This is a genomic window from Paenarthrobacter sp. TE4293, from assembly GCF_050435325.1.
GTDB lineage: Bacteria > Actinomycetota > Actinomycetes > Actinomycetales > Micrococcaceae > Arthrobacter > Arthrobacter nitroguajacolicus_C.
On the sequence record NZ_JBNJRY010000003.1, the window covers coordinates 1 to 57,671 of the forward strand.

Here is a 57,671-nt window from a genome sequence, read left to right on the forward strand (position 1 = left end):
GTCCTGGCCAACGGCCCGGTCATCGCAGCGAACAAGGTCCTGAACAACCTGACCTCCCTGACCTCGGCCAAAACCGACAACCTCAAAGTCACCACCGCCTTCCCCACCACCGCCAACGACACCTTCCAAGGCGCCACCTCCACCATCGGCTTCTCCTTCACCGGCACCCAACGCACCGAAACCACGAAGTAACCACCGCGGACCTCGTGAGGGGTTTGCGCCACAAGCCCCGGGGGCCGGCCGGCATGCCCTTCCGGCCCGTCCCCGGTCCATGATGAAAGGAACGCCAGGATGAGCGCAATGAAACCGCCGCGTAGCCCTGGCGGCGAACTGGACCTGAGCAGGCTCCAATCCCTCGCAGAGGAGCTCGGAAACCCGGAGCCGGCACTGCGGTTCCTCACCAAGTACCTGACGATGCTCCCGCAACGGGTTGAACGCATCATCCACGCGGTGGACGATCACGACCCAGATGAGACCACAACGGCCCTTCTGAGCCTGAAGATCAGTTCTGCCATGGTCGGTGCATTGGAAACAGAGCATCAGTGCCGGGCCATCGAATCAATGATCCGCGAAGACCACTTCGACGACGCCGCCCTGGCCCTCCCGGCACTGCAGCAAACAGCAAACCGGTGCACGGCTTCACGGGCCGAGCTCATCACAGCAGCTCACAGCTCCCTGACGCGTCGTCGCGGGTTCTTCCGTTCTTGAGCGGAGCTTGAGTGTTCACCGGGGCGTTTCCTGAGGACGGTTGGGCACACTGGGAAGCGGAACAGGCACACTACAAGGACGGAACGACGCAATGCAGGGCAAGGGCATCACCTGGCAGCTACCGGCCATCATTCTGGCCGCCGTACTCCTGCTGATGGGTGTCCAGGTTTCGCCGGCCCACGCAAAGTTCAACGACACTGCGACAGGCGCCATGGCCGTCACGGCGGCCCGGATCCCGGCGCCGGTTGCCTCCACGCTCACCGTGACAAAGTCCTGTGATTCTTTTCTTTGGTTCGGCCAGGCAAAGATCAGCGTCGGCGCGTTCACCGCTGTCGCCTACGCCAACTATCACGAGCTGAAGATCATTGACCCGGACGGCGTCGTGCAGTTCACCGGGGACATGAGCAAAGCTTCAGGGAAGTCCTACAGCTCAGGTGTCCAAAGCGTGGGCAACCTGTCAGGGACCTGGACCTACCAGATCCGCGGCTACTACAAAGTCCCCAACTCCACTAACTCCTGGGTAGGCCAACCCCTTACTGGCACACTGAACTGCCCCTGATGCGGGCAGCAGCCACAAACACGTAAGGTCGAAAAACCCGGCCACATGTGGAGCTAAGGAGATTCGAACTCCTGACCTCTTCGATGCGAACGAAGCGCTCTACCAACTGAGCTATAGCCCCTGGACCAGTCCTTCACGGCCTGGCCAGTGTCCCTAGGCTACAAACTTTCCCTGCGCTTTTCCAACCACGACACGAACGTCACGGTGCCATCCTTTTGTTCGGGGACCAGGTTGTTGCCGGCACGCAGGAAGGCGCCCATCGCTCCGGGTAACCGCACCTGCACGATCCTGCCCTTGGAGCCTGTAGCCGCCATCCACGACTCCGCCATCTGCCTCATGGTGAGCACCTCCGGGCCGCCCACTGTGCCCAAGCGGTGCCGCTCCGGGCCAGGTCCCTCCAGCGCCGCGTCGAGCAAGGCCCCCGCAACGTCCTCCGGAGAGATGGACTGAAACCTCGCACCCTTGAATACAGGAATGAGCCGCACTTTCGCGCCGGCGGCGAAGACCATGGCCACCAAGCCATGGAACTGGGTGGCCCGAACCACCACAGTCTCCAGCGCCGAAGCAGCATACTTCCGTTCCTTGTCCGCCTTGGAAACGTAATAGGAGTAGGTGCTCTTGTCACAGTTGATGATGGATAACGCCACAGCCTTGGTGACGCCGGCGCGGTGGGCCGCCGCAAGAAGCCGGGCACCGCCGTCGGCGAATTTCCGTTGGGCTTTACCGAACTGCCCTTCGAGGCAATCAATAACGACGTCGGCGCCCTCCAAAGCGGCTGCCAGCCCCTCCCCTGTGGTGACGTCGCCCCGAACGTAAGTTACGCCGTCGTGGCGCCTCTGCGAGCCGTGAGGCGGCACGTGCCGGGACAGCGCGGTGACCTTTAGCCCCGCTGCAGCGGCGAGCCGAACAACTTCCCGACCAACCTGCCCTGTACCACCCGCGACGCAGACGCTGGTCACGGCACCTTAGGCGCGGCGGCGCTGGAGAACGTCATCCAGGTTGCTCAATGCGCTCTGGCCCTTGGCGGAGGCCACAACCGCTGCCTCGGCCTGCTCAGCGCTTTGCTTCAGGACAGGCTTGCCCACCGGCTTGGGAGCCTCAGGGAGGTCCAAGGGTTCAGGCGCGGGCCGCGGAGCCTTGGCGGCTTCAACATAGGTGGGCTTGGGAACTGCAACAGGCTCCCAACTGGAACCCTTGGAGTCCTGGGCTGCCTGGGCGGAGGTGTCTCCCGCGGCTACCGCGACCGCCAATGCGGCCTGGCGAAGTTCAACGGCAGAAAGGCGCGTAGCTTCACGACTGCTGGCTTCGGCGTCGAAAACCGTGGTTTCCTTCGGTTCAACCGACGGTTCCTTCGGCAAGTAGCGCGCCGGTGTCGGAATAGGCGCCGCCTGCGCTGCGCGGCGTGCCCGACGCTCGCGAAGGTCCCTCAGGGCCAGCTTCCGCAGCGTCACGACGGCGAGCACAGCCCCGATGAGCGAAACCAGTGGCAACCAGACCGATCCGGTCCCAAAAAGGAGCAAGACACCGGAAACGGCCGCCGTCACCAACAGGGCAAGGCCGGCCAAAGCCAGTGTGAGCCGGGCGTAGCGGATGGTGAACGGAGTGGTAGGTGCTTTCCCAAGGGACGACTCTGCCACGCGGGATTCCTGGGGCGACGCCGGTGCTTTGCTGTGCATGGTCTCCATCGGTTTCTCCTGCTGAGGTGCCAAAGTCAGTACCACCCCGGCCTGCGGTTCGTCTGGTTCGTCGTCGATGGCCTCTGCTGGAACAGCGGCCGTTTGGACTTGTTGGCGCCTGTTCCGCAGAACATAGGGCGCCACCCAGACCATCCACAGCGCGACAGTGACCACGAGTATCACTGAGCTGCTGAGAGGGAAGTCCACATTCAAAACCGTAGAAGCAAATCACCGGGCGCGGCGGCATTGCGGCCGGTGTGTCGCCGGCGAGTCCGCAAATGACTGGAGATACGGTCAAAATGGCCGATGACCTGCCCGTTTATCCCCTGAGCCACCGACGCAGCAGACCCTCTGGAACTTCGTCGGACGTCAAGGCGAAGGAACGGTGGTCCGCCCACTCGCCGTTAATATGCAGGTACCGCTCCCGGTAGCCTTCATCCCGGAACCCGAGCTTCTCCACAACCCGCAGGCTGGGCGCGTTTTCGGGCCTGATGTTGATTTCCATGCGATGAAGGCCGAGTACCTTGAAGCAATGATCGGTTGCCATGGCGACCGCCGTCGGAGCTATCCCATGGCCCGCCCGCTCCTTGTCCACCCAGTACCCCAGGGTGGCCATCATGGCCGATCCCCAAATGATGGAAGAAACGGTCAGTTGGCCCACGATGAGCGGTTCCCGGAATCCCGGGGTCCGCTCGACAATGAGAAACGGCAACGCTGTGGACTGGCGGGCTTGCTGGTTCAGCGAGCCCACCATCTGCCGGTAACTGGGCAGGCGCCCACCCGGGGCCGGGTTGGACGCCTCCCAGGGAGCAAGCCATTCGCTGTTCCGCGCACGGACTTCAGACCACTCCCGCTTGTCGCGGTATCGGATAGGGCGAAGAAGCAGGTCTCCGCTTTCCAGCGTCACCGGCCAGATAGCAGAGCCGTACACCGGAGTTACTTGGGGAGCGCGGCAGTGAAGGTCGGCAGCCACTCACGCAATTCAGGACCGAGGTCCTCGCGTTCGCATGCCAGTTCGATGCAGGCCTTGAGGTAGCTGAGTTTGTCGCCGGTGTCGTAGCGGCGGCCACGGAAGACAACGCCGTACACGCCATAGCCTTCACCTTCACCGGCTGCCAGAACCTCAAGGGCGTCCGTCAGCTGGATTTCGCCACCACGGCCTGGTTCGGTCTTTTCCAGCACATCGAACACTGCCGGGTGCAGTACGTAGCGGCCGATCACAGCAAGGTTGGATGGCGCTTCTTCCGGAGACGGCTTTTCCACGAGCTGCTTGATGCGGACATAGCCTTCTTCGCCGATTTCTTCGACGTCGGCGCAACCATAGGCGCTGATCTTGGAAGGCTCCACTTCGATCAATGCAACGACGGAACCGCCAGTCTTCTGCTGGACGGCGATCATGTCGCTCAAGAGGTTATCGCGGGCATCAATCAGGTCATCGCCGAGGAGTACGGCAAAGGGCTCGTGACCGACGTGCTGCTTTGCACGAAGGACAGCGTGGCCCAGACCGTTGGGGTCGCCCTGGCGGACGTAGTGGATGTCACCGAGGTTGGTGGCGGACTGGATGGCCTCAAGCTTGGCGGTGTCGCCCTTTTCCGCCAGCGTCGCTTCCAGCGCGGGCACACGGTCGAAGTGATCTTCAAGGGCGCGCTTGCTGCGCCCTGTGATCATGAGGACGTCGTGCAGGCCAACCTTGACCGCTTCTTCGACGACGTACTGGATGGCTGGCTTGTCAACCACGGGCAGCATTTCCTTGGGCATTGCCTTTGTGGCAGGCAGGAACCGGGTACCAAGACCCGCTGCGGGGATGACGGCCTTACGGACAGCATTGTTATCGAGAGTCACCGGACTAATGTAACGGAAGGAATACATCATCGGCTAAACCCTCGCCGTGCCGGAAGAACATTTCTGCGTACCGCCGGGCAGCAGCTGCTGTTGTACGGGCACCACGCAAACCTCAGGATCGGACATCAATGGCATCCAAGGAAGACATCCGCAGCAATCGCCGCCTCCAGAGGCGGACCCTCACCCCCGAACAAATCGCCGCCGCCGGCAGGTCGATCGCACAGCACGGAACGGCATGGGCCTCCGAGGCCTCGTCGGACACCGCAGCCACTTTTGCCGTGTACGTCGGCGTCGCCTTTGAACCGCCCACCATGGCGCTGATCAATGCCCTGCACGATGCCGGCCACCGCGTCCTGCTTCCCGTCTGCGAACCCGGCAGGCAACTGAGCTGGGTCTATTGGACACCTGCGACCGTGTTTGTCCGCTCCTCCTTCGCCCCCATCGACGAACCCGAGGGCGAGCGTTTGGAAAGCGACGTCGTGGCCGGCGCGGCGGGCATCTTCATGCCCGCCACGGCCGTGGATAGAGATGGCAACCGGATCGGGCAGGGCGGCGGCTACTACGACCGGCTCCTCCAGGGCCTCGACGCTTCCGGCCAGCGGCCTCCCACCATCGCGGTGGTGTACGACGACGACCTGTTGCCGTCAGGTTCGATTCCCGCCGAACCGTTCGACCGCCCCGTGCGGGAAGTGCTGACGCCCTCCGGCGTGGTCCGGCTGGACAATGCGGCGGCTGCGACCCGGGAAGGCCGGCCGGCCCGGTGAGGTCCGGCACATGCACTGGCGCGTGCCGCGTAGACGGGTGATAGAATTGGCACTCAGGCCCTGCGACTGCTAATGCGAGGAAAACTCCTCGCCATCGCCGCACAGGACCTGACCTTTGTCCTGAAGGAGGAACTCAGTGCCCACATACGCATACGCCTGCAAAGACTGTGACCATGCCTTTGACATCGTCCAGTCCTTCTCTGACAGCTCCCTGACGGAGTGCCCCGAGTGCAAGGGCGCCCTTCGCAAGAAGTTCAACAGCGTCGGCGTCGTCTTCAAGGGCTCAGGTTTCTACCGTACGGATTCCCGTGATGCCAAGGGCAGCACTGTTTCTGCCGCGCCGGCAGCCCCTGCCGCTGCGTCACCGGCCCCCGCTGCAGCACCGGCAGCTGCAGCCAGCTAACCTCAGCACCTTTTCCACATAGAGCACCGGACCGCTGTTTTGCGGCCCGGTGCTCTGGCTAACGTGGCGGCATGCCACATCAGTCACGAAGGGCCCTCCTTGCCAGCGCTCAGGGCTCAGCATCCCCCGTCGCCCGGCGTCCGGTTCCGCGCGCCCGTTCAGGACGCCCAGCTGTTCGCCGCCAGCATGCTGGAAGATTCGACCGGTCCCACGATCATGGCGCCCAAGCCCGCAGGAAACGAAGCTTCCTTTCATGGCTTGCAAGGAACCGCCGGCTTACGGTCGCCCTCCTGCTGTGCCTGGCCGCCGGCCTCGCCGTCCAACAACTGACACCGGTTCCGGAGCAGCGGGTCAGCGTTCTGGTCGCAGCGCGTGATCTTCCAACGGGCACCAGCCTTGCCGAAAGCGATTTCACCCTCCAAGACGTGCCGCCGGACCTGGCCATCCCGGGAGCTCTTCCAGACGGCGCCCCCTTTGCCGGCCGTCAGTTGGCTTCACCCCTGAGCAAGGGACAGATTCCCACGGAGTCTAATCTCCTCGGGCCAGGCCTGCTCACCGGGGCGCCCGTGGGCACAGCGGCCGTTCCCTTACGGATGGCAGACCCGTCGTCCATACAGCTCCTCTCGCCCGGGCAGTTGGTCACCGTGGTCCTCACAGCGGCAGGCTCCTACGACGAATCCAGGGAAAGCCAAGTTCTAGCCGGTCCCGTCCCTGTGCTCTGGACCTCTGCCCACGGTGGCAAGGCAGGCGAATGGCTCGGGACAAGCGACACCGAAGGGTTGGTGGTAGTGGCTGCAGATCCCCAACAAGCAGAAAAGCTTGCCGGCGCATCAACGCAAGGCAAGCTTTTCTTTGTTTTGGTCAGCCGGTGACGAGCGGGTCACCAGCTGTGGGCGGCTTAGCCCCAGTGTGGAGGCTTTTGCTCCTTCAGCCACTGCTCATGGTCGTAGCCGGAGTCATCGCCCCACCGCCGGGGATCGTCTTCCGCAGCTTTGGTAGGAAGGATGCCGCTTACGCCTGGCTTGGCAGCGGTCGGCGTGGAATCCGACGATGCCGGGGCAACGTCGCTCTCCGATGTTCCCGATTCTGCCTCGGCCCCGCTGTCCGGACCGGTTGCCTGTTCCATCAGTGGTGCTTCTTTCTCATTCTCAACATCATCTTCACCATCATCAGACTGGTCGACCGCCTGAAGTGCCGCGCTTGGTGTAAACGTCGGCTGGGCCTTGTCCACACTCAATTGTTCAACATCCATGTCCAGGAAACCATGCTGCGGCGACGTCGACCGGGGAATGTGGTTCTCCAGCCCCAAATAGGATCCGATGCGATCCGCACAGGACGAAGGGTCGGTAAAGACCTCGATGGTCCACAGGGACATGTAGCGCCATCCCATGCGCTCCAGGAGTTGCGGACGCAGCCTGCTCCGTTCGCGAACGCTCATCCGCCGATAACGTTCGGTTCCATCGGATTCGATCGCCACGGGGGTGGGGATCTCTGCGCCTTCCCGGCCTATCGTGTGGACGGGATCAGCTGCAGCCGCAATATCCAGCACGCCATCGTACAGATGCCAGACACGGGCTCCCCGGGCACGCAAACGCTCCCCAAGATCGGCCACGAGGGGATCCTCGCCGAGGGCTTGCTCACTGGCAACTGCCCGGGAAGCAGGCGTCCCGAGATTGCTGTTACCGGAGAGCTCCCGGTCCAGAAGCTCATAGAAGTCCACCGCACCATGGGCCAGACGATCGAGGTCGAGGTCCTCGGGGCGGAAGCAACTCAGGACATGCATGGATCGCCGGGCACGGGTCATCGCCAAGGCGAACCGGTTCCGGCCACCTTCGGTGGACAGTGGACCGAACGAGTGAAGTGCCCGGCCGTGGGGCGTACGACCATAGCCAAGAGAGAAGATGACGTGGTCCCTCACCAGGCCCTGGGCCCGCTCAAGGTCCACCACGCGGAACGACTCGGGGCCGGCTCCGAAGAACGTGGACAGCAACGGATGGTTCGGCAGTTGGAGCCTGATGGCCTCACCGATACGGGCCGCATGGCGCAAACTTGCCGTGACAACCGCAAGGGACGTGCGGGGGCGGAGCCTGGCATGTTCGAAGACGAGGTCCACCACACGGTTGACCTCGGCCGTAACAGACTCCACGCCCTCATGGTCCGCCCCCGGAAGACCGGTGCCATCAGGAATGTACTCCACCACGATCGAACGGTCCAGGCCCGTTACCGAGTTGCCGTCAGGCAGGCGCTTCAGGCCACCCTCGTAGTAATTCTTGCTCAGTTGGAGAATCAGGTCCTCGTCCACCGCGCGGTAAACCCAGTTCAGCTGCCACGTGGGAAGGACCCGTGCCAGTGCTTTGAAAGCGCTGTCCACATTCTCGTGGCTGGCCACGCCGGCCACCGGAGGTTCCACGGCAACGCTGAACGTCCGCGCATGGGCGATCTTCGCATCCCCGAACGCCACCACCTGCTTCGCCCGGGCGATGGCAGGAAGCACCGCCTGGAGGGACGTGGATTCAGCATCAATCACCACGACGGCGTCGAACTTTTGCTCTGCCGGAAGAACACCAGTGAGGAGGTACGGGCTCACGGACCACACCGGAACCAGCAGGGGTACAAGGTCCGGCGCCTGGGCGCTCAGGGCCGGCAGCGTTACGCGCCCGTCCTTCAGCAAGGCACGCAGCAATTCCGCCTGCCTCGGGTGTTCGAGCAAGCCCTGACGCCATTTCTGTGCCAACTGCCACCGAAGACGCGCGGCACCACTGGCGATGTGGGCCTGGTCCGCCAGCCGGAATTCGGCCTCCAGGCGGCGCAACGAATCGCCATCGGACATGGCAAGGTAGTCGTCGCCGCTGATCATGGCTTCCAAAGCGGACTGCCACCAGGCAAGGTCAAGTTCAGCGGCCACGGAGGCGGCCGGGACTTCGCGGGCAGCCAGGTCCGCAAGAAGCTCGCCAAGACCATGCTCGCGCATTTCCTCGATCAGCAGGGTGCGCTCAGGGAGGGTCTCCAGCGTGTCGGTGTCTGCGACAAGCCGTTCCAACCGCTCCATCAGCTCCAGGTACGGTGTCCCGTGGAGGGAGCCACCGGCACTGGTGTGCTCCAGGGCGGCACCGAGCCGATGCAGCTCTCCATCAAGTTCCCTGTAGAGCGCACCAAGGTCGGCAAGCCCGGACGGCACAGCAGGGTGGCGCTGGGTAGTGGCGTAGCCGGCCCACAATGCACGCTGCTCCTGGACCAGGACCAGGGAGCTGTGGAGGTCGGCGATGTGGACACCGGGCCGCACATATTCCTTGGCTACGCGGCGCAAGCGGGAGCGCTGCATGGAGGGCATCTCCAGATTCCGCTCCCGACGCCAGGCGGAGCTGGCGGTAGCAGAGATGAGGTCGTGCACCGGCCTGTCAAAGATGTCGGGAGTGAACTTATCCAGGCTCTCCCGGACGGCAATCAACAGTTCAAGCTGCGCACCCCACTCCGTGAAGGTGTCCCCCAGCCTGATTTCTGCGTGATCGGACACCTGCTTCATGCGATCCCGCAGGACGGGAAGCTTCTCTTCCGCCAAGCGCACAAGCTGCTGGGCTTCCTCGGTCTCCTTACGGGTGACCAAGCGCGCTCCGTACCAGGGGCTGGACGTGGATGCCCGGCTGAAGCTGCCCAGTTCAGCCGCCCGACGCAGGCGGCCTGCGAGTTCTTCCCGGTCCTTAATGTTGTCCAGGACGCTGCGCTTCAGACGAACCGTCGTGGAAGGCGCGGGGTGGATGGACGTCAACTCCGCCAGCGACTGCATGGCCTGGTACGGCGAGCAACCCCACCGTTCACGGACGTTGTGCAGTGATGCGACGTGGTCCATCAGCGCGTGCCGGTGCCCGGTCAGCGTCTGGTGCAGATTGCCCAGTTGAGGTTCGAGCGCTTTCTCATTGCGCATGATGGCGCGGACCAACTGGCCCTTGAGCTGCTGCGGAGTAGTCCCGTTGCCCGGGCGGAAGAGCATGGAGTCCAGGCCCAGCGATTCCAGATGGGCGGAAAGTCCCGCGAGGCTGGACTGCCTGTCCCCTACCACCAGAACGGATTTGCCTTCGAAGACCAGTGCGCCGATGGCATTGATGGCCGTTTGGGTCTGACCGCTTCCAGGTGGGGTGCTGACAACCAGCGAATCCCCGGCGCGAACGGCATCGACCACGTACTGCTGGTCCGTGTCGGCGTCGAGCAGGAGGAGCTCATCTGCCGGGTCACGGAGGTCCAGGCTCGGGAACCGGCCCGCCTTGACGGTTTCCGGCTCGATGTCGGCACCGTTTGCAGCCATGGACAGCGCGGCGACCGTGGGGTTGTTCATATTGATCCACGGATCATCGAGGTTGCCTGAGAGGTCAGCCAGGGTGGTGACCAGCAGGTTGAACTCCACCTCGGCGCCGTGAATCGGCTGGACGAGCGTGGAGAGGCGGTCCAGGACCGGCTGGGGGTCGAACCTTGCCGTATTGTAAGCCATGCGGGCCACTGCATTGACGTCGAAAACGATGCCGTGGACTGATTTGAGGTGGCGTACCAGGGCAGGGTTCATCCGTGCCTGTTCGGTGAGCTGGAGTTCGAAGTCGTCTTCGCCAGGGCGGACCGTCAAGATGATGGACGTGAGCATCACCGGCGCCGACACCCGCTGGGGTTTACCGCCGACGGCGGAGGTCCACACAACAGTACCGGCGGACAAATATCCGGCCTCGATACCACGGTCGTTGCTCAGCTCGAAGATCTTGGACCTGATGTTGCGTGCTGCCCGCGCCGCCACCAAGTATTGTTGCCGGTCCCTGATCAGGGTGGACAGGCGTGTTCTGCGGCCTGCGAGCAACTGCGCCAGTCCCGAGGGGTGCGCATTGCTGAGGTCAATGGCGCCTTCGGGCGTTTTGACGAAGCGCAGCATCGTGTCCGCCCCGGTGACGGGCTTAAGACCAGACAGCCATTTACGGAGCTCTTCGGAGCCCTCTTCCTGGCCTTGACCTACTGACACAACTTCTGCCTTCTTTTCTGTACTAGCTTTAGACGCCTTGGACCATACCGGCATACCTTCGAGGGTAGCGGGAATACCCTTCCAGCCCGCTCCGCAACGCTGTCCCGATGCGAAATTCGCCGTCATTTCACAGGTGCCTGCCGATTTCGACGGTCAGGACCGCCCTGATGGCGCAAGCAAAGTGGCCGGCCTCCCAGAGGAGGCCGGCCACTCAGAATGCTATTCCCACTCGATGGTTCCCGGTGGCTTGCTGGTCACGTCCAGCACCACGCGGTTCACTCCATCAACCTCATTGGTGATGCGGTTGGAGATCCGGGCCAGGAGGTCGTAGGGCAACCGCGACCAGTCCGCCGTCATGGCGTCTTCGGAAGACACCGGACGGAGCACAATCGGGTGGCCGTAAGTGCGGCCATCGCCCTGAACACCGACGCTGCGGACATCAGCGAGCAGGACCACCGGCATCTGCCAAACGTCGTTATCCAGCCCTGCAGCCGTGAGCTCGGCACGGGCAATGGCGTCTGCCTTACGCAGGAGGTCCAGGCGTTCCTTGGTCACTTCCCCCACGATGCGGATACCCAGGCCGGGGCCCGGGAACGGCTGGCGGCCAACAATTTCCTGCGGCAGGCCAAGCTGGGCACCGACTGCCCGGACTTCGTCCTTGAACAGGGCCCGCAGCGGCTCGACAAGCTCGAACTGCAGGTCCTCCGGAAGCCCACCCACGTTGTGGTGGCTCTTGATGTTTGCAGCGCCCTCGCCACCACCGGATTCGACGACATCCGGATACAGGGTGCCTTGAACCAGGAATTTGATTTTCTCGCCGTCGGCCGCGGCCTGGGCGATGATGGCCCGCTCCGCTTCCTCGAAGGCGCGAATAAACTCCCGGCCAATGATCTTGCGCTTGGTTTCGGGATCGCTGACGCCGGCAAGCGCCGACAGGAAGCGTTCCTGTTCGTTCGCAACGTACAGGTTGACACCTGTTGCGGCCACGAAGTCACGTTCAACCTGCTCGGCTTCGCCTTCCCGAAGGAGGCCGTGGTCCACGAAGACACAGGTCAGCTGATCGCCGACCGCGCGCTGCACCAGAGCAGCCGCGACTGCGGAGTCCACGCCACCGGAGAGACCGCAAATGACCTTGGAGTCACCGATCTGCTGGCGGATGCGTTCCACCTGCTCTTCGAGGATGTTGCCCGTGGTCCAGTTGGGGCTCAGGCCCGCTCCCTTGAACAGGAAGTTCTCCAGGACATGCTGGCCAAGAACGGAGTGCTTCACTTCCGGGTGCCACTGCACACCGAAGAGGCGCTTCTCATCGTTGGCGAAGGCAGCCACTGGGGCTCCGGCCGTGGTCGCGAGCACCTCGAAGCCCTCGGGCGCCTCGTGAACGGAGTCACCGTGGCTCATCCAGGTGTTCTGCGACGCCGGGACGCCGTCGAGGATGGAGCGTGCGTCGCCCACCAGGAGGGCTTCGGTGGCGCCGTACTCCCGCAAACCGGTCTGGGCCACTTTCCCACCCAAGGCATTCGCCATGGCCTGGAATCCGTAGCAGATGCCGAAAACGGGAACGCCGGCCTCAAAGAGGTCAGCGCCCACGAACGGCGCGCCCTCAGCGTAGACGCTGGAGGGTCCGCCGGAAAGAATGATGGCTGCCGGGTTCTTGGCCAGAAGCTGCTCGGTGGTGAAGGTATGCGGAACGATTTCCGAATACACATTCGCTTCACGGACGCGGCGGGCAATCAGCTGCGCGTACTGGGCACCGTAGTCAACAACCAGCACCGGCTTCTGGGAAGTTTGGGGTGCGGTGGGAGTAGTCACCAGACAAGACTACTTTGCCGGGCCGCCCCGGTGCACGTTGACGAGGGCGGCCAAGGGCCTAAACGGGCCTTGCAGTTAGGCATCTCACACTGGGATGCCATCAGTTCCTAGTAGCGCTTGGACGCTTGCGGGTTGGCGGCAAGTTCCGCTTCGACCTGCGCGTGGAATTTCTTCTCCACGATGAAGGACAGAAGCGGGACCACACCGCCCAGGGCCAAGAGGACCATTTTGGAGAAAGGCCAGCGCATCAGCGACCACAGGCGGAAGTTCGACACCAGGTACACCACGTACATCCAACCGTGGACGATCAGCACCGACGTGGAGATGTTGAACCCGCCGATGACGCCTTTGGGCTCGGATTCCGCGAAGCCGAAACCGAACGGCTGGCCTGTAACCGCGCTCGTGCCCCCGGCAAAGAGCGAAACACCGAACCCGTAGCGGGCGATCAGTTCCGCACACAGCAGAAGCAGCATGGCACCGGTGAGGTAGGCCATGACTTTGTAGAACTTCAACGCCGAACGGATCTGTGCTTCCGTTCCGCCGAAGCGCCGCTTCTTCGGTTTGGGTCCTGACTGCTCGGGCTGGATGGCCGGTTTTGGCTCAATCATTGCTGCACCTTTTGTTCTGGCTCTGGGCTTGTAGTTTTTGCGGGAACCACGGGAGTAACCGGCGGGTCCCCGTCTTCATCCCCGTACTCGTCGTCGAATTCGTCGTCTTCAAGGTCGCGCCGGTAATCGTCCTTGACCAGCCGCCACCAGATGAAGATGGAGAATCCCGCAAAGACAACCCATTCCACGGCGTAGAAGAGATTCAGCCAGTTGACCTGCTCTGCAGGCGGCTGGGGCGGGATGTTGAGGGCCTGGACGTTATCGCCAAGGGGAATGGTCACGCCGCCGGAGACTTCCGACGTCGCAGCAACAAACCCCGGGTAGCTGGAAACTTCCCACGTGTTGACGAGCTCGGCACTGGACACGGCGGACGCGCGTCCTGGACCGGCGTCGACGTTTGGAACGGGCGCTTCAGAAGGGATGAGGCGACCGGTCAAGGTAATGGTTCCCGACGGCGGCGGCCCGGCTTGGGCGGCATCGGCAACCCAGCCCCGCGCCACGGGGATCCACGTTTGGGGCGAGGCGGCAACACCGCTCAGCGCCGGAGCGTTGTCGACGGCGAAGGCAGAGACGATCCAGAAGCCTTTTTGGTTGTTGTGCAGGCGGCCCTCCACGAGGACCTGCTTGCCGGGATCGTACGTTCCTGTGGCGGTGACCATCTGGTCCGAGACCGAACCGGGGAAGAACTGGCCCGGTTGGAGGACGTCCACCAGCGGTTTCACTTCTTCGATGCTCGACGGCGCGGGAGGCTCGTGCTGGGCGGACCGGCTGAGCTGCCACTGACTGAGCAGCACGAACACCGCGGACAGCAGAAGCGCAAAGACCAGTCCTGCGATCCAGCGGGGTTTCAACGCGGTTTTCAACACCCCTTAACCGTACTTCGTCCGGCTGTAGAACAACGAAACGAGGCAAAGGGCCTGCCCTGTACACGAAAGAGCCTGCCCCGGAGTGGGGCAGCAGGGACACTGCTTGGCGACGAAGTCGACACGCAGGGGCCTGCCCCAATCTCAGTGGTCGAAGAACACCAGGCTGGAGTTGATGAGCTCGGAAATGACCTCGGGGTCGTGGGCCCGGCGGAGGGACTCCCGGAAGGACTCTTTGGACAGCGAACGGGCCAGGGTGGCCAGGACCTCGAGGTGGTCGGAGAAGGAACTGGCGGGAGTGGCAATGAGGAGGATCAACGTTGCAGGACCGTCGGTTGCCCCGAAGTCCAGGGCATGGCCGAATTTGGTCACGCCCACCGCAATGGAAATCCTGTCCACGAATTCACTGCGCGCATGCGGAAGGCCAATGCCACCGGGAAGCCCTGTGGCCAGCTGGTGTTCCCGGGAGTGTACTTGCTCCAGGAATCCTTCAAGGTTGGTGATCCTGCCGGCATCGTGAAGCTTATGGGCCAGCTGGGCAGCGGCGTCGGTCTTGTCCTCGGCGACAAGTTCAAGAATGACGGTGTCCGGGGTGGTCAGTTCCGCGTCATACCGGTCAAGTGGTTCAGCCAAGTCGTGTTCCCTCCAGTGTGGCCTTCCGGCCGCATGTTCCTGAGCTGGTCAGCGAAGGGGAACGATGTCATCCACTCCCATGCGCGCGGCATCCGCCGATTCGTCGTCGGGCTGCTGCTGACTGAGCCGTTCAGCTTCCACGCGTGCCAGGTAGTGCTTGATTTCGCTTTCGCGCTGAGTCTCGCTCCAGCCAAGGATTTCTCCCATCAGCTTAGCTACTACGGGCAGGGCAGACACACCCCGGTCCCACGATTCGATGGAAATCCGCGTTCGGCGCGTCAAAACGTCGTGCACGTGCCGGGCGCCCTCGTGGGTGGTCGCATAGACGACTTCCGCAGCAAGATAATCGTCGGCACCAGGCAGGGGCTCACCCAATTCCGGACGCTGGGAGATCAACTCCAGCACTTCCGGGGTCATGGACCCGTAACGGTTCAGGAGGTGCTCCACCCGCGCCACGTGGACGCCGGCCTGCTCCGCTGAACGGCCCCGTCGGTTCCAGGCCGCTTTGAAGCCTTCTGCGCCAAGCAAGGGAATGGTCTCGGTGCAGCTGGGCGGAACTCGTTCGTCCATGGCCCTGGTTGCCTCGTCCACGGCGTCCTTGGCCATGACCCGGTAGGTAGTGTATTTGCCGCCGGCAACCACCACGAGACCAGGAACAGGATGGGCCACCACGTGCTCCCGCGAGAGCTTGGCAGTGGAATCGTTCTCGCCTGCCAGCAGCGGCCGAAGACCGGCGTAGACCCCTTCCACGTCTTCCCTGGTCAGTGGGCGCTTAAGCACCTTGTTGACGTGCTCCAGGACGTAGTCGATGTCCTTGCTCGAGGCTGCGGGATGGGCCTTGTCCAACGTCCAGTCGGTATCGGTGGTGCCGATGATCCAGTGACGGCCCCAGGGAATCACGAAAAGCACTGATTTTTCGGTACGCAGGATCAGACCCACAGTGGACTGGAAACGGTCGCGCGGCACCACCAAGTGGATGCCCTTGGAGGCCCGGACCTTGAGCTGGCCACGGTCCGTGACCATGGCCTGTGTTTCGTCCGTCCAGACTCCGGTGGCATTGACCACTTGCTTTGCCCGTACTTCGAAGACATCGCCGTCTTCCTGGTTTTCGAGCTTCGCACCCACCACGCGTTCCCCCTCGCGGAGGAAGTCCACGACGCGCAGGCGGTTGGCAGCGTGGGCGCCATAGTGGGCTGCGGTTCGGACCACGTTGACCACCAGGCGGGCGTCGTCCACTTGTGCGTCGTAGTACCGGATCGACCCCACGAACGCGTCATCCTTCAGGCTGGGCGCCGCCCGCAGCGTTCCACGCTTGAACAGGTGTTTGTGCATGGGAACCCCGCGGCTGTGCCCGGAGGTCAGGCCCAGGGTGTCGTACAGCATGATGCCCGCGCCGACGTAGGGACGTTCCCAGAACCGGTGCGTCAGCGGGTAGAGGAACGGCACGGGGCGCACCAGGTGGGGTGCGATCTGCTGGATCAGCAGGCCGCGCTCCTGGAGTGCCTCCTGGACCAGGCCGAAGTCGAGCATCTCCAAATACCTGAGTCCGCCGTGGATGAGCTTGGAGGACCGTGACGAGGTGCCCGACGCCCAGTCCCGGGCTTCAACGATGCCTACCGAGAGGCCGCGGGTGACGGCATCGAGGGCTGCACCGGCCCCCACCACGCCGCCGCCGACGATCAGGATGTCGAGCTCCTTACCGGCTTCCGCGGTGGCTTTCAGGACTTCGATCGATGCGGCACGGGATTCCGGGCTCAGTGCTCCCGGGGAACTCGCCTGTGGACCGCCTGCGACATTGCTCATCGGACCCCTCCTCAAACGCAACAGCTGGTAGTCCCCTACCCTACTTGCTGCCCGCCGCCTTGGGCAGGGCAACAGTCACAGACGCTCAAGCGGCAGGACCTGCCGGCTCATCACAGGGCGGCGTCCAATCAGTTTCCGGCGTAGGGCGAGACCACGACGTCGACCCGCTGGAACTCCTTGAGGTCCGAGTAGCCGGTGGTTGCCATGGAACGGCGCAGGGCACCGATGAGGTTGGAGGTGCCGTCGGTGTGGTGGCCGGGTCCGAAGAGGACCTCTTCCAGCGGACCGACAGTACCGACGTTGACGCGGTCGCCGCGGGGTGTTTCCAGGTGGTGCGCTTCCGGACCCCAGTGCCAGCCGCGGCCAGGAGCTTCTTCAGCGCGTGCCAGGGCACTGCCGAGCATGACGGCGTCGGCGCCCATGGCGATGGCCTTGACGATGTCGCCCGAGCTGCCCATGCCGCCGTCGGCAATAACGTGGACGTAGCGGCCACCGGACTCATCCATGTAGTCGCGGCGTGCCGCAGCGACGTCGGAGATCGCCGACGCCATGGGCGAATGGATGCCCAGGGCACGGCGGGTGGTAGTGGTTGCACCGCCACCGAAGCCCACCAGGACACCAGCTGCGCCGGTGCGCATGAGGTGCAGGGCAGGCGTGTAACCTGCTGCACCGCCCACGATCACGGGGACGTCGAGTTCATAAATGAACTGCTTGAGGTTCAGGGGTTCGTGGTTCTTGGAGACGTGCTCGGCCGATACCGTGGTTCCACGGATCACAAAGATGTCGACGCCGGCAGCCACCACGGTCTTGTAGTGTTCCTGGGTGCGCTGCGGGGTCAGGGAGCCGGCCACCGTAACGCCTGCGGCGCGGATCTCGGCGAGGCGGGAACTGATGAGTTCCGGCTGGACGGGCGCCTGGTAGAGGTCCTGCATGCGTCGGGTGACGGCCGGGCTGCTGGTCTCATCAGCCAGGTCGGCGATCTCATCGAGTACCTTCTGCGGGTCCTCGTAGCGGGTCCACAGGCCTTCGAGATCCAGGACGCCAAGGCCACCGAGGCGGCCGAACGCGATTGCTGTGTCCGGGGACATCACGGAGTCCATGGGAGCGGCGATCACGGGAGTGTCGAACTTGTAGGCGTCGATCTGCCAGGAGACAGAGACGTCCTTCGGGTCACGCGTCCGGCGGTTCGGGACGATCGCGATGTCATCCAGGGAGTAGGCACGACGCCCACGCTTGCCACGGCCAATCTCAATCTCATAAGTCACGGCTCTTACTTTACTGGACCCCTCCCAGAACCCCGATTCGACAGATAAACACTTCACAAAGTGTGCGAATGACCCCGGTGGATGTCCCACCTGATCAAGCCGCTTCCTAAACTGGACACAAACCGCTTAGGGGAAGGCAGCAATGACCACTCAGGACGATGAACTTCAGGTGTCGGCCAACACCGGCCAAGAGCTCCTTGCTGTCATTGCGTTGGAGCCGTACCCCGGATGAGCTATCGGACTGGCCCCGCTCCGCTCCCCTATTCTTCGCACCCTCTGGACTATTGGCTTTCCCCGGAGCTCTCGGCCATCACTCCGTCCAGTGCGCGCTCCCGCCTGCGTGAACTCGCCGGCGCGCGCGGCTCCCTGATGGGCGCCTGGGCTGCCGGAATCGGGGTCGGCGTATTCCTCGTTCTCCTGGGCGCCTTCCTCGCCATTCGGCTCGGCACGTTGGCGCCTGTCCCCTCCCTCAGCCTTCCCGGTGCGGCGATCACCGTGCTCAGCTGCGTCTTCTACGCGCGGGTGCGGGACCGTTTGCCTCGAACAATCCGGGCCTACGTTAATCGTGGGCCAGGGAGCCTGCGGGGAGCTCTTTCCTTCGTGGGCTTCGTCCTGATTGCCTTCACAGGGCTGTTCGCCCTCGTGGCTAAACCATCGAACTGGCAGGATCCCGCTGCCCTGCTGACGTTGGCCACGGTCCTTGCGTTCATGATCTGCCTCCTCGTGGCCGCGATCATCGTCCCGGCCACCATCATGGGCCGGTCCCGGGAATCACTCCGCAGCAAGGCCGCACATGATCCCCGCTTCCGGGCGCTTCTGGAACAGGACCTTGCCACCTGGCGTGACCCCTATGGCGATGCCGGGTACGGCCCCCTCTAAATCTCAGGGCGTATTCTGGCTCGTCTCGTCAACGGAGAGCTGGGACTCGAACATCCGGAAGTAGCGTCCCCTCAACGCCACCAACTCCTTGTGTGTCCCCTGCTCCGCGATGCGGCCGTCCTCCAGCATGTAGACAATGTCGGCTTTCTCGATGGTGGCAAGGCGGTGGCTGATGGCGATGATGGTGCTGCTTCTGTCGGCGAAAAGCCGGGTGAAGATGCGGTGCTCAGCGAGGGCGTCAATGGCGGAGGTGGGTTCGTCCATGACCATGAACGAGGCATCGCGGTAGAAGTTGCGTGCCATCGCCAGCCGCTGCCATTGCCCGCCGGACAGGCCACTGCCCTTGCGCCCGCGGGGATCCTCCATCCAGTTGCTGACGTGGTTTTCCAGGCCGTTGGGCAGCTTGTTGATGAATTCCATGGCCTCGGCATCGGAGGCTGCCCTCCGGATACGGTCATCGTCCCGTGGCTGGTCCACGTCGCCGAGGTAGATATTCTCCGCCGCGGTAGCAAACTCGTACTTCAGGAACTCCTGGCTCAGCACAGCGAGGTGCCGGTGCCAGCTGGTGACATCAATGCCGGCAAGGTCGACGCCGTCCAGCAATACCTGGCCCGAATCGGGACGGTACAGGCCCGCCAGGATACGAATGAGCGTGGACTTGCCTGCGCCATTCTCGCCCACGATCGCAATATGCTGGCCGGCCTTGATGGTCATCGATATCCCCTTGATGACCTCGATATCGCTGCCGGTGTAACTGAAACGGATATCCCTGAGTTCCACCGTCCGGGGCGATGCAGCCAGGGGTTGTTCGTTGCCGCTGGGCACAGGTAGTGCCATGAAGAGCTCATAATCCTTGAGGTTGGCGAGGTCCTCGTCAATGGAACTCAAGGAAGAAACAAGGTTGTTGGCCGTTGACAGCGCCCGGCTCACGATCTGCTGTACATAGAGGAACTGGCCCACAGGCTGGGCCCTCGCGATGATCTGGCCGACAACCCAGATCAGGGACACCACCTCGGCGCCGTACTGGAGGGCGTCCGCGGCCAGCTGTTTGGGAATGTACCGCTTCTGGAAATCGAGTCGCCGCCGTTCGTCGGCATCCCGGAGCCGTGACCGGAGGTCCATAAGGTAGCCCACGATTCCGTACAGGCGCATCTCGGCAATGTGCTGTGGCCTCAACAGGTTCTGCTCGATCATCCGGCGTTGCCGCCGCGAATCCACCTGGGTGTTCCAGTGCGCGATTTGCTCACGGGAGAGTTTGAACTGCAGATACACGCTGGGCACGATCGCCACCAGGACAATGACGGCGATCCACCAACTGACCAGGACGAGCGCACCGATGGCGAGGATGACGGACACCAACTGGGTGAAGATCGCTGCTATCCGGTCCAGCACACGGGCGTAGGAGTCGGAAAACCGTTTGGCACGGTCGTAGAGGTCCACCGTCTCCTTGTCGTCATAGCGCCAGAATTCCAGGGCCAGGAATCGCTGGTACATCATGTCCCCCACGATCGCGCCGACTTTGAAGCTCATGAGCTGCTGGATGTAGCGGTCGACGCTGCTGAAAGCACCCCAGAACAACCCCAGCGCCGCGGTGATGATGACGTACAGGATCGCCTGCGGACCGGCGTCGGGGTCCCCGGCATAACCGGCCGCGAGGGCGGTGGTGGTCAGGGCCGCAAAATAGGTGGTGACCAAGGGAAGCGTTGCGGAGATCAGCGAGCCAAGCACCTTCATGACCACCGCGACGGGCGACGCTTTGAAGCTGACCTTCAGGACTTGCCCGACGGCGCGTGCGTAAGGACGCAGCGCCAACTTGCGGGGCGGCGTCGACTTCAGCCGGACGGACTCCGGGTGCCGCGGTTGCGCGGACTTTTCAGACATGACCCCAGCCTATTCTCATGGGCCGGCATTTCTGCTGGACCGCTTAAACAAAGGTTCCCCGCGGAGATGACTCCGCGGGGAACTGTTCAGACCGATCAGCGGGAACCGTAGTTCGGCGCCTCGACGGTCATCTGGATGTCGTGCGGGTGCGATTCCTTCAGGCCGGCAGGGGTGATGCGGACAAACTTGCCGCGCGCCTTGAGCTCGGGAATGGTGGGAGCACCGGTGTAGAACATGGTCTGGCGGAGGCCGCCGACCAACTGGTATGCCACCGAGGCCAGCGGGCCACGGAAGGCAACCCGGCCCTCGATGCCTTCGGGGATGAGCTTGTCGTCGCCGGAAACGTCAGCCTGGAAGTAGCGGTCCTTGGAGTAGGAGGTGTTCTTGCCGCGGGACTGCATGGCACCCAGGGAGCCCATGCCGCGGTAGCTCTTGAACTGCTTTCCGTTGACGAAGATGAGGTCGCCCGGGGACTCCTCACAACCGGCCAGGAGGGAGCCGAGCATTACCGTGTCGGCACCGGCAACCAGCGCCTTACCGATGTCGCCCGAGTACTGCAGTCCGCCGTCGGCAATCAACGGAACGCCGGCCGGAATGGCAGCCTTGGCGGACTCGTAGATAGCGGTGATCTGCGGGACACCAACGCCTGCCACCACGCGGGTGGTGCAGATGGATCCCGGGCCGACACCAACCTTGATGCCGTCGGCACCGGCGTCGATCAGGGCCTGGGCACCTTCACGGGTTGCGGCCTGGCCACCGATGATGTCCACGTGGGCAGCAATCGGATCCGACTTGAGGCGGCGGATCATGTCCAGCACACCTTGGGAGTGGCCGTTGGCGGTGTCCACGAACAGGGCGTCCACGCCGGCGTCGATGAGCTTCATGGCGCGCTCCCAGCCGTCGCCGAAGAAGCCGATGGCAGCACCGACGCGCAGGCGGCCTTCGTCGTCCTTGGTGGCCAGCGGGTACTGCTCTGCCTTGGTGAAGTCCTTGGTGGTGATGAGGCCCTTAAGGCGGCCCTGCTCGTCAACCAGCGGGAGCTTCTCGATCTTGTTGGTAGCCAGCTTGTGCGAGGCTTCTTCGCGGCTGATGCCAACATGCCCGGTGATGAGCGGCATCTTGGTCATGGCGTCGCTGACGCTGCGCAGCGGGAATTCCGACTCAGGAATGAAGCGGGTGTCGCGGTTGGTGACAATGCCCAGCAGGCGTCCGTCGGTGTCCACCACGGGAAGGCCGGAGACGCGGTAGCGCGAGCACAGTTCATCCAGCTCTTCCAAGGTGGCCTGCGGGCCAATGGTCAGCGGGTTGGTGATCATGCCCGATTCGCTGCGCTTGACGCGGTCGACGTGCTCGGCCTGGTCGTCGATGGAAAGGTTGCGGTGAACGACACCCAAGCCGCCCTGGCGGGCCATGGCGATGGCCATGCGGGACTCGGTCACGGTGTCCATGGCTGCTGACAGCAGCGGGGTCTGGACGGAGATGCGCTTGGAGATGCGGGACGACGTGTCGGCGTCCGACGGGATGACGTCGGTGTGGCCCGGGAGCAACAGGACATCGTCGTACGTGAGGCCGATCAGGCCAAAGGGATTGTGTTCGGGCTCGGTCATGAGTGTGCGCCTCTTACCTGGGTTCTTGGGGGCTTAACTGGTAGGGGTTGCAACTGATGACCAGCCCGTCATTACGGGACTGGCCTGTGCATCGGTACTACGGCTTCGGAACTGCAGCACACGTACTGCAAAACTGAAGGTGCGGCCGGGTATTGAATAAATAGTAGAACCTCCGCGCCAATCGCCATATTCCGCGACGCCCGAGTGTGAGCAACAGCATAGGCGGCAGGCCGGCGTCGTGCGTGTCGGAACCCGGCTGAACGCCGAATCTAGCCGGCGGACCAGCCAGTAGCTGCCAGGAGCCGCTCCTCGAACATGGGGATCATGCTCTGGACGTAGGTCTTGGTGAGGTGGTTGTCGTCCTTGTAGACGTAGACGTTGCCCACCACGGCCGGACACGTCCCCTGCTCGCAGATGAAATCGCTCATATCCATCAGGTAGAGCCGTTCCACCTTGCCCACGTAGTCGTCCAGCGGCGACGATGCGGCCAGCGATTCCTCCAACGGAGCATTGCAGTCCGGGGAATCGGGACCCTTTTTCTGCACGCACTCAGGCATGTTGATGCTGAACCGGGGGTTGTCCCGCACGCCCACAACGTCGATACCCGCATCGGTGAACGGCTGGATGCCCTCGAGATAGCCGGGGACTTCGGTCTCAAAGGGCTCGGTGGCGTGGGTCAACGACGCCACCGTGAACACAGCATCCGGCTTGTGCTCCATGACGTAGGCGGCGCTGGCCTTGTTGAATTCGTTGCAGTCGTCCGTCCGTTCAGGGGACTCGGCGCCGAACCGGCAACTGCCTTTCAGGAGCGTCACCACTTCCCAGCCGTGCTGCTTGGCGATCGGGCCCAGGGCAGCCATGTACTGCTGGGCGTGCGAATCGCCGAGCACCACAATCTCCTTGGTGACGTTCTCGGGCTCGTCGTTCTGCAGGCAGCCCTCCAGCAATGGGTCCGTGGGCACGTTGTCACCGGTGCACAGTCCGTCAATGTCCGCCCACTCGTCCTTCATCGCGGCCGGCGCCGGGATGATCATCGCTTCCTGGGTAGGTTCTCCAACGAACTGCGGGGACAGGGCTGCCGCTCCGGGTGTCAGTTCCTTGGGCTGGCCGGCGATCGCCGCACTTTCCGAGGCAATGGCACCCTGCCAGACGGTGACAGGCAGCGCCAGCAGCGCACCGCAGGAGGCAATCACGACGGCGGCACGCCAGGACCGTACGTCCGGCCACTTCCAGCTGCGCAGGGGAACTTCGACGTACTTGGTGGTGGCAACGGCCAGCAGCATGGAGACGGCCATGATCCCCAGCCCCTGGAGGAGGCTGGGTGTGGTGGTCCCGGACACGAGCAAGAAGAAGACCAGGACCGGCCAATGCCAGAGGTAGAGGGCGTAGGAGTTGTCCCCCACCACCACCAGCGGCCGCGAACTCAAGAGACGGTCCGCACCGAAACGGCTGTGGCTCTGTCCGGCGACGATGACCGCCGCTGCGGCGAGGGTGGGCCAGAGCGCGATGAATCCGGGGAAAGAGCGGTCCACGGTGAGGACCAACCCGCAGGCGAGCATGGCCGTGATGCCTGCCCACCCCAGGAACACACGAAGCCGGCGTCCGGGTTTCAGGTACGGAAGAGCCAGGGCGAGCAAGGAACCCAGGGCGAACTCCCAGAGCCGGGCACGGGTGTCGAAATACGCCACGGCCTGGTTGGTGGTGGTCTGCTCGATGGAGTACGCGAGTGATGCCACGAAGACAAGCCCGAACGCCACGATCAGGAGCGTCCGGTGGGTCACAGCCTTCCGGCCAGGGAACAGCTTGGCCAATTGAGGCTGCAGCAAGGCAACGGCGGCAAAGACCAGCGGCCACAGAATGAACACCTGGCCTTGGACGGACAGGGACCAGAAGTGTTGGAGCGGGCTCGCCCCCGAATGGTCCTGGGCGTAGTAGTCCACTGCCGTGTCCGCCAACTGCCAGTTCTGCCGGTAGAGCAGCGACGCCCAGGCCTCGGCCAGTACATCCGGCCAACGGCTCTGCGGGATGAAAGCCCACGTGGCGGTCAAGACGCCCAACAGGACAACGACGACGGCGGGCAGCAGCCGCTTGAACACGTGCAACCAGTGCCGCAGGAGCCTCAACGGCTTCCCGTTTTCGAGTTTTCGCGTGAACGACAACGTCAGCAGGAAGGCTGAGATCAACAGGAAGACATCCACTCCGCCGGAAACCCGGCCGAGCCAAATATGGTACGCCGCCACCATCAGCACAGCCAGTGCCCGCAGGCCCTGGACCTCCGGCCGGAAACCGGGCTTCGCCGTCGTGCGTTTCTCCTGGGAAGGTGCCGTCGCGGCAGTAGGTGCGGCCATCATCGCTGCCACCCCGTCGCGGCAAACCACCTTTCCTCAAACATCCCGGCCATGCTGGTCACATACGTTTTGGAGAGATGGTTGTCGTCCAGATACACGAACACGTTTCCCACCACGCTTGGGCATGTAATGCCGTCGCAGAGGAGGTCTGTCATGTCCAGGAAAGCTGCGTTGCCGAAACTCCCCTGTACGGCGGCAAAAGGACTTTCTGCAGCCAGGACCTCCGGCTGGTCCGATTTGCACTCGGCGCTGTCCACGCCCTTGGACAGGGCACATTCGGTGACGTTGTAGTCGTAGCGCGGGTTATCGCGAATGGCCACGACGCCGATGCCAAGATCATTGAAGTTGGTCACCGTCTGCTCAAAGCCGTACACCAACTGCTCATCCGGCGAGGACGGCGACGCCATGGTTCCCACCATGAAGACGGCGTCCGGTGCTTTGTCCGCTGCGTAGCGGAAGGCTGCGGCGTTGAAGTCATTGCAGCCTTTGTCGGCATCCGGGTTGTCCGGCATGAAATGGCATCCCCCCAACAGGAGCGCCGTCACTTTCCAGTGTTCAGCCTCAGCCAAGGGGCCAAGGGCAGCCAGCCACTGCTGGGAGTGGGAGTCGCCCAACACCAGGATTTCCTTCGCGGCGGCGTCTCCCACGCCGTTCTGCTGGCATTTCTCCTGCAGTTGCTTGTCGTCCGGCTTCGTTTCGCCCTCGCAGGGGCCGCCCAGGGTTGCCCAGTCTTCCGGGAGTTGCTCAGCGGTAGGAAGCGTCTTCGCACCATCGCTGACCAGGTCCACGTATCCGGGGACCAGCGCGTGGGCGCCGGGGTTGTCGTTAAACGCCTGGGCCTGGGCTGCTTTGAGGTCAAGGTCCTGCTTGTACTGGAACCCGAGCAGCGGCGTGCATGCCACGGCGAGGCAAGCGGCGATGGCGATGGCGGATCGGCGCCGATTGACCTCGGGCCACTTCCATTCCCGGAAGGGCTTTTCCACGTACTTGGTGGTCAGGAAGGCCAGCGCGAGTGACAAGGCGATGATCACTGTTCCCGACAGCCAGCCGGCGTGGTCCTTGCCGCTCCAGGCCAAGGCGATCACCAGGATGGGCCAGTGCCACAAATACAGTGCGTAGGAGTTGTCACCCAGCCGGACCAGGAACTTGGAACTCAGGATCCGGTCCACACCGAAACGGCTTCCGGTCTGGCCGGCAGCAATCACGGCTACGGCGGCGAGCGTGGGCCACAGGGCAACGAACCCGGGAAAGGCGGTCTGTACCTGCAGCAGGACACCGCAGCTGAGCATGGCCACCACGCCGATCCAGCCCATGACGACACGCACCGGCTTGGCGAAGTTCAACCCCGGAAGGATCAGCGCCAGCATCGTGCCCAAGGCGAATTCCCACAACCGCGCGAAGGTGTCGAAATACGCCACGGCCTGGTTGGTGGCCGTGAAGATCACGGAGTACGTGAGGGAAAGGACAAAAATGATCGCAAACACGTACGCGAGTGTGGCCCGGTACCTCAGGCTGAACCGGCGGCAAAGAACTGCCACCGTGGCGAAAATGACGGGCCACAGGATGAAAACCTGTCCCTGGATGGAGAGCGACCAGAAGTGCTGCAGCGGGCTGGCGAGGCTGTGGTCGGTGGCGTAATAGTTTACTGCCAGGCCTTGCAGGAGCCAGTTTTCGTAGTAGAACAATGCGGCCCAGGCCTGGTGGACCGCCTCTACCCAGCGTGTGGGAGGAAGGAAGGCGAACGTCGCCGCGAGCGTGGCCAGAAGAACCACGACGACGGCGGGCAGCAGCCTCCGGAACAGGTGCAGCCAGTGCCGCAGGAGATCCATCGGGCGGCCTTGCTTGTAGCGGCCGGTGAACTGCAGCGTCATCAAGAAGGCGGAAATGAGCAGGAACACGTCCACGCCTCCGGAAACGCGTCCGATCCAGATGTGGTAACTCACCACCATCAGGACGGCGAGGGATCTCAGGCCTTGGATCTCCGGGCGGAACTTCGACTTTGCAACGGGTCCGGAAGACCGCCTGCCGGCACGGGCAGGGGCTGGGATCGTTGGCATAGTCACGTTAGGCAGTTCCTCAAAGCTGTGGCACAAAGCATCAATCATACGCGGGTTGGCGGCCCCAACCCAGTCGGGGAGGTCTTTTGGACCGGCTGCCGAGGCTCAATTAGCTCAGGTCCAGCTATGAATTTTCCCAACCTTGCCTGTGCGTGGCCTGTGCCCGGATCACGGCAAACCGCACCTGACGGAACTACGCTGGAGCCGGACAGGAGGAAAGAAATCCATGATCGTTCAACTGCGTCTGTGTGTGCCGGCGGAGTTGTCGGACGCCGTCCTGGAGTGTTGCTCCGATCAAACCGGCATCGCCGAGGTGGCCGTCTACAGGGGTGCCTCCGTGGCGCCCCCCGGCGACGTGATCACCGCCCACATCGCCCGCGAATCCGCGGAAGAACTGATTGAACGGCTCCATGGGCTCAACATTCCGGAGGTTGGGTCGATCTCCATATCATCACCGGACCTGGTCCTGTCCGACCGCGCCGACGACGCCGAGGCGGATGCTCCTGGTGAGTCGGCAGACGCCGTCATCTGGGATGAGGTTTCCCGGCAGACGGGCGAGGACTCGAAACTGACGTGGAGCTTCCTGGCGTTCCTGGTGATTGCAACGCAATTGGCGGCGATAGGTATTGTGACCGATTCCACGATCGCGATTGTGGGGGCGATGGTGGTTGGTCCCGAGTTCGGGCCTTTGGCCGCGGTGGCTGTGGGACTGGTGGAACGGAAGTGGCGTTTGGTGCGTGCCTCCTTGCTTGCCTTGGGCGTCGGTTTCCCCTTGGCCATGGTGGTCACCGCACTTGCCGCATGGCTCTCAGTACCCCTCGGATTGTTCCCCGACGACACGCTGGACCGGGGATCCGCCGTCGAGTTCATCTATCATCCCGGCCCCTATTCACTGATCGTTGCCGCTTTGGCGGGAGCGGCCGGAATGCTGTCCATGATCAGCCATAGATCCTCGGCGTTGGTGGGTGTCTTCATCTCTGTGACCACCGTTCCTGCGGCCGGCTACGTTGCGGTGGCGTTGGTCCTCGGTGAATACAGCAAGGCGGCCGGATCCGCGATGCAGCTGGCACTGAACCTGGTGGGCATCGTGTCAGCTGCCGCTGCGGTGTTGCTGTTCTACCGGCTCATCGGCAAACGGGTGTCCTTGGCCCGGCGGCTGCCCGGTACCGGGCGGCGATCCGCTGCCAGGCGCCGGGCCAGGTAGCGGGCATCCCGGCAGACGCCGGGGAGCGTTGCCGAAGCTGCCGCGAAAAGGAATTCCTGGCCGATGAAGTACACCCCGGGAACGTCGCCGGCCACTCCCCTCCTCTGCACCGGCTCACCCTCGAGGTCGAAGACCGGCAGCTTCACCCATGAGTAATCCTCGTGGTAACCGGTGCACCAAATGACGTTCGCGGCTTCCACCCGCGTCCCGTCCTCAAGGACCGGCAAGCCTTCCGAGACGCCCGCCAGCCGCGAAACCATCTGCACTCCCGCGGCAGCCAGGTCCTTGGTTTTTGTCCGGATCAACGGAGCAGCCATGGACTTGAAGCCCGGAGCGGCCTTTCGTCCGATGGGCGTGTTGAGCGTAAGGACGTGGACGCCCAGGAATTTGACGACGGGCAAAGCAAAACGTGCTGCCGTCCGGCCGTGCTTCATCGGCATCTCACCACTGGGCTTGCCTGAAAGTACCGTCGAATGCGAGCGCACGACGTCCAAGGCGATCTCCGCCCCGGAGTTTCCGAGGCCGACCACCAACACTGTTCCGTCCCTCAGTTGCCCGGGATTCCTGTAATCCTGTGAATGCAGTTGGAGTATCCGGGGATCCAACTCGTCAGCGAAGGCAGGCTGCTTGGGAAGACGGTGCCCGCCGGTGGCAATCACGACGTTGCGCGTGTGCCACGTACGGTCGCCTGCCCTGACAGCGAAGCCCTCGCCCTCAGCCTGGATGTCCTCCACATGGACGCTGGAGACGAAGGGGAGGTCAAAGTGACGGACGTAGTCCTCCAGGTAGTCGGCCAGTTGGTCCTTGGTGGGGAAGGCAAGGCGGTCTCCGGGGAAAGGCCGTCCCGGTAGTCCGTCGTACTTGGCGGGGGTGAAGAGCCGGAGGGAGTCCCAGCGCCCACGCCATGCGTCTCCCGCCCTGGCGTTCTCATCCAGGATGACGAACTCCCGGCCTTCCCGGACCAGCCAGTAACCAAGCGCCAGGCCGGCCTGTCCGCCTCCGACGATCACGGTGTCCAGTTCTGTGTGCTGTTTCGAATCCATGGCTGGTCTTCCTTCCTCACGTGTGGTTCCGCAATGGGACCTGATACAGCCACGGTAGGTCTGCAGAGTCCGCCGCCGCGTCGGTCGCTTTGCGCATTCCTGGTGCCGGGGCATGGGTATTTCTACCCAGTCACCGGGGAGAGTTCAGTGGATCAGGCCGTGCTCGAAGGCGTAGCTGGTCGCAGCCGACCTCGACGGTACGGCCAGTTTGGACAGGATGTTGCTCACGTGCCGTGCCACCGTCTTCTCGCTCAGGTAAAGCTCCCGGGCAATAGTCCGGTTTGAATGTCCACCGGCCACCAGCCGAAGGACTTCCAACTCCCGGCCTGTCAGTGAGGACGTGCCTTTGCGTTTCTCGCCGGCGAGTTCCAGGACGTCGGCCACAGCCGGCAGGGCTCCAAGATCCGCGAACTCGGCTTTGGCCGCCTCGAACTCCATGGCCGCCGAGTCCGGATCGCCCAGCATGGCGCAAGCGCGGCCGGCAAGCACCCTGCAACGGGCCGCCTCGTAGGGGGCCTCCAGGCTGTACCAGATCCGCCAGGCGTTCCTCGATTCGCGGAGGGCGGCGCCTGAATCGCCCTCGGCCAGCAACACCTGCGCGGCCGCTTGGGAAGCTACGGCCAACTCAAGGGGCCGGTTTCCGTCGTGCAGAGGCCCGGAGAGTTCGTCCAGGGCTGCCCTGGCCGCTGCCACGTCTCCAAGGGACACTTCAATCTCGACGGCGGCAGGAAGCAAGCGGCGACGATTGGCGGTGTCTGTTCCCGCCAACGCACGTCGCATGGTGGCTCCGGCCTGCGACGCCTTATGCTGCGCCAACTGCAGGAACGCGATTCCCGGTACAGGCTCAAAACCCGTTCCGGCTGCTGTGGCATAGGCTTTCGCCGCTTCCTCCAGGAACCCCTGCAGGCGCAGGACTTCTCCTTGCTGGTACCAGGAACCGAACGTCGCGTCGGGATCGCCCTTCCTGACCCTGCCCTCGGCCGCACGTGCCACCGAAAGCGCCTCGTCCCACGCACCATGCAGGATGAGCAGCTCGGCCCGGTAGGCCTGGCATTGTCCGCTGAACATCACCATGTCCGGGCGCTCCCCGCACCAACGTTCCAACGCCGACGTCCATTCGTGGGCGCGCCGGACATCATGCGAGAGACGACAACTGCCCAGGACGGCACAGTAGATGATGCCGGACGGTATGGGTGACACCTCCCCCGAGCTGACCGAAACCATCACCTCATCGAGGAGCTGCAGCCCTTCCTCCATGCGTCCCAGGGAAACGCGCGAGGTGCCTACTCCAAGCTGGCCCAAGGCCTGCAGGTCCTTGTCGTGAAAGGACAGGCCCAGTTCCAACGCCCGGCTGAACAACTTATGGCCAGCCTCCGGGTTGCCGGCACGCAGCGACCCCAACGCAGCGGGAATGAGGAGATAGCCTTCGGCCGCGCACGGTCCCGGCATGCCTTCCAGCAGGTGCTTGGCGCGGGACAACCAGCCATTGCCCAGTGTTTGCTCACCCATGTCCATGAGGAACATCACCAGCCACGCGGCACAGCGGGCCGCGCCGTCAGTATCGCCCATGGTTAGGAATTCGTCATGCGCCCTGGCGAGGTACTCGACGCTGCGTGCATTCAAGCCAAGCAGCATCGCCACCGAAGCGGCCAGCTCAATGTCCTGGGCAGGGAGGCCACCCTCGGAATCAGCACGGGCGAGGCAATCAAGTGCATCGCTCCACCGGCGATCATGGAACGCTGAACGTCCCAGGTCCAAGTCTGTGTCCGGAGCTGTCATGGCTGACCCTGCGGGTGGTAGCGGCCCGGTTGATGCCCGAAGCCGCAGCGTTTAGCGTCAGGTTACCGCCGCCGTCGAACGCCCACAATAGCTCCGCCGGGCTTGCCTTCACGGTGCCCGGGGACGCACGAAGCCCCGGCCACGCGAACGTGACCGGGGCTTCGATGAAACAGGCTGCTAGTGGCTGTGGCCTGCGTGTGCGTCTTCTTCTTCAGCCGGCTTTTCAGCAACCAGGGTCTCGGTGGTGAGAACCAGGGCAGCAATGGAAGCGGCATTGCGGAGAGCCGAACGGGTGACCTTGACGGGGTCGATCACGCCAGCGGCGATCAGGTCCTCGTACTCGCCGGTCTTGGCATTGAAGCCGTGGTTGGCTTCCAGCTCAGAAACCTTTGCAACGACGACGAAGCCGTCGAAGCCGGCGTTCTGGGCGATCCAGCGCAAGGGCTGGATCAGGGCGCGGCGGACGATGCCGACAGCAGCAGCTGCGTCACCCTCCAGCGCCTTGACGGCCGGGGACTCATCCAGTGCCTTCAGCGCGTGGATGAGGGCTGAACCGCCACCGGAAACGATGCCTTCTTCAAGGGCTGCACGCGTGGAGGAAACAGCGTCCTCGATGCGGTGCTTCTTTTCCTTCAGCTCAACCTCGGTGGCTGCGCCGACCTTGATGACACCGATGCCGCCGGCCAGCTTGGCCAGGCGTTCCTGCAGCTTTTCCTTGTCCCAGTCGGAGTCCGTCCGGGTCAGTTCAGCACGAAGCTGTGCAACGCGGTCCGAAACGTCCTGGGCCGAGCCGGCACCGTCGACGATGGTGGTGTTGTCCTTGGTGACCGTGATGCGGCGCGCGGTACCGAGTACCTCGAGGCCAACGGTGTCCAGGGTCAGGCCGAGGTCCGGGGAAACAACCTGGGCGCCCGTGAGCGTGGCGATGTCCTGGAGCATGGCCTTGCGACGGTCACCGAAGCCCGGAGCCTTCACGGCTACGACGTTGAGCGTCCCGCGGATGCGGTTGACGATCAGCGTGGAGAGGGCTTCGCCTTCGATGTCTTCGGCAATGATGAAGAGCGGCTTGTTGGCCTGCAGCGCCTTCTCCAGAAGCGGCAGGAAGTCCTGCAGCGAGGAGATCTTGCCCTGGTTGATCAGGATGAGGGCGTCTTCGAGGACTGCTTCCTGGCGTTCTGCGTCGGTGACGAAGTACGGGGACAGGTAGCCCTTATCGAACTGCATGCCTTCAGTGAGGACCAGCTCGGTCTGCGTGGTGGAGGACTCTTCAATGGTGATGACACCGTCCTTGCCAACCTTGCCGAACGCTTCGGCGAGGAGCTCGCCGACTTCGTCGCTCTGCGCGGAGATGGCTGCGACGCTGGCAACCTGGGTGCCTTCGACTTCGCGGGCGTTCTCCAGCAGGCGGGCTGCGATGGCTTCAACGGAAACCTCGATGCCGCGCTTGATCTCGCCCGGAGCTGCGCCTGCAGCGACGTTGCGGAGGCCTTCCTTGACCAAAGCCTGTGCAAGCACTGTGGCTGTGGTGGTGCCGTCGCCGGCGACGTCGTTGGTCTTGGTGGCTACTTCCTTGGCCAGCTGGGCGCCAAGGTTCTCGTAGGGGTCGTCAAGCTCAACTTCACGGGCGATGGTGACGCCATCGTTGGTGATCGTGGGAGCGCCCCACTTCTTGTCCAGCACGACGTTGCGGCCGCGCGGGCCAAGCGTCACCTTGACAGTGTTGGCGAGCTTGTCGATACCGGCCTCAAGAGACCGGCGGGCAGCATCGTTAAAAGCAAGCTGCTTTGCCATGGTTGTGTCCTTTCAAGACAGAAAACCCGCACCGCTGACGGCTGGAATGATTCCAACGCGACGGCGGTGCGGGGCTCCGGGAAGTTACTTTACGACGATCGCAAGGACGTCGCGGGCGGACAGAACGAGGTACTCGTTGCCGCCGGTCTTGACTTCGGTTCCACCGTACTTGGAGTAGATGACGACGTCGCCAACAGCTACGTCAACCGGGACGCGGTTGCCGTTGTCATCGAAGCGGCCGGGGCCGATTGCAACAACTTCGCCTTCCTGCGGCTTCTCCTGTGCGGAGTCCGGAATGACCAGGCCGGAAGCCGTGGTCTGCTCTGCTTCGAGCGGGCGAACAACAATACGATCCTCAAGAGGCTTAATCGAGACCGACACTCGGACTCTCCTTTTCATGAGCTGATTCATGGACTAAGAACTAGGGTGCCGGAGCGTACAACCGTCGTCGCGGTGCCGGAAGACGCTTGGCGTGATTAGCACCCTCCGGGGGAGAGTGCTAACTAGACTCTATGTAAGGCGTTAGCACTCGGTCAAGGTGAGTGCCAGCATTTCGTCATCGGTGAACGCCCGTCAGCGGCCCGTGAGGTCATCCAGATCGTAGTCCTGGCCGTCGTCGTCCTCGTCAAGCGGGGCGTTGCCGCGGTTCAGGTAGAGGAGGACAGCGGCCGCAACAGCAACGACGCCGGAGATCACCAAGGTGATAATCCCGCCGGTGCGGGCCCCGGCATAGAGCTCGCGGATGTCCCGTGCTTCGTCGGTGGCATCGTTGACGCTCTTGCCGGCGACGGAATAGGTGGCTGCATTGAAGGAATCCAGCGCGAAGATGATGATCAGCAAGCCGATGCAGACCACGGCGATCACGGCTCCCGCTATGAGGGCGGGTCTCGCAAGCTTAATCATGGTGGAGGGTTGCGGGGCTGCGTTGTCTTCCATGAAAACAACCCTATCCGGCTGATTCGCCAGTCACGGTGTCAAGTGCCGCGCCGTTAGGCTTGATCCCATGCCTCATGCACCTCAGGAACAGATCGCACCCTTGCTGACCACTGAAGGATGGGAGCTTCTTGCTTCCTTGGGGCCCTATCGGGAGGCCGACTCGTTCTCCGTCAACGCTGAGCTCCGGAAAGCCGGCCACTCCCCGGAGCTCGTGGCCGCGGTCCTGACCCAATCCAGGCTTCGGACCCGCGCCGAGGCGAAATTCGGAGAGTTTGCCCGGCAGATGCTGTTCACCCAGGCCGGCTTGGAACAAGCCACGCGACTGAATGTCGCAGCCCGCCATGCCGAGCGTTTCGCCAAGGCCGGCATGACCCACGTGGCAGACCTCGGATGTGGATTGGGCGCCGATTCCATGGCGATGGCGTCCATGGACATCGCCGTCACAGCCGTGGAATTGGATGAAACCACGGCCGCCTGCGCCACCATCAACCTCATGCCGTTCCCGCATGCCACCGTCGTGCACGCAGATGCCACGTCCGTGGAACTGGACGGGATGGACGGCGTGTGGATGGACCCCGCCCGCCGGACCACGTCCACGTCCGGGACAAAGCGCATCTGGGACCCCGAGGCGTTTTCTCCCCCGATGTCCTTCGTGGAAGGCCTGGCGGCCACCGGGCGGGCCATCGGCGTCAAAATGGGGCCGGGCATCCCCCACGACTCCGTGCCCTCCGGCTGCGAGGCCCAGTGGGTTTCCGTGGGTGGCGACGTGACGGAAGTGACCTTGTGGTTCAACGCCGTGGCCCGTCCGGGCGTACGGCGGGCCGCCCTCGTCATTGGCAGCCAGGGCGCCGCTGAAATCACCAGCGGCGAGGATTTCGACGGCGGTCCTGTTGCCGCCGTCGGGCCCGTTGAAGGTTTCCTGTACGAACCCGATGGTGCGGTGATCCGCGCAGGCTTGGTGGCCGACGTCGCGGAGCGGCTGGGCGGGCATTTGGTGGATGAGCACATTGCCTATATTTGCGCTCCGGAGCTGCACGACACCCCGTTTGCCCGCGCCTACAAAGTGCTGGAGGTGATGCCGTACAACGTCAAGGTCCTCAAGGCCTGGGTGAAGACCAACGGCGTCACTGTGTTGGACATCAAGAAGCGCGGCACGGCAGTGACCCCCGAAGAGTTGCGGAAACAACTGCTTCCCAACAAACCCGGCAAGGGCAAGGGCGCGAAAACAGCCACCCTGGTCCTCACCAGGATCGGCGAGGAAAGAGTGGCTGTCGTCGTTGAGCCCGTGACCGCCTAGGCATCGGCGCCCAGTCCCGCCTCAGCGGCGGGAGAACTCCGAGGCTTCGCGGACCTGCCCAGGACTTGGTCGCACGCCTGTGTAGAGGACGAATTGTTCTTCGGCCTGGATGGCGATGACCTCAGCGCCGGTGATGACCTTCTTGCCCGCCTTCCGGGCCGCAGTGATGAGCGGCGTCTCCGAGGGCAGTGCAACGACGTCGAAAACCACCTGGGCAGCGGCTATCGTGGCGTCGTCGAAGGATTGAGCGGATTCATCCGCCCCTGCCATGCCCAGGGGCGTGACGTTGATGATGAGGTCCGCCGTCGAGCCGTTGACGTCGTCCTGCCAGCCGAATCCGTACAGTCCGGCCAGTGCACTGCCGGTGGTTTCATTGCGGGCGACGATGGTGACGGCAGTGAATCCGGCGTCGCGGAGGGCGGCGGCCACGGCTTTGGCCATTCCCCCGGCACCCCGCAGCAGCACAGTGTGGCTGGTGGGGACCTTGTGGTCCTTGAGGAGCCGGGCGATGGCGATGTAGTCGGTGTTGTAGGCCGTCAGCACACCGTCGTTGTTCACAATGGTGTTCACCGAATCTATGGCCTTGGCCGATGGGTCCATGACGTCAACCAAGGGAATAACGGCTTCCTTGTAGGGCATGGACACCGCGGCTCCCCGGATGGGGAGGCCGCGGATGCCCGCCACTGCAAGGGTGATGTCCGCCGGGGCGAAGGCCTTGTAGACAAAGTTCAAGCCGAGCAGATCGTACAAATAATTGTGGAACCGGGTCCCGATGTTGCTGGGCCGGGCCGCGAGCGAAATGCACAGGGACATGTCTTTGTTCAGAATGGGCATTCCCCCATTAAACAACGACCCTTCAGCGCTGCCTGGGAATCAACCCTGCCGCGCCTTCATCCGTGGGTTGTTCTTGTTGATGACGAACGTGCGGCCACGCCTCCGGACGATTTGTGCCCCCGGGACCTTCTTGAGGGCACGCAGTGAGTTCCTGACTTTCATTCTGTTTCTCCTTTGTGTTGGCGGGTAGGTTCAGAGGGCGTCGCTGGGTTCCAGGGGATCGCCCCAGACGCCGAAGTCCAATTCCATCTCGGCCTCCGTCAGCTGGCAGCTGTCGATGAGGTCACGGATTTCGTTCGGATCGAGGTCCTCGGAACGCCCGGTGAGTGCCAGGACCGTTCCCCGGTCGCCGTGGCGTGGGTGCCAATCGAGGAAAGCGTCGACATCGCCGCCCGCCTTTCCACCATGGATCCCTTCTGCAGAGTCGGCCAGCCAGTTCCCGGTACTTTCGAGCCAGACCCTGGGACCTATGCCCTGAACGGCGATCCGGCGTGTGGGCGCCGAGGCAATCCACAGGCGGCCCCGCAGCCAGTGCGTACCGATGGCCAGTTGTGGCAGGGCGTCACGGAAGCGGCCCGGGTGGAGCGGACGTCCGGCCTTATGGAGCACTGTCCGGAAAGGGCCCGGGGTTTCAGCCAGGGGCACGCGCACGACGCCGGGCCGGTTACGGGCCTCCGCTTCAGAGTCGTCGAAGCATCCCGGCCGGAAAGTGCCTGCCTGCCCCACGACGTTGGCATGGGGCGCCAACTGGCCCAGCAAGTCCACGCCGGCCATCCATGGCTCCGAGCCTGCCCCCGGGTCTCCACTCAGGACTGCACCCAGGCCCGGGTAGACCATCACGGTGTCAACGTGTCCAAGCTCACCGATCAGGAACTCGCCGCTGGTGCGCTCGTCCTGGGGCATGGACGTAAAGCCGGATTCGAACAGGGTGTGACGGTCCCACATGTGGTCGTCGAGATCCACCGGGTCCAGCGCCAGCACGGAGTTGTCGATCACGGCAGGCCGGCTGAGTCCACCGCGCAGCTCTGCGACGGCCATGCCGGCGGCAACTCCCGGAGGCAGGCCCAGAACCACATGGTCGTGGCCGCAGGAGGCGAGGCGTTCGGCTGTCGGGACTACATCAAGCCGGACCGTACAGCTGAGGCAACCGTGCTCAAGGACCGTGGTTTCGCGCTCGAGCAACTGGCCGTCCCGGTAGATGCGCCGCAGGACCAAGGAGCCATCCAGGAGATCGTGCAGGACCACCACGGAGTTGGCGTGGGACCGTCCGAGTCTTTCGGTGGCGGCCTCACGGCACTGGCTGTCCAGGGAACTGACGACGGTGAGATGCATGCCTGAAGTCTAATGCAAACAGTTCTCATTAGCAATTGACATGGGCTGTTTCCCGTCGATATCAGGGCACTTCCTGCTGCATTAGACTTGATCCGACCGCTGGCGGCCCCGCAGCGGGGAATCATGCCCGGCTGACAACACAATGAGGGGACGACGTGCAGATTGATTTTGCGCCATCCAGGCAATCGACACTGGGTGTGGAATGGGAGTTGGCGCTGGTCAATGCACGCACAGGGGAATTGGTATCGGTTGCCAATGACGTCCTGAAGGGCGTCGCCGCCAACCATCCCGATCTCAACGAGGACGACGAACACCCCCACATCAAGCGGGAGCTCCTCCTCAACACCGTTGAACTGGTCACAGGAATCTGCGAGACGGTCAAGGACGCCAAAGAGGACCTCAGCCGGTCCCTCGCCGCGGTCCGCGAAGTCACCGACCCCATGGGTGTTGAAGTGTTCTGCGCCGGCAGCCACCCCTTCAGCCCTCCCCTGCTCCAGCCCGTCACGGACAAAGAGCGCTACGCCAAGCTGATCGAACGGACCCAATGGTGGGGTCGTCAAATGGTCATCTACGGCGTCCACGTGCACGTGGGAATCGACCACCGCGACAAAGTCCTCCCCATTCTGGATGGTCTGGTCAACTACTTCCCCCACTTCCAGGCCTTGTCCGCGTCCAGCCCCTACTGGGCCGGGGAAGAAACCGGATACGCGTCCCAGCGTGCGCTCATGTTCCAGCAGCTTCCCACCGCCGGGCTGCCGTTCCAGTTCGAAACCTGGGAAGCGTACGAGTCCTACGTCCAGGACATGTTCACCACCGGCGTCATCGACGCCACCTCCGAAATCCGCTGGGACATCCGGCCGGTTTCGAACCTGGGCACCATTGAGATGCGCATCTGCGACGGTTTGGCCACCCTCGAAGAAGTAGGGGCCATTGCTGCACTGACCCAGTGCCTGGTGGACGAATTCTCCTCCATTCTGGACGCCGGAGGCAGCATCCCCACCATGCCGCCGTGGCACGTGCAGGAGAACAAGTGGCGGGCCGCACGCTACGGGATGGAAGCCATCATCATCCTCGACGCAGAGGGCAATGAGCAGTTGGTGACCGAACACCTCGCCGAAACGGTGGCGCGCTTGGAGCCTGTGGCAGCAAAGCTCGGCTGCTCCGAAGAGCTGGCCGATGTCTTGAAGATCATCGACCGCGGAGCCAGCTACCAGCGCCAGCGGCGTGTCGCCGCCGAGCACAACGGAGACCTGCAGGCAGTGGTCATGGACCTCGTCCAGCAAATGCGCAAGGGTCCGGACGCCTAGGACCCTAAGCCTGCGCGGCCACTGACACGGTAGTCACCGGCATGGAGGAATCCGGCGCAAAGGTGACGCCGCTCGGTCCAACTCCGGCCATGATCAGTTGGGCCCCGAGAGCCGCCACCATGGCACCGTTGTCCGTGCAAAGGTCCAACGGCGGAACGTGGAGCGTGATGCCGGCCGAGGCACAGCGTTGCCCGGTCAGTTCCCGCAACCGCGAGTTGGCGGCAACTCCCCCGCCCAGCAGGACATCGGTGATGCCGTTTTCCTTGCAGGCCAGGACTGCCTTGGAGCTGATGACATCCACCACGGCTTCCTGGAACGCCGCCGCGATGTCCGCCACCGGTACTTCCTCGCCGCGGGCTTCGAACTGTTCAACGCAACGGGCCACAGCTGTTTTCAGGCCACTGAAGGACCAGTCGTAGCGGTGCGGGCCCCTCTCCTCCGCAGTACCCATGTATTTCGGCTGCGAGAGGCCCCGCGGGAAGCGGATGGACTTGGGATTGCCCTGGCGTGCCAGTTTGTCGATAGCGGGTCCACCGGGATAGCCAAGGCCGAGGATGCGGGCCACTTTGTCATAGGCTTCACCAGCGGCGTCGTCGATGGTTGAGCCCAGCAGCTCCACGTCATCGGTGATGCTCCTGATCCGCAGGATCTCCGTGTGCCCACCCGATACCAGAAGCGCTCCGAGGTTTTCCGGCAGCTTTCCGGCACCCAGGCCGGCGGCAGCTCCGACGTCGTGCTTGCCATCCGGTGACGTCCGCGCGTCCAGCAGCCCGACGCCAACGTGCGCCACCAAATGGTTGATCGCATACAGCGGTTTACCCGTGGCAACGGCCAAGGCCTTCGCCGCACAGACCCCAACCATGAGCGCGCCGGCAAGACCCGGACCCGAGGTGACGGCAATGGCGTCGATATCGTCCAGGGTCACCCCGGCCTCGTGCAGCGACTCCTGGAGCGTTGGCACGAATGCGTCAAGATGTGCACGCGAAGCGATCTCCGGGATGACACCACCAAAACGTACGTGCTCGTCCATGGAAGAGGACACCGTGTTGGTAAGCAGGGTGGTACCCCTCACGATGCCTACGCCGGTCTCGTCACAGGAGGACTCGATGCCGAGCACCAACGGCTGCCGCGGCTGTTCCGGATGGGGCGCGCTCACGCTGTGGCTCCTTCGTGTGGTGTGTTCAGTTCAAGCCGCATGATCAGGGCATCCGTCCCGTCCCGGTAGTAGCGCGGACGGACGTGGATCTGCTCGAATCCGAACCGCTGGTACAACTGTTGGGCACGGGGGTTGTCTGCCCGGACCTCCAACAGGACGTCCGCCGCACGGCGCCGCCGGGCTTCGTCGATGAGTTCCGCCAGGACGGCGGAACCGATGCCCCGGCCTTCGAATTCAGGCACGACGGCGATCGTCTGGACGTCCGCGATCGGCTCGATGCACATCAATCCGGCGTAGGCCACAATCTCGCCGGCGACCTCGGCCACGATGTAACGCCGGGTCTCCGGCTGCGCCAGTTCATCGAAGAACATTTGGAGCGGCCACGCGTCTACAGGGAACAACCGGCGCTCCAACATCTCCACTGCGGGGATGTCGGTCTCCGTCATGTCCCGCAGGGAAACCCCGGCGAGTTCAAGCTTGGGTGATAACTTCACAGGTTCCGTCCCATCACAGTGCACGTTTCCGGGGCCCGGGGACCTGGGCGTCCGATTCCCGCAAGTACAGCGGAGTGGAATCCAGCAAGGGCTGACCGGCCGTGAGCTTGGCCAAAGCAAACTGGCCCAGGGAGGCAGCGTCAGGTTGGGTCCGGGAGAAATCTTCGTTGGCCCGCAGGACGTCGGCATACAGGCCGGCTCCAGCGCCGAACACGGGCAAGTCCGGAAGCTCCGAGGCGAAGCCAACATGCGGTCCGTCCACGAGCTCCGGCAGTTGGCCCTCAGCCAGCGTGTACCGCGCCCAGTAGACCTCTTTTCGCCGGGCATCGGTGGCCACCAGGAATTCAGGAGCGGCTGCCGTGGACTCGGCAACGTCGAGCGCGATGGCGTCCAGGCTCATCAGGCCATACAACGGCTTGTTCCAGACGAAGGCCAGGGTTCGGGCCGTCGCGATGCCGGAGCGCAGGCCCGTGAATGGTCCAGGTCCTACTCCGGTGACGATCGCATCGACGTCCGCACCAGTGATGCCTGCTCCGGCCAGGAGCTTGGCGATGCCCGGGGCCAGGACCTCTGCATGGCTACGGGTGTCCTCCGTAGCGAAGGAATCCACCACACCCTCCATGGCAACGTCCGAGATCAGGGCCGCACTGGCCACCGCTGAGGTGTCTATGGCCAGGATCAGCATCAGTTGCCTTTCTCGGGGGAAGTGGTGTCAAGGGGTCGCGGAGCTTCGGCCCAACGGGGACCGTATCCGCGGAAAACAAGGGTGCGGGGTTCGTCGTCGTCATCTGTATCAAAGTCCATGACGTCGTCCGCCGTTGCCGTCCCTCCGACAGACCGGTGCAGGTCAACCTCGAGGCGGCTGTCCGAGAGGTGCTCCACGCGGTCCCGGCCCCACTCCACCACCGTGACGGAGGTGTCCAAGGTGTTCTCCAGATCGATGTCGTCGATCTCCGCCGCAGATTCCAGCCTGTAAGCATCCACGTGGACCAGGTCCGGGCCGCCGGGCCGCGGACCATCAGCACGGTTGGGATGGATCCGGACCAACACAAACGTGGGCGAAATGATGCCGGCCCGCACACCCAGGCCTTCGCCGAGCCCCTGGGTGAAGGTTGTCTTGCCCGCTCCCAGTTCGCCGGTCAGGACCAGGAGGTCCCCGGCTTCGAGTACCTCACCCACAGCTGCTGCGAGCGCGTGCGTCTGCTCCGCCGTCGTGACCGTCAACCTACGCTCCCAATGGGCTTCGCTCATGGTGCTGCCGTCTCAGTCGCCTTGCCGGCAGCCGTGCGGGCCTCTGCCTGCGCCGGGGCCTCGTTGACATAGCTGCGCGGCACCCGTGGGCTGATGCGCGTGACGATTTCGTAGTTGTTCGTTCCCGCGGCGGCGGCCCAATCATCAGCGGTGGGGCCACCGTCGGCTCCGTTGCCGAACATCACGGCTTCGGCGCCCTTGAGGCCTGCCGCCGCTTCAGGGGACAGTGGTCCAAGGTCGATGACCATCTGGTCCATGGCAATCCTGCCCACCACCGGGTAGTTGATGCCGTCCACCCGCACTGGGCCTCCGGTGGCAATCCTGGGCACACCATCGGCGTAGCCCAACGGCACCAGTCCGAGCGTGCTTTCTTCGGTGGTCCGGTAGTTGAGCCCGTAGGAGACGCCTTGGCCCGTGGGCACCTTCTTGCAGTTGGACAGCAGCGTGCGGACCGTCATGGCCGGGTGGAGGCCAAGCTCCGCGGACGTAGCGCCTTCGAACGGCGACAGGCCGTAGACACCGAGGCCGACACGGACAAGATCGAAGTGTGAGTCCGGGCGGGACAGCGTGGCGGGTGTGTTGGCGATGTGCCGGACCTCCATGTCCACTCCGGCGTCCTCGGCCATGGCGATGGCCTCGCGGAAGACGGCCAGTTGCTCATCGGTTTCCGGGCGGTGCGGCTCGTCGGCCACAGCGAGATGCGAGAAGATGCCCACGACCCGCAGGAGGCCCTGATCCTGGTATTCCATGGCTTGGCCCACCAACCCATCCCAGTCGGCAATAGTGCAGCCGTTACGGCCCAGGCCGGTGTCCACTTTCAGGTGGACCCGCGCGGGCCTTTCTTGTTCGCGGGCAGCCGCGACCACGGCGTCCAGCTCCCAGCCGGAAATTCCGACGTCGATGCCCGCGGCGACTGCCGCTTGGAAGTTGCTTTCACGGGTGTGCAGCCAGGCCAGCAGCGGCGCATCCACCCCGGCGGCACGCAAGGCGAGGGCCTCGGATATGTGCGCCACACCAAGCCACGCGGCACCGGCGTCGAGGGCTGCACGGGCTACTTGGACGGCTCCGTGGCCGTAAGCGTCTGCCTTCACCACGGCCATGACCGAGGCGGGGGACGCAATGGCGACGAATTGACGAACGTTGTGCCGCACGGCTTCGAGGTCAATCACGGCGGAGCGTTCCAACACCGCCGACTTTGCTATGGAGGCTTTCGACCCGATACCGATATCTGCAGCTGCTTCGTAAGTCACCCTAGAGATTCTAGTGCTGTCAGTGAACTCGGGTTAACTGCAGGTGCTGCAACGCCCCTACTGTGCGTCGGACAAATGCGCGATCGTTGCCCGGGCGCGCCGCTGGGCCTCGGCGGGGATGTCCTTGACGATGGGTTCCAGGAACGCGAAGCGCCGCAGCCACTGACTCGATTGGCGTTCCTTCCGTGCGTTGGCCCGCTGCCACCAGTCGGCGATATCGCCCCACCCGGGTGCGGCCAGGGAACCGCCGACTTCCTGCACGGCCAGGGAAGCACACAGGTTGGCGAACCGGAGCCGGTCCCCCAACCTCCAACCGGCCAAACAGCCGACAATGAAGGCGGCCCCAAAGCAGTCCCCCGCGCCGGTGGGATCGGACGCGGAAACGGGCAGGGAGGGTACCCATTCCTCTTCCCCGGTTTCCGAATCCACTGCCACCGCGCCTTGTGGTCCCAGCGTTACCACTGCCACGGGCACCCGGTCTGCCAGGGAGTACAGAGCCGCCCAGGGGTCGGCCTTGCCGGTGAATGCCATCGCTTCAGGGGCGTTGGGCAGGAAGGCATGGAAATTTCCCAGCTGGTCCATCCGGCGCTCTGACCATTCCCCGGTGGGGTCCCAACCCACCACGCCGAAAAGTTTGGTACCCGCTTCCTTCGCTGCGAGCATCCACGGTTCCAGTTCCTCCCCCAGGTCAGCCACGGCGGCGAGCGCCTTGGGCGGTTTCCCGATCAGTTCGGAGGAACTGATCGGGGCAGGGTGGCCGTGGGTGACCATGGACCGGTCCTGGTTCACGCACATCGAAACCGTGACGGGTGAGTGCCAGCCGGGAACTCTCTGCGAGAGGGAGAGGTCGACGTGTTCCTGGCTTTCCAGGATCTGCCAGTTGTAGTCGCCGTAGCCGTCGTCCCCGAAGGTCGCGGCGAGGTTGGTCCGCAAGCCGAGGCGCGCTGCCGCGATGGCCTGGTTTGCGACACCGCCGGGGCAGCTGCCCATGCCTTCGCTCCACACCTCCGTGCCGGGTTCGGGTGCGTGCGGGAGTCCGGTGAAAATGATGTCCTGGAAGACCGTTCCGGTCAGGAGGAGGTCGCACTGGTGGTCGCCGTCCGATCGCACGGCAGCCAAGGGATCAAAACGTCGCTGGGGCATAGCGTCCATGCACGGCAGACTACGCTGCACGTACTGGGCTGCATAGACTCGGGTCATGCGGCTCATGATCGCCGGCGGCGGTGGCTTCCGGGTTCCCCTTGTCTACAGGGCCTTGTGCGCGGGTCCCTTCGCCGGACTGGTGGACGAGCTGGTGCTCTACGACGTGGACGCCGCCCGGCTTGCTGCCATCGCGGCGGTCATCCGAGACATGCCCGCACCCGGTGGTTCCGCACCCGCCGTCGTCGTTTCCACCGACCTCCAGGAGGCCCTCAGCGGCTCGGATATGGTCTTTGCCGCCATCCGCCCAGGCGGAACTGCCGGGAGAATCGCCGACGAACGCGTGGCACTGGACCTCGGCCTCCTGGGTCAGGAAACCACGGGTGCCGGCGGCATCTCCTATGCGCTCCGCACCATTCCACGCATGCAGGAGCTGGCCGCAGCGATGCGCCTGCATTGCCCCGATGCGTGGCTCATCAATTTCACCAACCCCGCCGGCATGGTCACCGAGGCCCTGGTTCCCGTGCTGGGCCGCAAGGTCATCGGTATCTGCGATTCCGCAGGAGGCCTGGTCCAGCGGGCGGCCCGGGCGGCCGGCTCGCCGTTGCCGGAAGGAACGCTCGACGGCGTGGGCTACTTCGGGCTGAACCACCTGGGCTGGCTCTACCGGTTGGCCCCCGGCGGACACGACCTGCTGCCGGGGCTGCTTTCGGACCACACCGCGGTGGAATCCATGGAAGAAGGCAGGTTGTTCGGGCAGCACACCTTGCTGCAGCTTGGCTGCCTGCCCAACGAATACCTGTACTACTACTACCAAACGGTGAAGGCCACCGACGCCATCCGTCGGCAGAACGAAACCCGTGGGACCTCCATCCACCAGCAGCAGCGTTCGCTGTACCCGGCCCTGGTCCAATCCCCGCACGCCTATGCGTTGTGGGACAGTGCCCGGCGCTCCCGCGAAGAAGGCTATTTGGCCGAGTCACGCACCCATGGGGAGCAACGCGACGAGGAAGACCTTGCAGGTGGCGGTTACGAGCGGGTGGCGCTTTCCGTGATGCGGGCGCTGTCCGGCGGCGGGTCTTCGCAGCTGATCCTGAACGTGCCCAATACGCCGGTGACGGCTGCAGGCGGGGCGTCCCCGACGGAAGTGGCCGTGCCCGGGTTGCCGGGGGACGCCGTCGTCGAGGTTCCGTGCGAGGTAACGCCCGACGGCGCGTTGCCGCTCCCGCAGGAACGGCCGGCCGGGCAGTTCCTCACCCTGATGCAGCACGTCAAGGAGGTGGAGCGACTGACGATCCGCGCTGTCGTGGACGGTGAGCGCGGGTCGGCCGTGGGCGCTTTTGCGGCACACCCGTTGATCGGCTCGGCGGCTTTGGGAGAGCAACTCCTGGCCGGATACGAGGCTGCCTTTCCCGAACTGGCCCGTTTATGGAGTTGACGGCTTCAGCAAAACTGGGGAATTCTGTTGAGCCGTGCCCTACAGCTTCCGGTACATGACGTGCAGGCCGACGTATCCGATCTCCGGGTGGTCAAAAGCTTCAGGTACCGTGGCGAGGATCCTGAACCCCATGGACTGCCACAGCCACACAGCACGGACGTTGCTTTCCACCACGGCGTTGTACTGCATGGCGTAGAACCCTGCCGCTTTTGCTTCGCTCAGTGAATACGCGCAGAGGGCGCGGGCGATGCCCTGGCCCGAGTTGTTGGCCCCCACCATGTACCCGGCGTTGGCAACATGGCTCCCGCCGCCGGACTGGTTGGCGTGGAACTCCCCCGTTCCCAGGATCCCGCCCGTGTCCTTGCCGACCGCCACAAAGGTCTGGCCGGGAGCATCCTTGGTCCACTTGCTCCGGGCCTCTTCCTCCGTGGTGTCCCGGTCCCAGGTGAAGGTCTCTCCGGCACGGATCACCGGTTCCAGGATGGCCCAGATACCGGGCCAGTCCTCAGGGGCGGCTTGTCGGATGTCGAAAGTCTGTTCTTGGCTCACAGCGGCCACGGTAGCAGCCTTGACCACCTGGCCGGGATGCATCGGGCGGGCAGGAGTAGTGTTTTCTGCAGGGCAAACATGGTTTTGCCGTCTGCTGTGAGTGTCAGGAGGAATGCGGTGCCTTCGATCCGTCGTGTGGCGTTCCTGTCGTTGCACACCTCCCCCATGGAACAGCCAGGCGCCGGGGATGCCGGTGGGATGAACGTCTACGTCCGGGCGTTGGCCATGGCGCTTGCAGAGTCCGGGGTGGAAGTGGAGATCTTTACCCGTTCCACCAAAGCGAGCCAACCCGCCGTCGAACATCCCGGGCCCGGCGTCTGCGTCCACAACGTCATGGCCGGGCCGCGCCGGAAGGTGCCCAAGGAAGAACTGCCTGCCCTCCTGCATCAGATGGTGGAAGAAATCGACAGGATCCGGGGCAGCCAACTCCACGGCCGTTACGACGCCATCCACTCGCACTATTGGGTTTCCGGAGTGGCAGGACTTGAACTGTCCGAGCTGTGGGGCGTTCCGCTGATCCACACCATGCACACCATGGCCAAGGTCAAGAACCTCGTCCTCGAATCCGGAGAGCGCCCGGAGCCACGGCGGCGCGAAGAGGGCGAGCAACGGATCGTTGACGGTGCCGCCCGCCTGGTGGCCAACACTCCTGCCGAAGCCGAAGAGCTGGTTTCCCACTACGGGGCAGACCTTGACAGGATCGATGTCGCACCGCCCGGCGTGGACCTCAAAGTCTTCACGCCATCGTTCCGGCGTAAATCGCGCAGGGAGCGCGACGTGCGCCCGGACAGTTTCCACATCCTCTTCGCCGGCAGGATCCAGCGGCTCAAGGGTCCCCAGGTCTTCGTCAAAGCTGCCGGAATCCTCCGAAAGCGGCGGCCGGACATCGATCTTGAGATGACCATCCTGGGCTCGCTCAGCGGAGCCAAGGATTTCAACCTTCAGCACATCATCGAAGACGCAGGACTTGCCGACGTCGTCACGCATCGCCCGCCGGTAGTGGCACCGGAGCTGGCCAGCTGGTTCCGTTCAGCGGACGTCGTGGTGATGCCCTCTTTCAGCGAGTCCTTCGGGTTGGTGGCGTTGGAAGCCCAGGCGTGCGGTACACCGGTGGTAGCCACCAACGTGGGCGGACTGTCCCGCGCCATCTCGGATGGTCGGACCGGCATGCTGGTGGACGGGCACGACCCCACGGACTGGGCGGACGCCCTTGAGGACCTTTACGACGACGTCCAAACCCGTGAGGACATGGGCCGCCTGGCCGCCACCCATGCCGAGTCCTTCGGGTGGCAACGGACGGCAGCCATCACCCTGGAAAGCTATCGCGAGGCCGTTGGCGGGCTGCTGGTCCCGCGGCGCTGAGTCGTCGCCCGGAACCCGTTCCGGGGCTGGTAGATTGTCGCGCACAGCGAACCAACGCCTGCAGCAGCATCCCCGCTGCGGGAAAACCCAGCCAAAGGACAACGATGTCTGAAAAGGTCATGACTGATCTTGAAATTGCCCACAACGCCACCATGCTGCCCATTGAGGACATCGCCCTCCGCGCGGGCATAGCTGTGGACGCCCTCGAGCTGTATGGGCCCTACAAGGCGAAAATCAATCCCGCCAAACTCGTCATCCCTGCGGGCAAAGCACCCGGCAAAGTGGTGCTGGTGTCCGCGATGTCCCCCACCCCGGCAGGCGAAGGCAAGTCCACCACCACGGTGGGGCTCGCAGACTCCCTTGCCCGCGCCGGACACAAGGTCATGATCGCCCTGCGCGAGCCGTCCCTGGGGCCCATCCTGGGCATGAAGGGAGGTGCTACCGGCGGCGGTTACTCCCAAGTGCTGCCCATGGACGATATCAACCTGCACTTCACCGGCGACTTCCACGCGATCACTTCAGCGAACAATGCGCTCATGGCACTGGTGGACAACCACATTTTCCAAGGCAATGACCTCGGAATCGATCCCCGCCGCATGACGTTCAAACGCGTGCTGGACATGAACGACCGCTCCCTGCGGGAAGTGGTCATCGGACTCGGCGGGCCAATGCAGGGTGTGCCCAGGCAGGACGGGTTCGACATCACCGTTGCGTCGGAAATCATGGCGGTCTTTTGCCTTTCCACAGATCTTGACGATCTGAGGGCACGCCTGGGCCGGATCACCTTTGGATATACCCACCACCGCGCGCCGGTCACCGTCGCGGACCTCGGGGTAGAGGGTGCGCTGACCATGCTGTTGAAGGACGCCATCAAGCCCAACCTCGTCCAAACCATCGCCGGGACCCCGGCGTTGGTCCACGGAGGCCCGTTCGCCAACATTGCCCATGGCTGCAACTCGCTGATAGCTACCAGCACGGCCATGCAGCTCGCCGACATCGTGGTCACCGAGGCTGGATTCGGCGCGGACCTTGGCGCAGAGAAATACATGGACATCAAGGCGCGGATCGCCGAGGTAGCGCCCTCCGCCGTCGTGGTCGTTGCGACCATCCGTGCCCTCAAGATGCAGGGCGGGGTTCCCAAGGAGCAGCTCAACCAGCCAAACGTCGAGGCCGTGGCGGCCGGGGTGGAAAACCTCAGGCGGCATGTCCGCAACATCTCGAAGTTCGGCATCTCCCCTGTTGTCTCCATCAATAAGTTCGCCACGGACACCCCCGAAGAACTTGAGTGGCTGCTTGCCTGGTGTGCTGCTGAAGGGGTGGAGGCCGCCGTCGCCGATGTCTGGGGCAGGGGTGGTGGTGGCGACGGCGGCGACGAGCTCGCTGCCAAGGTGGCCGCTGCGCTGTCCGCGCCGTCTGATTTCCACCATCTGTACCCGTTGGAGCTGTCCGTGGAGGAGAAGATCCGGACCATAGTGCAGGAGATCTACGGGGCCGACGGCGTCGAGTTTTCGGTTCCCGCCCTGAAACGCCTCGCCGAGATCGAGAAGAACGGCTGGTCGGGTTTCCCGGTCTGCATGGCCAAGACGCAGTATTCCTTCACCGACGACGCCTCCAGGCTCGGAGCGCCGAAGGGCTTCACGGTGCATGTCCGCGAGCTGATCCCCAAGACCGGAGCCGGGTTCATCGTCGCCCTAACCGGTGCCGTCATGACCATGCCGGGCCTGCCGAAGGAACCGGCAGCGATGCGCATGGACGTCGACGCTGAAGGGCATCCCACCGGGCTTTTCTGATCCCCCTGCGTTAAAAACAAGCAGGCGCCCCCGCACCTGGTGCGGGGGCGCCTGTGAAACGCCAGGTTGTTTAGCGCTCGATGTCGCCGCGGATGAAGGCTTCGACCTTCTCGCGTGCGAGGTCGTCGTTGAACTGCTCCGGCGGGGACTTCATGAAGTAGCTGGAAGCGGAGAGCAGCGGGCCACCGATCCCCCGGTCCAGGCCGATCTTGGCGGCGCGGATGGCGTCGATGATGACACCTGCGGAGTTCGGGGAGTCCCAGACCTCAAGCTTGTACTCCAAGGACACCGGGGCGTCACCGAAGTTGCGGCCTTCGAGGCGGACGAAGGCCCATTTACGGTCGTCAAGCCAGGCGACGTAGTCGGACGGTCCGATGTGGACGTCATCAGCGTGCAGTTCGGCCTCGACGTTGGAGGTCACGGCCTGGGTCTTGGAGATCTTCTTGGACTCAAGGCGGTCCCGCTCCAGCATGTTCTTGAAGTCCATGTTGCCACCGACGTTCAACTGGTACGTGCGGTCCAGGGTGACACCGCGGTCTTCGAAGAGCTTGGCCATGACACGGTGCGTGATGGTGGCACCGATCTGGCTCTTGATGTCATCGCCCACGATCGGCACGCCGGCCTCGGTGAACTTGTCAGCCCACTCCTTGGTTCCGGCGATGAAGACGGGCAGGGCGTTGACGAAGGCAACACCGGCATCGATGGCGCACTGGGCATAGAACTTGGCGGCCTGCTCTGAACCGACGGGCAGGTAGCAGACCATGACGTCGGCCTTGGCCTCGCGCAGCGCCGCGACGATGTCCACGGTCTCTTCGGGGGCCTCAACGATGGTCTCGCGGTAGTACTTGCCCAGGCCATCGAGCGTGTGCCCGCGCTGGACGGTGACTCCGGTAGCCGGCACGTCGGCGATCTTGATGGTGTTGTTTTCGCTCGCTCCGATGGCGTCGGCGAGGTCCAGTCCAACCTTCTTGCTGTCTACATCGAAGGCAGCAACGAACTGGACGTCGTTGACGTGGTACTGGCCGAACTCGACGTGCATCAGACCCGGGATCGTGGCCTTGGGGTCAGCGTCGCGGTAGTACTGAACACCTTGGACCAGCGATGCGGCGCAGTTACCTACGCCGACAATGGCAACACGAATCGGATGTGAAGACACGGAACTCCTTTGAGAACTAAACCTCATGTGCCAGGCGCAGCCCTGACTGAGTCCAGGGCACGACTGATTGGCACGGCGCCATTCGGCGCACTATTGCATTGTAACCAACACAGCAGGGGCCGGCTTTGTTCCCGGCCGGTCCCTGCTGTTTTATGGCGAAGGTCGGCAGGCTACTTTTGGGCCCACCGGTTGATGTCCGATTCCACGGCAAACTCGTCGATGGCGGTGAGCTCGTCGGTGGTGAACTTCAGGTTGTTGATGGCACTGAGCGTGTCCTCGAGCTGGGCCACGCTTGAGGCACCAACCAGCGCCGAGGTCACGGGTGAGCCCTTCGGCTGGTCGCGCAGGATCCAGGCAATGGCCATTTGTGCCAGCGTCTGCCCACGGCCTTCGGCGATGGCGTTCAGCCCGCGCACCCGATCCAACTTCTCCTCGGTGAGCTGCGCTTCAGACAGGAACCGTTCCTTGGCAGCGCGCGAATCGGCAGGCACGCCGTTGAGGTAGCGGTTGGTGAGCAAGCCTTGGGCCAGCGGAGAGAACGCGATTGACCCTGCTCCCACCTGATCCAGTGCCTCGTAGAGGTTGGGTGATCCATTCTCGGTCCACCGGTTCAGCATGGAGTAGCTGGGCTGGTGGATGAGCAGCGGGGTTCCGAGCTCCTTGAGGATCCGGGCAGCTTCCAGGGTCTGTTCCGGGGTGTAGGAGGAGATGCCTGCGTACAGCGCCTTGCCGGAGCGGACTGCGTAGTCCAGCGCACCCATCGTTTCCTCAAGGGGCGTCTCGGGGTCGGGGCGGTGGCTGTAGAAGATGTCAACGTAGTCCAGGCCCATGCGCTCCAGGGACTGGTCCAGGCTGGACAGCAGGTACTTGCGGGATCCCCACTCACCGTAGGGGCCGGGCCACATGTAGTAGCCGGCTTTGGTGGAGATGACCAACTCGTCCCGGTACGGCGTGAAGTCGTCCTTCAGGTGGCGTCCGAAGTTCGTTTCTGCAGATCCGTCCGGCGGTCCGTAGTTGTTGGCGAGATCGAAGTGGGTGACACCCAGGTCGAACGCCCTGCGCAGGATGGCACGCTGTTCATCGAAACGCTTGTCGTCGCCAAAGTTGTGCCAAAGGCCCAGCGAGATGGCAGGGAGCTTGAGTCCGCTGCGTCCGACGCGGCGGTAGGGCATGGTTTCGTAGCGGTTTTCCGCAGCCGAATAAGTCATACATACCATCCTGCCACTGCACAAACCGGGGTGACGGCGCTGTCCGCTATGTGGGCGCCGTCACCCCGGGCAGGTGCGCGGTTTAGTGGACCCGCACGACGGCGGCGCTCCCGCCTGGGAGCGTCAACGTCGCCTCGTCCAAGGCAGCACCGTGCTCGGTGGCCAGCAGGATGGAGCCGTCCAAGGGCGTTGCGAGCTCCTCGTCTCCGAAGTTGCACACCACGCGGACGGTGCCGCGGGACATCTGCAGCCAGCGTTCGTCGTCGTCATACTCCACTAGAGTGCTGCCGAAGCCTCCGTCCACCAACTCCGGAGTATTCCGGCGCAGCTGTGCTAAATCCTTGTACAGCTGCAGCAGGCGGGCATGATCCCCCTCGCCGACTTCCTCCCATTTGAGTTTGGAGCGCAGGAACGTTTGGGGATCCTGCGGATCCGGCACAACAGCGGGGTCCCATCCCATCCGTTCGAATTCCTTGATGCGGCCCTCAGCCGTAGCTTTGCCAAGCTCGGGCTCCGGGTGGGACGTGAAGAACTGCCACGGGGTGGAGGCGCCGAATTCTTCGCCCATGAACAACATCGGTGTGAACGGGGACGTCATGGTCAACACAGCACCGATGGCCAACTTTCCGTAGGACAGCGAAGCGGTGAGTCGATCGCCAATGGCACGGTTGCCGATTTGATCGTGGTTCTGGAGGCAGACCACCAGTGCCGACGGGTGCGCCAGGTCCCGGCGGATGGGCCTGCCGTGGTGCCTTCCCCGGAAACTGGAGTAGCTGCCATCGTGGAGGAAGCCATGTTCCAGCACTTTCGCCAGGACCGCCAGCGAATCGAAGTCCGCGTAATAGCCGGTGGTTTCCCCGCTGAGGTTGACGTGGACGGCATGGTGGAAGTCGTCGCTCCACTGGCCTTCCAGCCCGTAGCCGTTGTCTTTACGGGGGTAGATGAGGCGCGGGTTGTTCAGGTCCGATTCCGCGATCAGGGTCCTGGGAATCCCTGTCTCGGCTTCGATCTGGTCCCCCAGGGCTCCGAACTCCTCCAGGATATGCACGGCCCGTTCATCGCGCAGGGCGTGGACAGCGTCGAGGCGGAGCCCGTCCACGTGGTAGTCCCGGAGCCACATTGCTGCATTCTCCAGGATGTAGCGCCGGACATCGTCGGATCCGGGCCCATCCAGGTTGACGGAGTCACCCCAGGTGTTTCCCTCCCCCGACTTCAGGTACGGGCCGAACTTGGGCAAATAGTTCCCGCTGGGTCCAAGGTGGTTGTAGACGACGTCCTGGATGACTCCCAGGCCGGCGGCATGCGCCGCATCGACGAACCGTTGGTAGGCTGCCGGGCCCCCGTAGGGCTCATGGACTGCGTACCACAGCACGCCGTCGTAGCCCCAGTTGTGGACGCCGTTGAAACCGTTGACCGGCAGCAATTCGATGAAGTCCACGCCAAGGTCCACCAAATAGTCGAGCTTTGCAGCAGCAGCGTCCAGGGTTCCTTCCGGGGTGAAGGTGCCCAGGTGCAGCTCGTAGATGACCGAGCCCTTGAGCTGCTTCCCCTTCCAGGCGGAGTCCTGCCACTCATGGACGGAAGGATCGAAGGTGGCAGACAATCCGTGCACCCCGTCAGGTTGCCTCCGCGAGCGCGGATCAGGAAACGGCCCCTCTCCATCCACGATGTACCCATAGGGCACACCGTCCCCTTCCTGGCCCGCACCATCGGCCGGCGCCCGCCACCATCCCGGGGCGGCGTCGTCGTGATGTTCCATGTCGTACTCATGCCCGTCGGCAAGCAGCCGGACCGAATCAGCGTTCGGCGCCCAGACGTCGTAGCGGTTTTTTCCAGCAGCGTGCTCCAGCATCATGCTCCCTTATGCGTGTTCAAGCGTGCGTTGCAGTGATGGTTTGAGGTAGTCGGGATCAGTCCGTGGGTACCAGCAGGGCCACGGGATACCGCTCCAACAGTGTCGCGACCGGGACGGCGCCGGCACTGTAGGTGGCTCCTGTGAGCTCGTCCCGGACGTTCGCAGGCAGCTCGATGGACGTGTCCCTCCAGCCCCCTTCCCGGGCAAGACCCTTGGGAAGGCGCGTGGCAACGGTCAGCGCACCTCGCCGATCTCCGCCACGGTCAAAAGCCACGACGTGATTCGCTGCCGCCCCTTTGGCCACTACGGGCTGGTACCCGCCGAAAAGCTCAGGCCGGTCCCGCCGCAACCGCAAGGCACGGGACACCACCAGCAGCTTGGCTGCTTCCTCCGTGAACGACGGCGCAGCGCCGCTGTCCAGATCTGCCAAGGTGGCGATGCGTGCCTTGAAGTCAACAGGGCGCCTGTTGTCCGGGTCCGTCAAGGAGCCGTCCCGGAACTCTGTGCCCTGGTAGACGTCGGGAACTCCGGGCATGGTCAGCTGGACCAGTTTGGCCGACAACGAGTTGGAGGTCCCGTACGGCTCGAGCTCAGCGACGAAGTTGGCCAGCGCCGCCGAAACCTCCGGCACATCAAACACAGAGTCGACGGCGGCAGCCAGATGACGCTCGAACTCCAGGTTGGGGTCGGTCCAGTTGGTGGAGTTCCCGGCTTCACGGGCCGCCTTCAAGGCATACGACTGAAGTCGTCCGCGGTCTGCCGGCCACGCCCCAACGATGGACTGCCACACCAAGGCGGCCAGCGGGCCGTCCGGAATCGGGGCCAACTCCTGGACCGTCCCGAGGAAGAGTTCCCATTCGGGGACAGCTTCGGAAATGACCGATATCCGGGCCCGGGCGTCCTCGCTGCGCTTGGTGTCATGGGTGCTCAGCGTGGTCATGGACAGTGGCAGGACCTGCTGCCGGCGGGCCATGCGGTCATGGAAAACGTCATTGGACACGGCGAATTCGGTCGGATCAGCCCCCACCTCAGTGAGGGTCCCCAAGCGGGTGTACCGGAAGAATGCCGTGTCCTCCACGCCCTTGGCCATCACCATGCCCGACGTCTGCTGGAACCGTCGTGCCAGGGCCCCGGTGGAGTCCAGCAGCAGTGGCGTCAGGTCTTCCAGCACGTCTTTGAGGTCGGCGCGGTTCTCCGCAGCACGGTTGATGGATTCAACCAGAACGTCCTGGCCGTAGGGGAGGTACGTCCTGTAGATCGGGAAGCAGCAGATGACTTCCGCAATGGCATCCGCCACCTTGTCCGCCGGCAAGCCCACGGAAGCGGGTACCAAGCGCGCGAGCCTCAGAATCTCCGAACGGAGAATGCCATCGGCAATACGGCGCTTGGTCCCATGGATCATCTCTTCGTAGTCTGCCGGAGCTTCCGCGTCCCGCAGCCTGGCGTCCAGGGAATCGAGGTACTCCTCTGCGGTGGGATCCACAAAGAGGCGGTCGACGTCGGCGAGAGCGTCATAGCCGGTGGTACCTTCGCAGTCGAAGGTCTCCGGCAGCTGCTCCCCCGGCTCCAGGATCTTCTCGATCAACAGGTAGGCGCCGCCCGTCACTTCCCGGAGCCTGGCCAGGTACCCCTCAGGATCTGCAAGCCCGTCCGGGTGGTCGATCCTGAGTCCGTCCACCAGTCCTTCACGGAACCAGCGCACGATCTCTTCGTGCGACTCGTCGAAGACCCACGGGATCTCGACCCTCAGGCCGGCCAAGGTGTTCACGGCGAAGAACCTGCGGTAGTTCAGTTCGGCGTCCGCCCTGCGCCAGCCAATGAGCTGGTAGTGCTGCCGGGCATGGACGTCCTGGGGGCTGTCGCCGGGCTCAAAGGTGCCGTCGGCCAAGGGAAACCGGTGATCGTAGTAGTGCAGTTCACCGTCCACCACTGTGAGTTGATCGACATCCTCGTCGCTGCCCAGGACGGGGATGCGGATCTTCCCGCCACCGAAGTCCCAATCGACATCGAAGGCCTCGGCGTACCTGGAGTCACGCCCCTCCTTCAGCAGCTGCCACCACCAGGCGTTTTGCCCGGGAGAGGCAACGCCCATGTGGTTGGGCACGATGTCGGCAAGAAGGCCCAGACCCTGCTCACGGGCGGCCTCAGACAGGGCAGCCAGCCCCTCGGGACCACCGCGCGCAGGATCCACCGTGGAAGGATCGGTGACGTCGTAACCGTGGTCAGAGCCTTCCTCCGCCGTGAGGATCGGCGATACATAGACCCAGTCGACGCCAAGGTTTCGGAGGTATCCGGTGAGTTCGGCTGCCTCCTGAAGCGTGAAGCCGGGCCGGATCTGGAGCCGGTAGGTCGAGACAGGCGTCCTCATGAGTCCGCCTTCTTCGACTCACCGGACTCCTGGTTTGCCGCAGCGTCGCCCTTGTAATCGAAGGGCAGCGACGTCACGGCAGGAGCCGTAATCGAAGCCGTTTCCGGGGTACTGGTGTGCGTCAGCGCGGCCAGCGACGCTGCTACGGAGTGGTCGGGCTCTATCTCGGGGGTGCTGTGCGCACGAAGCACAACCAGGGACTTGCCGCCCACCATGAGGATCTGGTCAGGCTTGACGACACCTGCCTCTGCGCCTTCTCCAGCAGTGTCGATCATGACATCCCATGCCGGCGCGTACTCGTCCGACGGAATCCGGAAGCCTACCTCGTCCTGGTCGGCGTTGAAGTACAGCAGGAAATTGACGTCAGTGATGCGTCGTCCTTGGTTGTCCAGGCCGTGGATTCCGTCGCCGTTCAGGAAGACACCAACGGAGCGGCCCAAGGCCTCGTCCCAGTCCGAGGGGCTCATGGTGCTGGCATCGGCATCCAGCCATACGATGTCCGGCAGACGTTCGCCTTCACCCCGGAGGACCGGGCGGCCGTCGAAGAAGCGGCTCCGGCGCAAGCTGGGGTGCTTTGCCCGGAGTGCGCTCACAGCAGCCGTGAACTCGATCAGCGGCTGGTCCACAGTGTCCCAGTTGATCCACGTCAGTTCCGAGTCCTGGCAATACCCGTTGTTGTTGCCTTTCTGCGTCCTGCCGAGTTCGTCACCGTGGAGGAGCATGGGGACACCCTGGGACAGGAACAAGGAAGCAATGAAGTTTCGCTGCTGGCGTGCCCTCAGGCCAAGGACCGTCGGATCGTCGGTCGGGCCCTCGGCGCCACAGTTCCAGGAGCGGTTGTGGGACTCGCCGTCGTTGTTGTCTTCGCCGTTGGCCTCATTGTGTTTCTCGTTGTAGGAGACGAGGTCCGCCAGCGTAAAACCATCGTGGGCGGTCACGAAGTTGATCGATGCCACAGGACGGCGGCCGGAATGTTCGTAGAGGTCGGCCGAGCCGGTCAGGCGTGATGCGAATTCACCCAGCGTGGAGGGCTCCCCGCGCCAGAAGTCACGAACGGTATCGCGGTACTGGCCGTTCCATTCGGTCCATTGCGGCGGGAAGTTGCCCACTTGGTAGCCACCGGGACCAACGTCCCACGGTTCTGCGATGAGCTTCACCTGGGATACAACCGGGTCCTGCTGGATGAGTTCGAAGAAGGTGGAGAGCTTATCGACGTCGTAGAACTCGCGTGCCAGGGTGGAGGCCAGGTCAAAGCGGAAACCGTCCACGTGCATCTCGGTCACCCAGTAACGGAGGGAATCCATCAGCAGTTGCAGGGAGTGCGGGCTGCGGACGTTCAGCGAGTTTCCGGTGCCGGTGTAATCCATGTAGTACTTCTGGTCGTCTTCCACCAGGCGGTAGTACGCGGAGTTGTCGATGCCCTTGAAGGACAGCGTGGGGCCCAGGTGGTTGCCTTCAGCCGTGTGGTTGTACACGACGTCCAGGATGACTTCGATTCCCGCAGTATGCAGTGCGCGGACCATGGCCTTGAAGTCCTGCACCTGCTGGCCGGTATCGCCCTTGGAGCTGTAGCTGTTGTGGGGTGCAAAGAACCCAATGGTGTTGTAGCCCCAGTAGTTGTTGAGGCCCTTGTCCTGCAGGATGCCGTCGTTGACGAACTGGTGCACGGGCATGAGTTCGATCGCAGTGATCCCCAGCTTCTGCAGGTGGGAGATGACCGCCGGATGGGCAACGCCCGCGTACGTGCCGCGCTGTTCCTCGGGGATCTCGGGGTGCATCTGCGTCAGGCCCTTCACGTGGGCCTCATAGATGACTGACTTGTGGTAGGGAATCCGCAAGAGCTTGTCGCCATCCCAGTCGAAGAATGGGTTGATGACGACGCCCAGCATCATGTGCGGCGCAGAATCCTCGTCATTGCGTGAATCCGGATCCCCCATGTTGTAGGAGAACAAGGACGGATCCCAGTCAATCTGACGGTGGATGGCCTTGGCATACGGGTCCAGCAACAACTTGTTGGGGTTAAAGCGCTGCCCGGCGTCGGGGTCGTACGGGCCATGAACCCTGTAGCCGTACTTCTGCCCCGGTTGGGCCTGCGGCAGGTAACAGTGCCACACAAAACCATCAACCTCGGTGAGTTCCACGCGGACTTCGCCGCCGTCGTCGTCAAAGAGGCACAACTCCACTTTTTCGGCCTTCTCGCTAAACAGCGCGAAGTTGGTGCCGGTGCCGTCAAACGTGGCACCCAACGGATAAGCCGATCCAGGCCAGACTTCCATGCGTTCTCCTCTTGATGATGCGAACAACTGCTGCAAGCCTACTCAAGACCCATGACACGGACAGTAACCTTACGGTCTTGCAGGGTCGTATTCCGCGCTGAGCGAACCAATGACGCCCGGTACCGCCGCCATGATCGCCGACGCTGTAAGGGGG

General features: G+C 63.7%; 48 protein-coding genes, 1 tRNA gene and 1 pseudogene (1 of these 50 running past the window's edge). 13 read left to right on the forward strand and 37 right to left on the reverse strand.

Annotated features, from left to right (window positions below; translation table 11 throughout):
* The 3 genes and pseudogenes from QF015_RS06310 to QF015_RS06320 form a co-directional block, all read left to right on the forward strand.
* Nucleotides 1-192: pseudogene (locus QF015_RS06310) on the forward strand (TasA family protein); the annotation flags it as partial.
* Between the two features lie 99 nt (nucleotides 193-291).
* Nucleotides 292-708, forward strand: coding sequence for an Hpt domain-containing protein (locus QF015_RS06315; RefSeq protein WP_310205807.1), 417 nt, complete (start codon nucleotides 292-294; stop codon nucleotides 706-708).
* A gap of 91 nt (nucleotides 709-799) precedes the next feature.
* Nucleotides 800-1,267: a SipW-dependent-type signal peptide-containing protein gene (locus QF015_RS06320; RefSeq protein ID WP_429387825.1), complete on the forward strand. Its 468-nt coding sequence runs from the start codon at nucleotides 800-802 to the stop codon at nucleotides 1,265-1,267.
* A 48-nt stretch (nucleotides 1,268-1,315) separates the two neighbouring features.
* On the opposite strand, the gene QF015_RS06325 is transcribed toward QF015_RS06320, so the two are convergent.
* The 5 genes from QF015_RS06325 to galU all read right to left on the reverse strand — a co-directional run bounded on the left by QF015_RS06325 (nucleotide 1,316) and on the right by galU (nucleotide 4,815).
* Nucleotides 1,316-1,388, reverse strand: a tRNA-Ala gene (locus QF015_RS06325).
* Nucleotides 1,389-1,425: 37 nt separating this feature from the next.
* Nucleotides 1,426-2,226: an SDR family oxidoreductase gene (locus QF015_RS06330; protein WP_429387828.1), complete on the reverse strand. Its 801-nt coding sequence runs from the start codon at nucleotides 2,224-2,226 to the stop codon at nucleotides 1,426-1,428.
* Between the two features lie 6 nt (nucleotides 2,227-2,232).
* Nucleotides 2,233-3,117, reverse strand: a complete 885-nt coding sequence (locus QF015_RS06335) for a hypothetical protein (protein ID WP_310207033.1) — start codon at nucleotides 3,115-3,117, stop codon at nucleotides 2,233-2,235.
* A gap of 145 nt (nucleotides 3,118-3,262) precedes the next feature.
* Nucleotides 3,263-3,874 carry a GNAT family N-acetyltransferase gene (locus QF015_RS06340; protein ID WP_429388459.1) on the reverse strand — a complete coding sequence of 204 codons (612 nt, stop codon included), beginning with the start codon at nucleotides 3,872-3,874 and terminating at the stop codon, nucleotides 3,263-3,265.
* A 5-nt stretch (nucleotides 3,875-3,879) separates the two neighbouring features.
* Nucleotides 3,880-4,815: a UTP--glucose-1-phosphate uridylyltransferase GalU gene (gene galU / locus QF015_RS06345; protein ID WP_397336929.1), complete on the reverse strand. Its 936-nt coding sequence runs from the start codon at nucleotides 4,813-4,815 to the stop codon at nucleotides 3,880-3,882.
* A gap of 98 nt (nucleotides 4,816-4,913) precedes the next feature.
* Here galU and QF015_RS06350 point away from each other — a divergent pair, with 98 nt between their 5' ends.
* From QF015_RS06350 to QF015_RS06360, 3 genes are all read left to right on the forward strand, one after another.
* Entirely contained in the window at nucleotides 4,914-5,549 is a 636-nt protein-coding gene (locus QF015_RS06350) for a 5-formyltetrahydrofolate cyclo-ligase (RefSeq protein ID WP_429387831.1), read from the forward strand.
* A gap of 136 nt (nucleotides 5,550-5,685) precedes the next feature.
* Nucleotides 5,686-5,952, forward strand: a complete 267-nt coding sequence (locus tag QF015_RS06355) for an FmdB family zinc ribbon protein (RefSeq protein WP_310205821.1) — start codon at nucleotides 5,686-5,688, stop codon at nucleotides 5,950-5,952.
* A gap of 71 nt (nucleotides 5,953-6,023) precedes the next feature.
* Nucleotides 6,024-6,824 (forward strand): RcpC/CpaB family pilus assembly protein, encoded by an 801-nt coding sequence (locus QF015_RS06360; RefSeq protein ID WP_310205823.1) that lies wholly within the window; start codon nucleotides 6,024-6,026, stop codon nucleotides 6,822-6,824.
* 26 nt (nucleotides 6,825-6,850) lie between these two features.
* On the opposite strand, the gene QF015_RS06365 is transcribed toward QF015_RS06360, so the two are convergent.
* From QF015_RS06365 to QF015_RS06395, 7 genes are all read right to left on the reverse strand, one after another.
* Nucleotides 6,851-11,002, reverse strand: a complete 4,152-nt coding sequence (locus tag QF015_RS06365) for an AAA family ATPase (protein WP_429388461.1) — start codon at nucleotides 11,000-11,002, stop codon at nucleotides 6,851-6,853.
* A 165-nt stretch (nucleotides 11,003-11,167) separates the two neighbouring features.
* On the reverse strand, nucleotides 11,168-12,757 hold the full coding sequence (gene guaA / locus QF015_RS06370; protein ID WP_429387835.1) for a glutamine-hydrolyzing GMP synthase: 1,590 nt from the start codon (nucleotides 12,755-12,757) through the stop codon (nucleotides 11,168-11,170).
* A 107-nt stretch (nucleotides 12,758-12,864) separates the two neighbouring features.
* Nucleotides 12,865-13,365, reverse strand: a complete 501-nt coding sequence (locus tag QF015_RS06375) for a DUF3817 domain-containing protein (RefSeq protein ID WP_310205829.1) — start codon at nucleotides 13,363-13,365, stop codon at nucleotides 12,865-12,867.
* Entirely contained in the window at nucleotides 13,362-14,231 is an 870-nt protein-coding gene (locus tag QF015_RS06380; protein WP_429387838.1) for an SURF1 family protein, read from the reverse strand. Before QF015_RS06380 ends, QF015_RS06375 begins: the two co-directional genes overlap by 4 nt.
* A gap of 141 nt (nucleotides 14,232-14,372) precedes the next feature.
* Nucleotides 14,373-14,861 carry a PTS sugar transporter subunit IIA gene (locus tag QF015_RS06385; RefSeq protein ID WP_310205834.1) on the reverse strand — a complete coding sequence of 163 codons (489 nt, stop codon included), beginning with the start codon at nucleotides 14,859-14,861 and terminating at the stop codon, nucleotides 14,373-14,375.
* Nucleotides 14,862-14,909: 48 nt separating this feature from the next.
* Nucleotides 14,910-16,664, reverse strand: coding sequence for a glycerol-3-phosphate dehydrogenase/oxidase (locus QF015_RS06390; protein WP_429387841.1), 1,755 nt, complete (start codon nucleotides 16,662-16,664; stop codon nucleotides 14,910-14,912).
* Between the two features lie 128 nt (nucleotides 16,665-16,792).
* Nucleotides 16,793-17,929 (reverse strand): GuaB3 family IMP dehydrogenase-related protein, encoded by a 1,137-nt coding sequence (locus QF015_RS06395; RefSeq protein WP_310205840.1) that lies wholly within the window; start codon nucleotides 17,927-17,929, stop codon nucleotides 16,793-16,795.
* A gap of 228 nt (nucleotides 17,930-18,157) precedes the next feature.
* Here QF015_RS06395 and QF015_RS06400 point away from each other — a divergent pair, with 228 nt between their 5' ends.
* On the forward strand, nucleotides 18,158-18,808 hold the full coding sequence (locus tag QF015_RS06400) for a hypothetical protein (protein ID WP_310205843.1): 651 nt from the start codon (nucleotides 18,158-18,160) through the stop codon (nucleotides 18,806-18,808).
* 3 nt (nucleotides 18,809-18,811) lie between these two features.
* Here QF015_RS06400 and QF015_RS06405 read toward each other — a convergent pair whose 3' ends face one another.
* The 4 genes from QF015_RS06405 to QF015_RS06420 all read right to left on the reverse strand — a co-directional run bounded on the left by QF015_RS06405 (nucleotide 18,812) and on the right by QF015_RS06420 (nucleotide 26,701).
* Complete coding sequence (locus QF015_RS06405; protein ID WP_429387844.1) at nucleotides 18,812-20,689, reverse strand: ABC transporter ATP-binding protein; 1,878 nt, start codon at nucleotides 20,687-20,689, stop codon at nucleotides 18,812-18,814.
* A 95-nt stretch (nucleotides 20,690-20,784) separates the two neighbouring features.
* Complete coding sequence (guaB, locus tag QF015_RS06410; RefSeq protein WP_310205848.1) at nucleotides 20,785-22,296, reverse strand: IMP dehydrogenase; 1,512 nt, start codon at nucleotides 22,294-22,296, stop codon at nucleotides 20,785-20,787.
* A gap of 269 nt (nucleotides 22,297-22,565) precedes the next feature.
* Nucleotides 22,566-24,644: an acyltransferase family protein gene (locus tag QF015_RS06415; RefSeq protein ID WP_429388463.1), complete on the reverse strand. Its 2,079-nt coding sequence runs from the start codon at nucleotides 24,642-24,644 to the stop codon at nucleotides 22,566-22,568.
* Nucleotides 24,644-26,701 carry an acyltransferase family protein gene (locus tag QF015_RS06420; protein WP_429388465.1) on the reverse strand — a complete coding sequence of 686 codons (2,058 nt, stop codon included), beginning with the start codon at nucleotides 26,699-26,701 and terminating at the stop codon, nucleotides 24,644-24,646. The genes QF015_RS06415 and QF015_RS06420 overlap by 1 nt, the downstream gene beginning before the upstream one ends.
* Before the next feature lie 226 nt (nucleotides 26,702-26,927).
* Here QF015_RS06420 and QF015_RS06425 point away from each other — a divergent pair, with 226 nt between their 5' ends.
* The gene (locus QF015_RS06425; protein ID WP_310205853.1) at nucleotides 26,928-27,905 is read left to right on the forward strand and encodes a DUF389 domain-containing protein; all 978 of its coding nucleotides are present in this window, start codon (nucleotides 26,928-26,930) and stop codon (nucleotides 27,903-27,905) included.
* Here the strand turns inward: QF015_RS06425 and QF015_RS06430 are convergent.
* The 5 genes from QF015_RS06430 to QF015_RS06450 form a co-directional block, all read right to left on the reverse strand.
* A complete protein-coding gene (locus QF015_RS06430; RefSeq protein ID WP_429387848.1) occupies nucleotides 27,818-28,948 on the reverse strand; it encodes a flavin-containing monooxygenase in 1,131 nt (376 codons plus the stop codon). The genes QF015_RS06425 and QF015_RS06430 overlap by 88 nt on opposite strands.
* A 144-nt stretch (nucleotides 28,949-29,092) precedes the next feature.
* The gene (locus tag QF015_RS06435; protein WP_429387850.1) at nucleotides 29,093-30,727 is read right to left on the reverse strand and encodes a LuxR C-terminal-related transcriptional regulator; all 1,635 of its coding nucleotides are present in this window, start codon (nucleotides 30,725-30,727) and stop codon (nucleotides 29,093-29,095) included.
* Between the two features lie 177 nt (nucleotides 30,728-30,904).
* Nucleotides 30,905-32,518: a chaperonin GroEL gene (groL, locus tag QF015_RS06440; protein ID WP_310205862.1), complete on the reverse strand. Its 1,614-nt coding sequence runs from the start codon at nucleotides 32,516-32,518 to the stop codon at nucleotides 30,905-30,907.
* An 84-nt stretch (nucleotides 32,519-32,602) separates the two neighbouring features.
* Nucleotides 32,603-32,899, reverse strand: a complete 297-nt coding sequence (gene groES / locus QF015_RS06445) for a co-chaperone GroES (protein WP_011775524.1) — start codon at nucleotides 32,897-32,899, stop codon at nucleotides 32,603-32,605.
* Nucleotides 32,900-33,091: 192 nt separating this feature from the next.
* Entirely contained in the window at nucleotides 33,092-33,454 is a 363-nt protein-coding gene (locus tag QF015_RS06450) for a hypothetical protein (RefSeq protein WP_429387854.1), read from the reverse strand.
* Between the two features lie 67 nt (nucleotides 33,455-33,521).
* Between QF015_RS06450 and QF015_RS06455 the strand changes: the two genes are divergently transcribed.
* Nucleotides 33,522-34,751: a THUMP-like domain-containing protein gene (locus QF015_RS06455; RefSeq protein WP_429387857.1), complete on the forward strand. Its 1,230-nt coding sequence runs from the start codon at nucleotides 33,522-33,524 to the stop codon at nucleotides 34,749-34,751.
* 21 nt (nucleotides 34,752-34,772) lie between these two features.
* On the opposite strand, the gene QF015_RS06460 is transcribed toward QF015_RS06455, so the two are convergent.
* The 3 genes from QF015_RS06460 to QF015_RS06470 are packed head-to-tail and all read right to left on the reverse strand — an operon-like array spanning nucleotide 34,773 to nucleotide 36,917.
* Entirely contained in the window at nucleotides 34,773-35,585 is an 813-nt protein-coding gene (locus tag QF015_RS06460; RefSeq protein WP_310205871.1) for a shikimate 5-dehydrogenase, read from the reverse strand.
* Nucleotides 35,586-35,624: 39 nt separating this feature from the next.
* Complete coding sequence (gene ykgO, locus QF015_RS06465) at nucleotides 35,625-35,747, reverse strand: type B 50S ribosomal protein L36 (protein WP_310205874.1); 123 nt, start codon at nucleotides 35,745-35,747, stop codon at nucleotides 35,625-35,627.
* 30 nt (nucleotides 35,748-35,777) lie between these two features.
* Nucleotides 35,778-36,917: a GTP-binding protein gene (locus QF015_RS06470; protein ID WP_429387860.1), complete on the reverse strand. Its 1,140-nt coding sequence runs from the start codon at nucleotides 36,915-36,917 to the stop codon at nucleotides 35,778-35,780.
* 155 nt (nucleotides 36,918-37,072) lie between these two features.
* Here QF015_RS06470 and QF015_RS06475 point away from each other — a divergent pair, with 155 nt between their 5' ends.
* Entirely contained in the window at nucleotides 37,073-38,224 is a 1,152-nt protein-coding gene (locus QF015_RS06475; protein WP_310205880.1) for a glutamate--cysteine ligase, read from the forward strand.
* 4 nt (nucleotides 38,225-38,228) lie between these two features.
* Here QF015_RS06475 and tsaD read toward each other — a convergent pair whose 3' ends face one another.
* Genes tsaD through QF015_RS06505 form a run of 6 tightly spaced genes read right to left on the reverse strand, consistent with a single transcriptional unit; the run spans nucleotide 38,229 to nucleotide 43,527 of the window.
* Complete coding sequence (tsaD, locus tag QF015_RS06480) at nucleotides 38,229-39,380, reverse strand: tRNA (adenosine(37)-N6)-threonylcarbamoyltransferase complex transferase subunit TsaD (protein ID WP_429387863.1); 1,152 nt, start codon at nucleotides 39,378-39,380, stop codon at nucleotides 38,229-38,231.
* Nucleotides 39,377-39,874: a ribosomal protein S18-alanine N-acetyltransferase gene (rimI, locus tag QF015_RS06485; RefSeq protein WP_310205887.1), complete on the reverse strand. Its 498-nt coding sequence runs from the start codon at nucleotides 39,872-39,874 to the stop codon at nucleotides 39,377-39,379. Before rimI ends, tsaD begins: the two co-directional genes overlap by 4 nt.
* A gap of 13 nt (nucleotides 39,875-39,887) precedes the next feature.
* On the reverse strand, nucleotides 39,888-40,559 hold the full coding sequence (tsaB, locus tag QF015_RS06490) for a tRNA (adenosine(37)-N6)-threonylcarbamoyltransferase complex dimerization subunit type 1 TsaB (RefSeq protein WP_429387866.1): 672 nt from the start codon (nucleotides 40,557-40,559) through the stop codon (nucleotides 39,888-39,890).
* Nucleotides 40,559-41,125 (reverse strand): tRNA (adenosine(37)-N6)-threonylcarbamoyltransferase complex ATPase subunit type 1 TsaE, encoded by a 567-nt coding sequence (gene tsaE / locus QF015_RS06495; protein WP_429387869.1) that lies wholly within the window; start codon nucleotides 41,123-41,125, stop codon nucleotides 40,559-40,561. Before tsaE ends, tsaB begins: the two co-directional genes overlap by 1 nt.
* Nucleotides 41,122-42,375: an alanine racemase gene (alr, locus tag QF015_RS06500; RefSeq protein WP_429387872.1), complete on the reverse strand. Its 1,254-nt coding sequence runs from the start codon at nucleotides 42,373-42,375 to the stop codon at nucleotides 41,122-41,124. The genes tsaE and alr overlap by 4 nt, the downstream gene beginning before the upstream one ends.
* A gap of 57 nt (nucleotides 42,376-42,432) precedes the next feature.
* Nucleotides 42,433-43,527 (reverse strand): carbohydrate kinase family protein, encoded by a 1,095-nt coding sequence (locus QF015_RS06505; protein WP_429387875.1) that lies wholly within the window; start codon nucleotides 43,525-43,527, stop codon nucleotides 42,433-42,435.
* Nucleotides 43,528-43,573: 46 nt separating this feature from the next.
* Here QF015_RS06505 and QF015_RS06510 point away from each other — a divergent pair, with 46 nt between their 5' ends.
* Nucleotides 43,574-44,953 carry a 6-phospho-beta-glucosidase gene (locus QF015_RS06510; protein WP_310205900.1) on the forward strand — a complete coding sequence of 460 codons (1,380 nt, stop codon included), beginning with the start codon at nucleotides 43,574-43,576 and terminating at the stop codon, nucleotides 44,951-44,953.
* 39 nt (nucleotides 44,954-44,992) lie between these two features.
* On the opposite strand, the gene QF015_RS06515 is transcribed toward QF015_RS06510, so the two are convergent.
* Complete coding sequence (locus QF015_RS06515; protein ID WP_310205903.1) at nucleotides 44,993-45,511, reverse strand: GNAT family N-acetyltransferase; 519 nt, start codon at nucleotides 45,509-45,511, stop codon at nucleotides 44,993-44,995.
* Nucleotides 45,512-45,619: 108 nt separating this feature from the next.
* On the opposite strand from QF015_RS06515, the gene mshA reads away from it, so the two are divergent.
* Together mshA and QF015_RS06525 are read left to right on the forward strand one after the other, a co-directional pair.
* Complete coding sequence (gene mshA / locus QF015_RS06520) at nucleotides 45,620-46,864, forward strand: D-inositol-3-phosphate glycosyltransferase (protein WP_429387878.1); 1,245 nt, start codon at nucleotides 45,620-45,622, stop codon at nucleotides 46,862-46,864.
* 104 nt (nucleotides 46,865-46,968) lie between these two features.
* Nucleotides 46,969-48,654, forward strand: coding sequence for a formate--tetrahydrofolate ligase (locus QF015_RS06525; RefSeq protein WP_429387880.1), 1,686 nt, complete (start codon nucleotides 46,969-46,971; stop codon nucleotides 48,652-48,654).
* Between the two features lie 70 nt (nucleotides 48,655-48,724).
* Here QF015_RS06525 and QF015_RS06530 read toward each other — a convergent pair whose 3' ends face one another.
* The 6 genes from QF015_RS06530 to QF015_RS06555 all read right to left on the reverse strand — a co-directional run.
* The gene (locus QF015_RS06530; protein ID WP_310205913.1) at nucleotides 48,725-49,810 is read right to left on the reverse strand and encodes an inositol-3-phosphate synthase; all 1,086 of its coding nucleotides are present in this window, start codon (nucleotides 49,808-49,810) and stop codon (nucleotides 48,725-48,727) included.
* 170 nt (nucleotides 49,811-49,980) lie between these two features.
* Nucleotides 49,981-51,018, reverse strand: a complete 1,038-nt coding sequence (mgrA, locus tag QF015_RS06535) for an L-glyceraldehyde 3-phosphate reductase (RefSeq protein WP_310205917.1) — start codon at nucleotides 51,016-51,018, stop codon at nucleotides 49,981-49,983.
* An 82-nt stretch (nucleotides 51,019-51,100) separates the two neighbouring features.
* Complete coding sequence (gene treZ, locus QF015_RS06540) at nucleotides 51,101-52,870, reverse strand: malto-oligosyltrehalose trehalohydrolase (protein ID WP_429388467.1); 1,770 nt, start codon at nucleotides 52,868-52,870, stop codon at nucleotides 51,101-51,103.
* A gap of 58 nt (nucleotides 52,871-52,928) precedes the next feature.
* Entirely contained in the window at nucleotides 52,929-55,241 is a 2,313-nt protein-coding gene (treY, locus tag QF015_RS06545) for a malto-oligosyltrehalose synthase (RefSeq protein ID WP_429387882.1), read from the reverse strand.
* Nucleotides 55,238-57,517 carry a glycogen debranching protein GlgX gene (glgX, locus tag QF015_RS06550; protein WP_310205922.1) on the reverse strand — a complete coding sequence of 760 codons (2,280 nt, stop codon included), beginning with the start codon at nucleotides 57,515-57,517 and terminating at the stop codon, nucleotides 55,238-55,240. The genes treY and glgX overlap by 4 nt, the downstream gene beginning before the upstream one ends.
* A 69-nt stretch (nucleotides 57,518-57,586) precedes the next feature.
* On the reverse strand, nucleotides 57,587-57,671 hold the end of the coding sequence (locus QF015_RS06555; RefSeq protein WP_429387884.1) for an NAD(P)H-hydrate epimerase. Its footprint extends 1,493 nt past the window's final position; 85 of the gene's 1,578 nt are visible here — the last part of the coding sequence; its start codon lies off the right edge, out of view; it ends in the stop codon at nucleotides 57,587-57,589.

What these genes read in the sequence shown, in the direction of transcription:
- QF015_RS06430 (WP_429387848.1), bottom strand. Translation starts at nt 28,948, where the DNA reads ATGGATTCGAAACAGCACACAGAACTGGACACCGTGATCGTCGGAGGC.
- QF015_RS06420 (WP_429388465.1), bottom strand. Translation starts at nt 26,701, where the DNA reads ATGCCAACGATCCCAGCCCCTGCCCGTGCCGGCAGGCGGTCTTCCGGA.
- QF015_RS06315 (WP_310205807.1), top strand. Translation starts at nt 292, where the DNA reads ATGAGCGCAATGAAACCGCCGCGTAGCCCTGGCGGCGAACTGGACCTG.
- treZ (WP_429388467.1), bottom strand. Translation starts at nt 52,870, where the DNA reads ATGCTGGAGCACGCTGCTGGAAAAAACCGCTACGACGTCTGGGCGCCG.
- tsaE (WP_429387869.1), bottom strand. Translation starts at nt 41,125, where the DNA reads ATGAGCGAAGCCCATTGGGAGCGTAGGTTGACGGTCACGACGGCGGAG.
- mgrA (WP_310205917.1), bottom strand. Translation starts at nt 51,018, where the DNA reads ATGACTTATTCGGCTGCGGAAAACCGCTACGAAACCATGCCCTACCGC.
- QF015_RS06405 (WP_429387844.1), bottom strand. Translation starts at nt 20,689, where the DNA reads ATGTCTGAAAAGTCCGCGCAACCGCGGCACCCGGAGTCCGTCCGGCTG.
- QF015_RS06470 (WP_429387860.1), bottom strand. Translation starts at nt 36,917, where the DNA reads ATGCATCTCACCGTCGTCAGTTCCCTGGACAGCCAGTGCCGTGAGGCC.
- guaB (WP_310205848.1), bottom strand. Translation starts at nt 22,296, where the DNA reads ATGACCGAGCCCGAACACAATCCCTTTGGCCTGATCGGCCTCACGTAC.
- galU (WP_397336929.1), bottom strand. Translation starts at nt 4,815, where the DNA reads ATGATGTATTCCTTCCGTTACATTAGTCCGGTGACTCTCGATAACAAT.
- ykgO (WP_310205874.1), bottom strand. Translation starts at nt 35,747, where the DNA reads ATGAAAGTCAGGAACTCACTGCGTGCCCTCAAGAAGGTCCCGGGGGCA.
- groL (WP_310205862.1), bottom strand. Translation starts at nt 32,518, where the DNA reads ATGGCAAAGCAGCTTGCTTTTAACGATGCTGCCCGCCGGTCTCTTGAG.
- tsaB (WP_429387866.1), bottom strand. Translation starts at nt 40,559, where the DNA reads ATGCTGATCCTGGCCATAGACACCTCAGCGGTGGCCAGTGCGGCCCTG.
- QF015_RS06525 (WP_429387880.1), top strand. Translation starts at nt 46,969, where the DNA reads ATGTCTGAAAAGGTCATGACTGATCTTGAAATTGCCCACAACGCCACC.
- QF015_RS06415 (WP_429388463.1), bottom strand. Translation starts at nt 24,644, where the DNA reads ATGGCCGCACCTACTGCCGCGACGGCACCTTCCCAGGAGAAACGCACG.
- QF015_RS06320 (WP_429387825.1), top strand. Translation starts at nt 800, where the DNA reads ATGCAGGGCAAGGGCATCACCTGGCAGCTACCGGCCATCATTCTGGCC.
- QF015_RS06435 (WP_429387850.1), bottom strand. Translation starts at nt 30,727, where the DNA reads ATGACAGCTCCGGACACAGACTTGGACCTGGGACGTTCAGCGTTCCAT.
- QF015_RS06375 (WP_310205829.1), bottom strand. Translation starts at nt 13,365, where the DNA reads ATGATTGAGCCAAAACCGGCCATCCAGCCCGAGCAGTCAGGACCCAAA.
- QF015_RS06460 (WP_310205871.1), bottom strand. Translation starts at nt 35,585, where the DNA reads ATGCCCATTCTGAACAAAGACATGTCCCTGTGCATTTCGCTCGCGGCC.
- QF015_RS06365 (WP_429388461.1), bottom strand. Translation starts at nt 11,002, where the DNA reads ATGCCGGTATGGTCCAAGGCGTCTAAAGCTAGTACAGAAAAGAAGGCA.
- treY (WP_429387882.1), bottom strand. Translation starts at nt 55,241, where the DNA reads ATGAGGACGCCTGTCTCGACCTACCGGCTCCAGATCCGGCCCGGCTTC.
- QF015_RS06400 (WP_310205843.1), top strand. Translation starts at nt 18,158, where the DNA reads ATGAGCTATCGGACTGGCCCCGCTCCGCTCCCCTATTCTTCGCACCCT.
- QF015_RS06450 (WP_429387854.1), bottom strand. Translation starts at nt 33,454, where the DNA reads ATGGAAGACAACGCAGCCCCGCAACCCTCCACCATGATTAAGCTTGCG.
- QF015_RS06425 (WP_310205853.1), top strand. Translation starts at nt 26,928, where the DNA reads ATGATCGTTCAACTGCGTCTGTGTGTGCCGGCGGAGTTGTCGGACGCC.
- glgX (WP_310205922.1), bottom strand. Translation starts at nt 57,517, where the DNA reads ATGGAAGTCTGGCCTGGATCGGCTTATCCGTTGGGTGCCACGTTTGAC.
- QF015_RS06505 (WP_429387875.1), bottom strand. Translation starts at nt 43,527, where the DNA reads ATGGACGCTATGCCCCAGCGACGTTTTGATCCCTTGGCTGCCGTGCGA.
- QF015_RS06360 (WP_310205823.1), top strand. Translation starts at nt 6,024, where the DNA reads ATGCCACATCAGTCACGAAGGGCCCTCCTTGCCAGCGCTCAGGGCTCA.
- QF015_RS06455 (WP_429387857.1), top strand. Translation starts at nt 33,522, where the DNA reads ATGCCTCATGCACCTCAGGAACAGATCGCACCCTTGCTGACCACTGAA.
- QF015_RS06390 (WP_429387841.1), bottom strand. Translation starts at nt 16,664, where the DNA reads ATGAGCAATGTCGCAGGCGGTCCACAGGCGAGTTCCCCGGGAGCACTG.
- QF015_RS06510 (WP_310205900.1), top strand. Translation starts at nt 43,574, where the DNA reads ATGCGGCTCATGATCGCCGGCGGCGGTGGCTTCCGGGTTCCCCTTGTC.
- QF015_RS06350 (WP_429387831.1), top strand. Translation starts at nt 4,914, where the DNA reads ATGGCATCCAAGGAAGACATCCGCAGCAATCGCCGCCTCCAGAGGCGG.